This is a genomic window from Candidatus Accumulibacter contiguus, assembly GCF_036625285.1.
Classification (GTDB): Bacteria; Pseudomonadota; Gammaproteobacteria; order Burkholderiales; family Rhodocyclaceae; genus Accumulibacter; species Accumulibacter contiguus.
The window spans coordinates 1,199,533-1,257,203 of the sequence record NZ_JAZKUC010000001.1; the positions used below are offsets into that span (position 1 = coordinate 1,199,533).

49 protein-coding genes and 2 tRNA genes (2 of these 51 only partly in view) are annotated in these 57,671 nt (G+C 62.7%); 23 read left to right on the forward strand and 28 right to left on the reverse strand.

Translation table 11 applies throughout. The annotated features are described in order from the left end of the window. From V5B59_RS05860 to V5B59_RS05870, 3 genes are all read left to right on the forward strand, one after another. Positions 1 to 1,292 carry the 3' portion of an acyl-CoA ligase (AMP-forming), exosortase A system-associated gene (locus V5B59_RS05860; protein WP_169070133.1) on the forward strand. The gene continues 316 nt to the left of window position 1, outside the view, so 1,292 of the gene's 1,608 nt are visible here — the last part of the coding sequence; its start codon lies beyond the left edge, outside the window; the stop codon is at positions 1,290 to 1,292. Between the two features lie 25 nt (positions 1,293 to 1,317). After that, positions 1,318 to 2,523 carry a pyridoxal-dependent decarboxylase, exosortase A system-associated gene (locus tag V5B59_RS05865; protein WP_169070152.1) on the forward strand — a complete coding sequence of 402 codons (1,206 nt, stop codon included), beginning with the start codon at positions 1,318 to 1,320 and terminating at the stop codon, positions 2,521 to 2,523. A 125-nt stretch (positions 2,524 to 2,648) separates the two neighbouring features. Continuing rightward, entirely contained in the window at positions 2,649 to 3,245 is a 597-nt protein-coding gene (locus V5B59_RS05870) for a hypothetical protein (protein WP_169070132.1), read from the forward strand. Positions 3,246 to 3,280: 35 nt separating this feature from the next. Here V5B59_RS05870 and V5B59_RS05875 read toward each other — a convergent pair whose 3' ends face one another. Both V5B59_RS05875 and V5B59_RS05880 read right to left on the reverse strand, forming a co-directional pair. Continuing rightward, entirely contained in the window at positions 3,281 to 3,979 is a 699-nt protein-coding gene (locus V5B59_RS05875; RefSeq protein ID WP_169070131.1) for a glutathione S-transferase family protein, read from the reverse strand. Positions 3,980 to 4,142: 163 nt separating this feature from the next. Beyond that, a complete protein-coding gene (locus V5B59_RS05880; RefSeq protein ID WP_169070130.1) occupies positions 4,143 to 6,095 on the reverse strand; it encodes an acyl CoA:acetate/3-ketoacid CoA transferase in 1,953 nt (650 codons plus the stop codon). Between the two features lie 225 nt (positions 6,096 to 6,320). Here V5B59_RS05880 and V5B59_RS05885 point away from each other — a divergent pair, with 225 nt between their 5' ends. Continuing rightward, positions 6,321 to 7,403 carry an L-dopachrome tautomerase-related protein gene (locus V5B59_RS05885; RefSeq protein WP_169070129.1) on the forward strand — a complete coding sequence of 361 codons (1,083 nt, stop codon included), beginning with the start codon at positions 6,321 to 6,323 and terminating at the stop codon, positions 7,401 to 7,403. A gap of 63 nt (positions 7,404 to 7,466) precedes the next feature. Here the strand turns inward: V5B59_RS05885 and fghA are convergent, their stop codons facing one another. The 4 genes from fghA to V5B59_RS05905 all read right to left on the reverse strand — a co-directional run bounded on the left by fghA (position 7,467) and on the right by V5B59_RS05905 (position 10,035). Further along, positions 7,467 to 8,306, reverse strand: a complete 840-nt coding sequence (gene fghA, locus V5B59_RS05890; protein ID WP_034910679.1) for an S-formylglutathione hydrolase — start codon at positions 8,304 to 8,306, stop codon at positions 7,467 to 7,469. Positions 8,307 to 8,325: 19 nt separating this feature from the next. Beyond that, a complete protein-coding gene (locus tag V5B59_RS05895; RefSeq protein ID WP_034910678.1) occupies positions 8,326 to 9,438 on the reverse strand; it encodes an S-(hydroxymethyl)glutathione dehydrogenase/class III alcohol dehydrogenase in 1,113 nt (370 codons plus the stop codon). A gap of 18 nt (positions 9,439 to 9,456) precedes the next feature. Then, the gene (locus tag V5B59_RS05900) at positions 9,457 to 9,909 is read right to left on the reverse strand and encodes a DUF1178 family protein (RefSeq protein ID WP_034910702.1); all 453 of its coding nucleotides are present in this window, start codon (positions 9,907 to 9,909) and stop codon (positions 9,457 to 9,459) included. A 39-nt stretch (positions 9,910 to 9,948) separates the two neighbouring features. Then, positions 9,949 to 10,035 (reverse strand) — tRNA-Leu (locus tag V5B59_RS05905). A 260-nt stretch (positions 10,036 to 10,295) separates the two neighbouring features. Here V5B59_RS05905 and V5B59_RS05910 point away from each other — a divergent pair. The 6 genes from V5B59_RS05910 (at position 10,296) to V5B59_RS05935 (ending at position 17,067) form a co-directional block, all read left to right on the forward strand. Continuing rightward, positions 10,296 to 10,940: a DJ-1/PfpI family protein gene (locus V5B59_RS05910; protein ID WP_169070128.1), complete on the forward strand. Its 645-nt coding sequence runs from the start codon at positions 10,296 to 10,298 to the stop codon at positions 10,938 to 10,940. Between the two features lie 107 nt (positions 10,941 to 11,047). Beyond that, positions 11,048 to 11,893 (forward strand): class I SAM-dependent methyltransferase, encoded by an 846-nt coding sequence (locus V5B59_RS05915; protein WP_034908530.1) that lies wholly within the window; start codon positions 11,048 to 11,050, stop codon positions 11,891 to 11,893. 8 nt (positions 11,894 to 11,901) lie between these two features. Continuing rightward, positions 11,902 to 13,506, forward strand: a complete 1,605-nt coding sequence (locus V5B59_RS05920) for a transporter substrate-binding domain-containing protein (RefSeq protein WP_332351688.1) — start codon at positions 11,902 to 11,904, stop codon at positions 13,504 to 13,506. After that, positions 13,493 to 14,134 (forward strand): ABC transporter permease subunit, encoded by a 642-nt coding sequence (locus V5B59_RS05925; RefSeq protein WP_169070126.1) that lies wholly within the window; start codon positions 13,493 to 13,495, stop codon positions 14,132 to 14,134. The genes V5B59_RS05920 and V5B59_RS05925 overlap by 14 nt, the downstream gene beginning before the upstream one ends. 25 nt (positions 14,135 to 14,159) lie before the next feature. After that, positions 14,160 to 15,074 carry an amino acid ABC transporter substrate-binding protein gene (locus V5B59_RS05930; protein ID WP_169070125.1) on the forward strand — a complete coding sequence of 305 codons (915 nt, stop codon included), beginning with the start codon at positions 14,160 to 14,162 and terminating at the stop codon, positions 15,072 to 15,074. 10 nt (positions 15,075 to 15,084) lie between these two features. Beyond that, a complete protein-coding gene (locus V5B59_RS05935) occupies positions 15,085 to 17,067 on the forward strand; it encodes a PP2C family protein-serine/threonine phosphatase (protein WP_169070124.1) in 1,983 nt (660 codons plus the stop codon). 73 nt (positions 17,068 to 17,140) lie between these two features. Here the strand turns inward: V5B59_RS05935 and V5B59_RS05940 are convergent, their stop codons facing one another. Together V5B59_RS05940 and V5B59_RS05945 are read right to left on the reverse strand one after the other, a co-directional pair. Continuing rightward, positions 17,141 to 17,653 carry a prolyl-tRNA synthetase associated domain-containing protein gene (locus tag V5B59_RS05940; RefSeq protein ID WP_169070123.1) on the reverse strand — a complete coding sequence of 171 codons (513 nt, stop codon included), beginning with the start codon at positions 17,651 to 17,653 and terminating at the stop codon, positions 17,141 to 17,143. A 209-nt stretch (positions 17,654 to 17,862) separates the two neighbouring features. Continuing rightward, entirely contained in the window at positions 17,863 to 19,398 is a 1,536-nt protein-coding gene (locus tag V5B59_RS05945; protein ID WP_332351228.1) for a DUF6399 domain-containing protein, read from the reverse strand. Positions 19,399 to 19,617: 219 nt separating this feature from the next. Here V5B59_RS05945 and V5B59_RS05950 point away from each other — a divergent pair, with 219 nt between their 5' ends. Genes V5B59_RS05950 through V5B59_RS05970 form a run of 5 tightly spaced genes read left to right on the forward strand, consistent with a single transcriptional unit; the run spans position 19,618 to position 24,692 of the window. Next, positions 19,618 to 21,447: an AGE family epimerase/isomerase gene (locus V5B59_RS05950; RefSeq protein WP_332351689.1), complete on the forward strand. Its 1,830-nt coding sequence runs from the start codon at positions 19,618 to 19,620 to the stop codon at positions 21,445 to 21,447. 33 nt (positions 21,448 to 21,480) lie between these two features. Continuing rightward, the gene (locus V5B59_RS05955) at positions 21,481 to 21,825 is read left to right on the forward strand and encodes an STAS domain-containing protein (protein WP_034918766.1); all 345 of its coding nucleotides are present in this window, start codon (positions 21,481 to 21,483) and stop codon (positions 21,823 to 21,825) included. A 1-nt stretch (position 21,826) separates the two neighbouring features. Continuing rightward, the gene (gene glgX, locus V5B59_RS05960) at positions 21,827 to 23,953 is read left to right on the forward strand and encodes a glycogen debranching protein GlgX (protein ID WP_332351690.1); all 2,127 of its coding nucleotides are present in this window, start codon (positions 21,827 to 21,829) and stop codon (positions 23,951 to 23,953) included. A 30-nt stretch (positions 23,954 to 23,983) separates the two neighbouring features. After that, positions 23,984 to 24,301: an STAS domain-containing protein gene (locus V5B59_RS05965; protein WP_034918779.1), complete on the forward strand. Its 318-nt coding sequence runs from the start codon at positions 23,984 to 23,986 to the stop codon at positions 24,299 to 24,301. A gap of 19 nt (positions 24,302 to 24,320) precedes the next feature. Continuing rightward, the gene (locus V5B59_RS05970) at positions 24,321 to 24,692 is read left to right on the forward strand and encodes an ATP-binding protein (protein ID WP_332351691.1); all 372 of its coding nucleotides are present in this window, start codon (positions 24,321 to 24,323) and stop codon (positions 24,690 to 24,692) included. 25 nt (positions 24,693 to 24,717) lie between these two features. Here V5B59_RS05970 and V5B59_RS05975 read toward each other — a convergent pair whose 3' ends face one another. Further along, positions 24,718 to 26,334, reverse strand: a complete 1,617-nt coding sequence (locus V5B59_RS05975; RefSeq protein ID WP_332351692.1) for an IS1634 family transposase — start codon at positions 26,332 to 26,334, stop codon at positions 24,718 to 24,720. Positions 26,335 to 26,721: 387 nt separating this feature from the next. Here V5B59_RS05975 and V5B59_RS05980 point away from each other — a divergent pair, with 387 nt between their 5' ends. Continuing rightward, positions 26,722 to 27,291 carry a hypothetical protein gene (locus tag V5B59_RS05980; protein ID WP_332351693.1) on the forward strand — a complete coding sequence of 190 codons (570 nt, stop codon included), beginning with the start codon at positions 26,722 to 26,724 and terminating at the stop codon, positions 27,289 to 27,291. 131 nt (positions 27,292 to 27,422) lie between these two features. Continuing rightward, on the forward strand, positions 27,423 to 28,601 hold the full coding sequence (locus V5B59_RS05985; RefSeq protein WP_332351694.1) for a hypothetical protein: 1,179 nt from the start codon (positions 27,423 to 27,425) through the stop codon (positions 28,599 to 28,601). Between the two features lie 66 nt (positions 28,602 to 28,667). Here the strand turns inward: V5B59_RS05985 and V5B59_RS05990 are convergent. Next, positions 28,668 to 28,743, reverse strand: a tRNA-Gly gene (locus tag V5B59_RS05990). Positions 28,744 to 28,919: 176 nt separating this feature from the next. Between V5B59_RS05990 and V5B59_RS05995 the strand changes: the two genes are divergently transcribed. Beyond that, positions 28,920 to 29,423: a hypothetical protein gene (locus tag V5B59_RS05995; RefSeq protein WP_332351695.1), complete on the forward strand. Its 504-nt coding sequence runs from the start codon at positions 28,920 to 28,922 to the stop codon at positions 29,421 to 29,423. A gap of 33 nt (positions 29,424 to 29,456) precedes the next feature. Here the strand turns inward: V5B59_RS05995 and V5B59_RS06000 are convergent, their stop codons facing one another. The 12 genes from V5B59_RS06000 to V5B59_RS06055 all read right to left on the reverse strand — a co-directional run bounded on the left by V5B59_RS06000 (position 29,457) and on the right by V5B59_RS06055 (position 46,257). Further along, positions 29,457 to 30,482, reverse strand: a complete 1,026-nt coding sequence (locus V5B59_RS06000) for a YncE family protein (RefSeq protein ID WP_332351696.1) — start codon at positions 30,480 to 30,482, stop codon at positions 29,457 to 29,459. Positions 30,483 to 30,911: 429 nt separating this feature from the next. Continuing rightward, complete coding sequence (locus V5B59_RS06005) at positions 30,912 to 31,397, reverse strand: methyltransferase family protein (protein WP_034915989.1); 486 nt, start codon at positions 31,395 to 31,397, stop codon at positions 30,912 to 30,914. Between the two features lie 18 nt (positions 31,398 to 31,415). Continuing rightward, a complete protein-coding gene (locus V5B59_RS06010) occupies positions 31,416 to 33,365 on the reverse strand; it encodes a hypothetical protein (RefSeq protein ID WP_034915992.1) in 1,950 nt (649 codons plus the stop codon). Beyond that, positions 33,352 to 36,090 (reverse strand): hypothetical protein, encoded by a 2,739-nt coding sequence (locus V5B59_RS06015; protein WP_332351697.1) that lies wholly within the window; start codon positions 36,088 to 36,090, stop codon positions 33,352 to 33,354. Before V5B59_RS06015 ends, V5B59_RS06010 begins: the two co-directional genes overlap by 14 nt. Before the next feature lie 224 nt (positions 36,091 to 36,314). Further along, a complete protein-coding gene (locus tag V5B59_RS06020) occupies positions 36,315 to 37,286 on the reverse strand; it encodes a transposase (protein WP_332351565.1) in 972 nt (323 codons plus the stop codon). A gap of 808 nt (positions 37,287 to 38,094) precedes the next feature. Next, complete coding sequence (locus tag V5B59_RS06025; protein ID WP_332351698.1) at positions 38,095 to 38,976, reverse strand: formylglycine-generating enzyme family protein; 882 nt, start codon at positions 38,974 to 38,976, stop codon at positions 38,095 to 38,097. Continuing rightward, positions 38,976 to 39,296, reverse strand: coding sequence for an SUMF1/EgtB/PvdO family nonheme iron enzyme (locus V5B59_RS06030; protein WP_169070305.1), 321 nt, complete (start codon positions 39,294 to 39,296; stop codon positions 38,976 to 38,978). Before V5B59_RS06030 ends, V5B59_RS06025 begins: the two co-directional genes overlap by 1 nt. 15 nt (positions 39,297 to 39,311) lie before the next feature. Next, on the reverse strand, positions 39,312 to 40,325 hold the full coding sequence (locus V5B59_RS06035) for a reverse transcriptase domain-containing protein (protein ID WP_169070287.1): 1,014 nt from the start codon (positions 40,323 to 40,325) through the stop codon (positions 39,312 to 39,314). Next, complete coding sequence (locus tag V5B59_RS06040) at positions 40,306 to 40,782, reverse strand: HRDC domain-containing protein (protein WP_332351699.1); 477 nt, start codon at positions 40,780 to 40,782, stop codon at positions 40,306 to 40,308. The genes V5B59_RS06035 and V5B59_RS06040 overlap by 20 nt, the downstream gene beginning before the upstream one ends. 8 nt (positions 40,783 to 40,790) lie before the next feature. Further along, positions 40,791 to 43,835: a formylglycine-generating enzyme family protein gene (locus tag V5B59_RS06045; RefSeq protein WP_248594821.1), complete on the reverse strand. Its 3,045-nt coding sequence runs from the start codon at positions 43,833 to 43,835 to the stop codon at positions 40,791 to 40,793. Next, positions 43,835 to 44,818: an AAA family ATPase gene (locus V5B59_RS06050; protein ID WP_169070289.1), complete on the reverse strand. Its 984-nt coding sequence runs from the start codon at positions 44,816 to 44,818 to the stop codon at positions 43,835 to 43,837. The genes V5B59_RS06045 and V5B59_RS06050 overlap by 1 nt, the downstream gene beginning before the upstream one ends. Continuing rightward, positions 44,815 to 46,257 carry a toll/interleukin-1 receptor domain-containing protein gene (locus V5B59_RS06055; protein ID WP_169070290.1) on the reverse strand — a complete coding sequence of 481 codons (1,443 nt, stop codon included), beginning with the start codon at positions 46,255 to 46,257 and terminating at the stop codon, positions 44,815 to 44,817. Before V5B59_RS06055 ends, V5B59_RS06050 begins: the two co-directional genes overlap by 4 nt. A gap of 306 nt (positions 46,258 to 46,563) precedes the next feature. Here V5B59_RS06055 and V5B59_RS06060 point away from each other — a divergent pair, with 306 nt between their 5' ends. Then, the gene (locus V5B59_RS06060) at positions 46,564 to 46,836 is read left to right on the forward strand and encodes a BrnT family toxin (RefSeq protein ID WP_169070291.1); all 273 of its coding nucleotides are present in this window, start codon (positions 46,564 to 46,566) and stop codon (positions 46,834 to 46,836) included. Beyond that, the gene (locus V5B59_RS06065) at positions 46,805 to 47,110 is read left to right on the forward strand and encodes a BrnA antitoxin family protein (RefSeq protein ID WP_034911791.1); all 306 of its coding nucleotides are present in this window, start codon (positions 46,805 to 46,807) and stop codon (positions 47,108 to 47,110) included. The genes V5B59_RS06060 and V5B59_RS06065 overlap by 32 nt, the downstream gene beginning before the upstream one ends. A gap of 16 nt (positions 47,111 to 47,126) precedes the next feature. On the opposite strand, the gene V5B59_RS06070 is transcribed toward V5B59_RS06065, so the two are convergent. From V5B59_RS06070 to V5B59_RS06090, 5 genes are all read right to left on the reverse strand, one after another. Then, positions 47,127 to 47,954 carry a DMT family transporter gene (locus tag V5B59_RS06070; protein WP_169070292.1) on the reverse strand — a complete coding sequence of 276 codons (828 nt, stop codon included), beginning with the start codon at positions 47,952 to 47,954 and terminating at the stop codon, positions 47,127 to 47,129. A gap of 158 nt (positions 47,955 to 48,112) precedes the next feature. After that, positions 48,113 to 48,598, reverse strand: a complete 486-nt coding sequence (locus V5B59_RS06075) for a methylated-DNA--[protein]-cysteine S-methyltransferase (protein WP_034911794.1) — start codon at positions 48,596 to 48,598, stop codon at positions 48,113 to 48,115. Then, positions 48,595 to 50,163, reverse strand: a complete 1,569-nt coding sequence (locus V5B59_RS06080) for an AlkA N-terminal domain-containing protein (protein ID WP_248594822.1) — start codon at positions 50,161 to 50,163, stop codon at positions 48,595 to 48,597. The genes V5B59_RS06075 and V5B59_RS06080 overlap by 4 nt, the downstream gene beginning before the upstream one ends. 195 nt (positions 50,164 to 50,358) lie before the next feature. Next, positions 50,359 to 51,015 (reverse strand): hypothetical protein, encoded by a 657-nt coding sequence (locus V5B59_RS06085; RefSeq protein ID WP_332351700.1) that lies wholly within the window; start codon positions 51,013 to 51,015, stop codon positions 50,359 to 50,361. Between the two features lie 439 nt (positions 51,016 to 51,454). Further along, positions 51,455 to 52,192 carry a helix-turn-helix domain-containing protein gene (locus V5B59_RS06090; protein WP_169070294.1) on the reverse strand — a complete coding sequence of 246 codons (738 nt, stop codon included), beginning with the start codon at positions 52,190 to 52,192 and terminating at the stop codon, positions 51,455 to 51,457. A 218-nt stretch (positions 52,193 to 52,410) separates the two neighbouring features. On the opposite strand from V5B59_RS06090, the gene V5B59_RS06095 reads away from it, so the two are divergent. The 3 genes from V5B59_RS06095 to dacB all read left to right on the forward strand — a co-directional run bounded on the left by V5B59_RS06095 (position 52,411) and on the right by dacB (position 56,215). After that, positions 52,411 to 53,103, forward strand: coding sequence for a Crp/Fnr family transcriptional regulator (locus tag V5B59_RS06095; protein ID WP_332351701.1), 693 nt, complete (start codon positions 52,411 to 52,413; stop codon positions 53,101 to 53,103). 41 nt (positions 53,104 to 53,144) lie between these two features. Further along, the gene (locus V5B59_RS06100; RefSeq protein ID WP_169070296.1) at positions 53,145 to 54,623 is read left to right on the forward strand and encodes a CYTH and CHAD domain-containing protein; all 1,479 of its coding nucleotides are present in this window, start codon (positions 53,145 to 53,147) and stop codon (positions 54,621 to 54,623) included. A gap of 218 nt (positions 54,624 to 54,841) precedes the next feature. Next, positions 54,842 to 56,215 (forward strand): D-alanyl-D-alanine carboxypeptidase/D-alanyl-D-alanine endopeptidase, encoded by a 1,374-nt coding sequence (gene dacB, locus V5B59_RS06105; RefSeq protein ID WP_332351702.1) that lies wholly within the window; start codon positions 54,842 to 54,844, stop codon positions 56,213 to 56,215. A 7-nt stretch (positions 56,216 to 56,222) separates the two neighbouring features. On the opposite strand, the gene V5B59_RS06110 is transcribed toward dacB, so the two are convergent. Then, positions 56,223 to 57,671 carry the 3' end of an EAL domain-containing protein gene (locus tag V5B59_RS06110; protein ID WP_169070297.1) on the reverse strand. Its footprint extends 2,022 nt past the window's final position, so only the last 1,449 of its 3,471 coding nucleotides appear in the window; its start codon lies beyond the right edge, outside the window; its stop codon occupies positions 56,223 to 56,225.

Consider the following 57,671-nt stretch of genomic DNA (forward strand, 5'->3'; position numbering starts at 1 on the left):
TCGTCACCTCTCCCGAACGTCTGTCGCTGCTGTCTGCTGCTCTTCCCGTCTGCCATGATCTGCGGCACGTCATCCTGGTCAATGCCGACCCCTTGCCTGCGGGCCCTGCTCCGCTCGCCTACCTGGGCTGGGGCGATCTGTTGCAGGCGGCCGCACAAACTGGCCACCGCGTCATCGACACCGATATGGCAGCCATCCTCTACACCTCGGGAAGTACCGGCAAACCGAAAGGGGTCGTACTTTCGCACCGCAATATGGTCGCCGGCGCCCTAAGCGTCGCGAGCTATCTCGAAAACAGCGCCGAAGACACACTGCTGGCCGCCCTGCCGCTGTCTTTCGATGCCGGCTTCAGCCAGTTGACTACGGCATTCCACGCCGGTGCGCGCGTCGTGCTGCTCAATTACCTGTTGCCCCAGGACGTGCTCAAGGCACTGGCGCGCGAAAGCGTGACCGGGCTGACGGCGGTGCCTCCCCTCTACATTCAGCTCTCGCAACTCGCCTGGCCAGAGGTCATCGGAAAACACCTGCGCTATTTCGCCAATACCGGCGGGCGCATGCCGCGCGAGACTCTGGCCGCCTTGCGCGCGCGCCTGCCGGAGAGCAAGCCCTATCTGATGTACGGTCTGACGGAAGCCTTCCGTTCGACCTACCTGCCGCCGGAGGAGGTGGACCGACGCCCGGACTCGATCGGCAAGGCCATCCCCAACGCCGAAATACTCGTTTTGCGCGAAGATGGCTCGCCCTGTGCGGCCAACGAACCAGGCGAACTCGTCCATCGCGGTGCGCTGGTGGGCATGGGTTACTGGAACGACCATGAAAAGACCGCCGAGCGCTACAAACCGCTGCCCGCGAACATGCCGGGCCGCGATGCCGGTCTGGTGCTGCCCGAAATCGCCGTGTTTTCGGGTGACACCGTGCGCCAGGATGAGGAGGGTTTCCTCTATTTCATCGGTCGCCGCGACGAAATGATGAAAACCTCGGGCTACCGGGTCAGCCCCACCGAGGTCGAGGAGGTGATCTACGCCACTCGCCTGGTCGGTGAGTGCGTTGCCTTCGGCGTGGATCACGCGACGCTCGGGCAGGCCATCCAGGTGATTGCCACGCCGGCCGCGGGCGACAGTCTCGATACCGCCAGCCTGCTCGCTGACTGCCGTAGCCGGATGCCCGCATACATGGTGCCGGCGGGCATTGTCGTGCGGCCAGGCCCCCTGCCACGCAACCCCAACGGCAAGATCGACCGCAAGGCCCTGGCCATTGAATTTCTCGCGACAGAGGTGGCCGCAGGTGAATAAACGAAGCTCCCCGGTGCATGCGCCGATGCGCCAGTTGCCGGTACAGGACGGCGAACTCGTCGTCGGCGGCATGCCGCTTTCGCGACTCGCCGCGCGTGTCGGGCAAACGCCTTTTTATGCTTACGATCGGCACTTGCTCACGCAACGCGTCGGCGAACTGCGGGCAGCGCTGCCGGCGACCCTGAAACTGCACTATGCGATGAAGGCCAACCCGATGCCGGCGCTGGTCTGCCACATGGCCGGCCTGGTCGATGGCATCGACGTGGCATCGGCTGGCGAACTGCAGGTCGCTCTCGACGCCGGGGTGAATCCGCGCGACATCAGCTTTGCCGGCCCAGGCAAACGACGCAGCGAATTGCAGCAGGCGGTCGCTGCCGGCATCCTGATCAACATCGAATCATTTCGCGAGGTTGCGGAACTGGCAGCAATCAGCGACGCGACCGGTTACACGGCACGCATTGCCGTGCGCGTGAATCCCGACTTCGAACTCAAAAGCTCGGGAATGAAGATGGGCGGCGGTGCCAAGCCGTTTGGTGTAGACGCCGAGCAGGTGCCCGAACTCCTGGCCGAGGTCGGCCGCAGCGGCCTGGCCTTTGAAGGCTTCCACCTCTTTGCCGGCTCACAGAATCTCAAACCGGAAGCCATCGTCGAAGCCCAGGGCAAAAGCTATGAACTGGCGCTGCGCCTCGCACAGTCTGCGCCGTCAACCGTCCGTTTCCTCAACCTCGGCGGTGGTTTTGGCATCCCCTACTTCCCAGGCGAGCAGCCGCTCGACCTGGCGCCAATCGGTGCCCATCTCGCCAGCATCGTCGAACGGGCCGGCCGCGAATTGCCCGCTGCCGAACTGCTCATCGAACTGGGGCGTTATCTGGTGGGGGAAGCCGGCATCTACGTCGCCCGCATCGTCGATCGCAAGGTCTCGCGCGCGCACACCTTTCTGGTCTGCGACGGCGGACTGCACCACCATCTCTCCGCATCGGGCAACTTCGGCCAGGTGATCCGCAAGAACTACCCGGTCGCCATCGGCAACCGGATGACGCCAACCGAACTTGAAACGGTATCGGTAGTGGGTCCGCTGTGCACGCCGCTCGACTTGCTGGCGGACCGAATGGAACTGGCCGAGGCACAGGTCGGAGATCTGGTCGTGATCTTCCAATCCGGCGCTTATGGTTTTACGGCCAGCCCGCAGGCCTTTCTCGGACATCCCGCCTGTGTCGAATTGCTGGTCTGAGCGCCAGCGAAGGCGCTCAGCAATCGGACGATCCAAGCGCTTCTTCTCAGAAAAATTTTCAGGGTGACCCTCAAGAAAAAGATCCAGGCGACGTTTACCTGATCAGGATATCCAGGAGAACCCCCATGAAATTCGCTCTCCCATCTCTTCCCCAGGTACTGATGATCGTCGCAACCGCAGTCCTTGCAGTCAATAGCGTTGCCGCTGCCCATTTCCTGCCGGGCAGCGCGCGCGTAGACAAAGGCCTGACGCTCTACCTGCCCAGCCCGGTTCAGGCCATGGCCGGCAGCATCCAGGCAGGGAGCGATAGTGCCGATTCCCTCGACCTCGACCAGATCCGCACGCAGGTCAGCACACTTGGCCTCGCCGGCTCCCAGAGTATGCTTTTCGACAGCAGATCCCGGGTGGTGGTCGCCGACGCCAACGGCTACCACAGCGCGCGCACCACGCAGAGCGATCTCGGACTGGGCCAGGCCGACCTGTGGGCACAGCGGCTGGGGAACATCGACAGTTCGCAGTCGGAATATGGCGGCATCCTCAATACCAACGACATCGCCATGCTGCGCCAGGTCATCCCGAGCAGCGGTCAGGACGGCGAATCCTCGCCGGCAAGCGCGCTGGCGATCATCGTGCTGCTGCTTGGCGGCCTGGGATACGCGCAATTGCAGGGAAAGGCAGTCAAGCCTCAACATGCGAAGCGGCGGCCGCTGTTTCCAGGATGACGCGTCATCTGCGTGCCGACCGGAGAAGTAGCTCGCTATGACGAGCTTAAGCGATAGGGTTCTTCGAAATCGAGGAAGTCTTTTTCGGCCAGGGCGCCATCGACCCACGCTTGCACGCCCGGCAAGGCACACACGCGCTCCATGTACGCAGCCACGTCCAGCGCCACGGGCAAGAAATAGGTTTTCAGTCGCATCACCACCGGGGCGAAGTAGGCATCGGCAATCGAGAAATCGCCAAATAGCATCGGCCCGCCGGACGCGCGCAGCAGCTCACTCCACATGCGAACGATACGTTTCACATCGGCACGCACGGCCGGCTGGTCACGCCAGACGAGCTGACCGGTTTCGCGGAGTGATGCCTCGATGTTCATGGGACAGTTGGAGCGCAAGCCTGTAAAACCGGAATGCATTTCGGCACACACGCTGCGGGCCTGCGCCCGTGCCGCCACATCTCGCGGCCACAAAGCCTTTTCCGGAAACTTCTCGGCCAGGTACTCGGCAATCGCCAGGGTATCCCAGACTACCAGTCCGTTGACCACGTCCGTGTCCACCAGGACCGGCACCTTGCCCGTGGGACTGATGGCATCGATGATCTGCCTGAAGTTTGAACCGGCAGCGAAGGAGTCGAAGCGCACGACGACTTCTTCGCAGGCGATGTCTGCCTGCTTGATGAGCACCCCGGTGCGCATCGACCACGAAGAGTAGTTTTTGTTGCCAATGAACAGCTTGAGCATGGTCACTTCCTGACGGGTTGAAGGTTTGCGGGCTCAAGGGCTTGCCCCTTTGAGCGGCCATCTTACTACGCGCACGGCCCTGGTTCATCGGTTTTCCGAGTGCTGTTGACGCCTGCAGGGTGATGGGCTGCTCGGCCGAGGCGGTTGAAGGCGATGATCGGGGTCAGGTCGGGCCGCTGCTGTCACCGCCACGCCCGGCCAGGAAAGCCTGAGCCTCCTCTCGGCGCTCGAAGACGTGGGGAGCGATGCTGCGCGCGGAAAAGGCCTCGCCCAGCTTGGCGCGCAGGAAGGCACTGGTGGCGTAGCGGGTGATCTGACTGAAATAATTGGCGAGAAAGTAGCGGTCCATTTCGGCATAGGCGTCGTACATGTCCTGATTGATCCGAAACCGGTCGTAATTGATGATCACGCCGACCCGCTTGCCGGCTGCCCGGCAGCGCAGCTCGCAAATGTCCCAGATCGCCTGCACGTCCTCGACCACCCGGACATGCATGCCCTCGAAGTTGAGGAACAGGATGTTGCGCTCGGGATCGTAAATGACCCGTTCCGGCAACGACAGGTTGAGCAGTTCAGCCTCCAGACCCATCGGGTTGGCGTTGAAGATGCGGGCATCCATCTCGCCGTATTCTCCGACGATCGGCGCGAAGTCCATGTTCGGCAGGATGTCCCGGTCTACGTCGATGCCCGGCGCCACCTCGATCAGCGCCAGCCCGCCCCGGACCCGGCGGAATACGCAGCGTTCGGTGACGTAATAGACCGGTTTGTCGCGATCATAGGCATACTGGCCATTGAAGGTGATTTGCCCGACCTGCTTGAGGAACTTGCGCTGCCGGCCCTCCTCGACGATCCGCAGCTTGCCGTCATCGACCTCGACCCGCAGGCCATTGCCGGTGAAGGTGCCGACGAACACCACGAGGCGAGCATTCTGGCTGATGTTGATGAAACCGCCGGCGCCGGTCAGGCGACCGCCGAAGCGGCTGACGTTGACGTTGCCGGCAGCATCGCACTCGGCCATGCCAAGACAAGCCATGTCGAGGCCGCCACCATCGTAGAAGTCGAACTGCTGATTCTCGTCGATCACCGCATCCATGTTGACCCCGGTCCCGAAGTCACCTCCGGTCGATGGAATCCCGCCGATCAGGCCGGATTCCACGGTCAGCGTCAGCAGGTGCGAGATCCGCTCCTCCTTGGCGACCGTCGCCACGCCTTCGGGCATGCCGACCCCCAGATTGATGATGCCGTTGGGCGGCAATTCGAAAGCGGCACGACGGGCGATGATCTTGCGCTCGGTCAGCGGTGTCGACACCAGGCTGGCCTGGGGAACCCGGAACTCGCCGGCGTAGGCGGCGTTGTACTGGGTCGCCAGGGTCTGCATGTGCTGGGCCGGTTCAGCCACGACCACGCAATCGACCAGAATCCCTGGAATCTTGATTTGCCGCGGCGGTAGCCCGCTACGCTCGGCAATTCGTTCGACCTGGGCGATCACGATGCCGTTACTGTTCTTGGCTGCCATCGCCATGGCGAGGTTGTTGAGGGTCAGTGCTTCGCGCTCCATCGATATATTGCCGAAGGTATCGGCGGTGGTGCCACGCACGAAGGCAACATTGACGCTGCCGACCTTGTAGAACAGCCACTCTTCGCCGGCGACTTCGACCAGACTGACGATGTCCCTGGTAGTGGCGGCATTGACCCGGCCGCCATCGTAGCGCGGATCGACGAAGGTATGCAGTCCGACCTTGGAGAACGAACCGGGTTTGCCGGCGGCCAGATCCCGGAACAACTGACAGATGATGCCCTGGGGCAGGTTATAGGCCTGGATGCGGTTGCCCAGTGCCAGTTGCCCCACCTTCGGCATGCGTCCCCAATGGCCCGCCACTACCCGGCGCAGCAAGCCTGCATGGCCCAGGTGATTGAGTCCCAGGGCCTTGCCGTCGCCCTGGCCGGCGGCGGCGAACAAGGTCAGGTTCTTTGGGCTGCCGGTGTCGAGGAAGCGGCGCTCCAGCGCCGACAGCAACGCCTCGGCGAAGCCGGTCTGGACGAACCCGGTACTGGCCAGGGTATCGCCATCCCGAATCAGGGCGATGGCTTCGTCGGCAGTAACGATCTTGCTGCGCATGCTGGTTTCCTCTCGCTGATGTTCCCGATGTCCGGCCGCCGGACCGAGCGATCAAAGAATCATTGCGGCGGCAGCTGCTGGGTCAGCGCCGCCCTCGACCCGATCAGGTCTGGCTGCTTGACAGATCGAGTTTACATCTATTGACTGATTGATTGACACGCCGTGTTCGGCAGTGATCGAACTTGACATTCTGCCAGGTGGCAGCTCAATCCAGAGGATTTACTCATGAAACTCCCGATACTTCGCAACATCATAGCTGCCGCACTGACGGTGGGCGCCCAGCTTCTTGCCGCTGCACCAGCCGTGGGGACCCTCGAAACCGTGGCCGAATTACCCATTCGCCCTGGCAATGTCTCCGCCACAGTCGACGGACGGGTGTTTGCCACGGTGCACCCGCTGGGTGTCCCTTCCGGCCTGCAATTGATCGAGATCACCGGGCCAGATTCCTTCCGTCCCTGGCCATCGGCAGAACTGCAAAGTAATGCGTCCAATCGCGGCGATAGCCGCATTGATGCACCCTTGGGGATCACCCAGGACGGCAAGGGGCGCCTGTGGATCACCGATATGGGCCTGAACATTGGCAAGAGCCGGCTGTGGGGCTTTGACATCGCGACAGGAAAACTGCTTAAGCGCATCGATCTGCCGAGCACGGTAGCGCCAAAGGACAGTTTCATCCAGGATCTCGTGGTGGATGCCGAGCGCGGTTGGATCTATCTGTCGGATATCAACAATCCTGCCCTGCTGGCCCTGCGCATCGACGATGGCCAGATTCGGCGTTTCCAGGGGCATTCCAGCCTGCAGGCAGAAGATGGCGTGGAAATGCGGGTTGGTGGCAAGCCGACCCTGTTCGACGGAAAGCCGGCAAAAGTCGGCGTCAATCCGATTGGCCTGTCGGCTGATGGTGAAACGCTGTTCTTTGGCGCGATGTCCGGAACCCACTGGTATGCCGTACCCACCCGCTTGTTGCGGGAAGGAAGTGATGCCGATGTCGCTGCCGCCATTCGAATGATTGGACGCAAGCCGCTTTCCGATGGCGCCACCACCGATGCGGCAGGTAACCACTTCTTTACCAATCTCAACGAGAATGGCATCGATTGGCTCAATTCCCGCGGAGAGCTGCAGCCGCTGGTTCGCAATCCCCTGCTGAACTGGCCGGACAGCGTACAGTTTGGCGCAGAAAGCTGGCTCTATATTTCAGTCAACCAGTTGCACAAGACTCAGGCCTTTACCGGCGCATGCGATCAGGGAACGCCGCCCTACCGCATCCTGCGTGTCTGGACCGGAACGGCCGGCGCAGTACGACGCTGATGATTCCCGAACTCGCAACCTGGTTGCCGCGGCGGCTCGGCTACTGAAGAGGCAGCGATCGCTTCAGCCGATAAGCGCCGCCGCGTGATGATGCAGGTGATCGTCGATGAAACTGGCGATGAAGTAGTAGCTGTGGTCGTAGCCCGGATGCAGGCGCAGGCGCAAGGGATGGCCGGCGGCGACACAGGCCTGGCGCAGCTTCTCGGGTTGCAACTGCGTGCTGAAAAATACGTCGGCTTCGCCCTGATCGACCAGCAGAGGCAGGCGTTCCTCTGCCCCGGCGATCAGTTCGCAGACATCCCAGGCTCGCCATGCCACACGATCTTCGCCAAGATAGCGTGCAAACGCCTTCTGCCCCCAGGGGCTGGCGAGCGCGTGGCTGATCGGCGCGAATGCGGACAGCGAGCGGTAACGGCCGGGGTTGCGCAGCGCGCAGACCAGCGCGCCGTGGCCGCCCATCGAATGGCCACTGATGCCGCGGCACGCGTTGACCGGCAGATTCGCCTCGACCAGCTCCGGCAATTCGTGGACGACGTAGTCGTGCATCCGGTAGTGTTCCGCCCAAGGCGCCTGCGTGGCATTCAAGTAGAAACCGGCGCCGTGACCGAAATCCCAGGCGCCGTCCGGATCGCCCGGTACCCCGGGGCCACGCGGACTGGTATCGGGTGCGATCAGGGCGATCCCGAGTTCGGCGGCGGCGCGCATTGCGCCGGCTTTCTGCATGAAGTTCTCATCGCTGCAGGTCAGCCCCGAAAGCCAGTACAACGCCGGCACGCTGCCGCTGGTCACCTGTGGCGGCAGATAGACGGCAAACACCATCTCGCAGCGCAGCACCTGCGAACGATGGCGGTAACGCCGGTGCCAGCCACCGAAACAGCGATTGGCTGCGATCTCTTCAAGCACTCGCGAAGCTCCGGTCGTCTCAGAAAAGAATCACCGAACGGATGCTCTTCCCGGCATGCATCAGATCGAAAGCCAGGTTGATGTCTTCGAGTCCCATGGTATGGGTGATGAAGGTGTCGAGCGGAATCTCGCCGCGCTGCGCACGCTCGACGTAACTCGGCAGCTCGCTACGGCCGCGCACACCACCGAAAGCCGAACCGCGCCACACCCGCCCGGTCACCAGCTGGAAAGGTCGCGTCGAAATCTCTTCGCCGGCACCGGCCACGCCGATGATCACCGACTCGCCCCAGCCCTTGTGACAGCACTCGAGCGCTGCACGCATCACGTTCACGTTGCCGATGCATTCGAAGGAGTAGTCAACACCGCCGTCGCAGAGATCGACGATCACTTCCTGGATCGGCCGGTCGTAATCGGCCGGATTGATGCAGTCGGTAGCGCCGAGTTGCCGAGCGATGGCGAACTTGGCCGGATTGGTGTCAATGGCGATGATCCGCTCCGCCTTCGCCATGACCGCGCCGATCACCACCGAAAGACCGATGCCACCGAGGCCGAAAATGGCGACGCTCGCCCCTGGCTCGACCCTGGCGGTATTGATCACCGCGCCGATGCCGGTGGTCACCCCGCAGCCGAGCAGACAAACCTTCTCCAGCGGCGCATCCCTGGCGATCTTCGCCAGCGAGATTTCCGGCAACACCGTGTACTCGGAGAAGGTCGAGGTGCCCATGTAATGAAAGATCGGCTTGCCGTTTCTTGAAAAGCGGCTGCTGCCATCGGGCATCAGGCCTTTCCCCTGGGTGGCGCGAATCGCCTGGCAGAGATTGGTCTTGCCTGACCTGCAGAACTTGCACACGCCGCACTCGGGTGTATACAGCGGGATGACGTGGTCGCCGACGGCCACCGAAGTCACTCCCGCACCGATGGCCTCGACGATGCCGCCGCCCTCGTGCCCGAGAATGCTCGGGAAAATCCCTTCCGGATCGGCACCCGAAAGCGTGAACGCATCAGTATGGCAGACGCCGCTGGCGACGATGCGTACCAGCGCCTCACCCTGGCGCGGCGGTGCGACATCGACGTCTGTGACTTCCAGCGGTGCGTTTGCGGCCCAGGCAACGGCAGCGCGTGCTTTGATCATCGGTGACTCTCCTCGAGATCAGTGAAAATCCCCCGGCTTCAGACGGGCCAGGCGGAACACCTCGATCCCCTCTTCCAGCAGCGCCTCGACCTCCTCGGCGCTGGCTTCGCCGCGAATCGAGCGCGCCGGCGCCTCGACATAGTGAATTCGTCTCGCTTCATCGGCAAAGTCGGCGCCGACATCCTCGCAACTGGCGAGCAGCATTTCGCTCAATTGCCGGAAAGCGGCGAGCGCGCCGGCACGCATGTCGATCGCCGCGGTGGATGTTGGCAGCGGCGGCTGCGCCGAAACCGTCGCGGCGGCTGCCGGTAGCGTCAAATGTACCGCCGAGGGCACCCGGCGAATCTCCGGCGAAGCGCAGTGCGGACAAGCGATCAAGCCCCTGGCGAGTTGGCTGTCGAAATCCTCGCGCGACTGAAACCAGCCTTCGAATCGATGGTTGTGCTGGCAGGCAAGGTCAAAAATGATCATCGGGAAGCAGGGCAGGAAGCACGCAGTGGAAGACAGGGGTGGTACCCGGAGCCGGGGTCGAACCGGCACAGCCGCAAGGCCGAGGGATTTTAAGTCCCTTGTGTCTACCTATTCCACCATCCGGGCGCAAGCTTTTTCAATCGGTTACTACCGTTTTTTACTTCAGCAGAGGCCCGCAGGCTGCACCATCTTCCTGCGCAGTTGTACAAAATATGCACAACTTACATGGCTTCGGCTTGCCTGCATGATACCAGACGAGAGAATGTCCTGATAAAGTGATTGAACGTACCGTGCTGCCAAAGAAGATGCCGAGATGCCTCGGGTGTATGATGCCACCTCCTGTGTTAATCCATGACTGAACTCCTCCCTACGAAAGGAATCGCGCCATGACCGAAACCTCCCCCCCCATACCACTGCGCGGCATCATTGGTGAACCGCGCAAAGGCAAGATCGGTGTTCTGGTCGAAGAACACTTCGACATGACCGAGTTTCGCCTTTTCAACGAGTTGTTCCCGAAGCACGGCTATCAGGTGGTCTATCTCTCCCACTTGTGGGGCAATCCTGCCCTCACTTTCGGTTCCAATCCCGATGCCGGCTGGGTGGAAGAACACGTGCTGGTGGAAACCGAGATCGCGGCCGCGGACCCGTCGGATTACAAGGGCATCATCATCATCGGAGCCTACGCCAGCGACCGCCTGCGTTACCAGGTCACTCCCCGCAAGGGGGAACCGAATCAGGCCCCGGCGGTGGTCTTCATCCGCCGGGCGCTTGCCGCCAGCCATCTGAAGATCGGCACGATCTGCCACAGCTTGTGGCTGCTGTGCGCCGACCGCGCGCTGCTGCAGGGCCGCCAGGTCACTTGCGCCCACAACATCGTTTGTGACGTCGAAAACGCTGGCGCGGAAGTGATCTATGGTCCAGAAGGCACCGTCGACCTGGTCATCGATGGCAACCTGATCACCGGCAAACATCCGGGGATTACCGACCAGTTCATCACCACTTTCCTGACCGAAATCGAGAAAGGGGACTGAGCCTGTGCTGGTACCCCCAGGCTCGCGCACTTTCTCATCGGCGGCGGCCGGGACGGCTCTGGCAACAGGACGGCTCGCCGCGTCGATGGTCTCAGCGAAGGTAATGAATGATTCCGCCAATCTCGGTCGCGGAGAACTACGACCAGTATTTTGCCAGCCGGCTGTATGACCGGCGCTACCCGCGGCCGAACCCTTCGAGCCTGGCCATCATTATCGGCGAGATCGACGCACTGGGTAAGCGGGTTCTCGACGTCGGCTGCGGCAATGGCCGCTATGCCGAAACCCTGCTTGCGCGCACCGACGCGACGATCGTCGCCTGCGACATCAGCAGAGAAGCGATTGACGAGTTGACTTCCCGATGTTTCGAACACGTCGCATCGGGCCGCTTGTGTCCCTTGCTTGGCGATCCAACGGTGGTGGCCGACAGCATTGGCCGGAGCGAGAAGTTCGACCTGGCGATCATGGTGTTTGGCGTACTCGGTCACATCTATCCCCGCTCACTGCGTCGGGCGACGCTCACGACCATCCACTCCCTGCTCCGACCGGGAGGACGGATCGTCGTCACGGTGCCGAACGCCGCGCGCCGATTTTCCAGGCAACAGGCGTCTTCGCAAAGTCTGGTAGAGCAGGGACATCTCGAGGCCGGCGACATACTGTACGAACGAACTGCGCATGACCGCGCGGTAAAGATGTACTACCACCTGTACTCTCTCCAGGAGTTCGAGCAGGAACTCGAACAACAGGGATTCCGCCTGATTCGCCTGACTGCCGAGAGTATTCTGCCGGAGAGCGGCATCGTCAGGTCGCGCCTGCTGCGCGCGATCGACCGCTTCCTGGCAAGGATCCTGCCGCTGCGCCATGCTTACGGTTTTCTCGCGGTGGCCGAGGCGGTCAGCGAGTCGAAGCAGGGCGAGGATTTGCCTCAGCCATCCGACTTCAGCCAGCCGGCATAAGGCAGGCGATGGACAGCCGCTCGGGATTTCGTGCCGTCTGCTTGCTGGTGCTGATCGCCATCCTGGTTGGCCGGGAAGCGCAGGCCGACCGGCTCGATCTGATCCAGAAGCGCGGGACCTTGATCGTCGGTGTCAAATCCGATTATCCACCGTTCGGTATGCGGGACACCCACGGCCGCCTGGTCGGCTTCGAGCCCGATCTTGCTGCTGAACTTGCCCGCCGCCTGGGCGTCAGCTTGCAACTGCTGGCCGTCACTTCGACCAACCGCCTGCAGCGGCTCGAGGAAGGCGCTGTTGACGTGGTCATCGCCACACTGGGCGACAGCCCGCAGCGCAGACAGATTGCCACCCTGGTCGAACCCGGTTATTACGCCAGCGGCGCAACGGTGGTCGCGCCGCCCACCCCCCGGCTGTCGAGCTGGATGGACCTGCGTGGCAAAAAAGTATGTGCCACCCAGGGCGCTTACTTCAATCGACCGATGGCCCAACGCTTCCTTCTCGATCTGCAGATCTTCAACGGCACGCGCGACGCCCGCCTGGCGCTGCGAGATGGACGCTGCGTCGCCTGGCTGTACGATGATACCAGCATCGCCGGTCTGCTGGCCGACCCGGAATCGGCGAACTACCAGACGCCGTTGCCTTCGATGATGATCTCGCCATGGGCCATCGCCCTGTCCGCCAAAGAGCAAGGATCCCGACTCGAGCAGATGATCTCCGGAATGGTCGCCGACTGGCACCGTAGCGGCTGGCTGATCGAAATGGAAAAGCGCTGGGGAATCAAGCCGAGCCATTATCTGCTGGAGATGCGCGACCTCTGGAGCAGGCGCAATCCCGACGGAGGCCTCCTCTGTACACGGCTCGACAATGGCCAGTGGCCAGCAGCGTGCCGTCACAAGTTGCTCCTGAGATCTGATGAGGTTGGCGGCATCGAGCATCTGGGCCTGCTGCTCAAGGAACAGACGGGGCTCAACGTGACCATCATCCACGATGCCTACGATCGCACATTATTCCTGCAAGGCCTCTGGATCACGCTGCAACTGATGGCCGCGTGCATATCCGGCAGCCTGATCGTGGGCTGCCTCGGTGCTTTGGCGGCAGAGTCTGGCCTCCCTGGCATGCGCGCTGGTGTGCGGCTGTCGGCTGCTCTTGGCCGAATGACACCGCCGCTGTTGCTGATCTACCTGGTTTTTTTCGGCGTCGGCCACATCATCGTCAGTCGTTTCGGCTGGACTTTCGACGGCGCTTCGATCGTCATCGTCTGTCTTTCGACCTATACCGGCTGCGCCATCGTGTCCGCCCTGCTCGAAGCAGTCTCCGTACTCAGGGAGCAGAAACCAGGCTTCCGGCTCGGCTGGCGGGAGCTGCCGCAGGCGCTACGCCTGGCCTACGCAGCGGTAGTCGCTTCGCTGGTGAACGTCGTGAAAGCGACCGGTATGGCGAGCGTCATCGCCGTACCGGAACTGGTTTCGGCCGCCACCGCCATCGTTGCCGAACAAGGCAATCCCGAGGTGATGATGAATGTGCTGATGATCACCTACTTCCTGTTGGTGACCACTGTCGTCCAGATCTTCAACTATCTGGAACAGAGGATTCCGAATCTTGGCCAGCACTGAAATCGCTGCCCTGTTGCTGACATGGACACCGTTTTTGGCCGGCGGCTTCGCCTGGAACATCGTGGTCTCGCTGGTGGCGATGGTCATCGGTACGATCTTCGGTGCGGCCCTGGCATGGCTGCGCCTATCCGGGCGCACGCCGCTGGCGCACGCGAGCCTCGTCGTCACCGAACTGACACGCAACATCCCCACTTTTGTCTTCCTCTTCTACCTGGCATTCCTGATTCCGACCGAGTTCGAATTGACCGGGCAGATCTACGCCTTTCCAGTCTGGCTCAAGGCATCGCTGGCGCTCTCCGTGGCAGTCATCGGGTTCGTCTCGGACAACCTGTTCGTTGCCCTGCAGCACAGGAAGCGTCGGAATCATGCGGCGGCATTGCTGTTCATTCCGAGCTGGACCACTTACCTGCTGATCATCGTCATGGCATCGAGCACTGCTTCGGTGATCGGCGTCGGAGAAATCGTTTCACGCTGCAATATCGTCATCGCCGCGGTCGGCGATGAAACGATGCTTTGGGTTTATACTTACGCCATCTGCTACTTCCTGGTCTTTTGCTTTCCACTCAACTGGGCAATGGGTTGCGCAAGAAAACGCTTGCTGGCCCGTGTCGGCGTGCCAGCGCCGTAAGCGGTCGGCGACTTAGGGGAAACCATTGATACAGACCATCGCAATCCTTCGCCACTGCCTGCCGGGCATGACTGTAGCCGCGCTGCTGGCGTTCGCTCTGCAGGGATCGGCATGCGCCGAGTCGGCTCTCGACCGCATCAGGAACACCGGCATCCTCAACGCGGGAACCCGTGCAGATGCCATGCCGTTCGCTTACCGGTTGCAGCAGGCGGGAGAAAAGGAAGAAAGGCTGGCCGGTTTCTCGGTTGACCTGATCGAACAGATTCGCAAGAAGCTCTCGGAAAAATTCGGTCGCGAAATCGAGACCCGGCTGCAGATCACCAAGGCCAGCGACCGCCTGGCATTGGTCGCCAGCCACGCCATCGACATCGAGTGCGGCATCACTACGCCCACCTGGGAGCGCCAGAAATTGGTCGATTTCTCGATTCCGTTCTTCGGCAACGGCACCCGTGTCATGGTCCTGCGCAAAACCGCCAAGGGCTTCGACGATCTGCGCGGCAAACGTATCGGCGTCGCCGCCGGCACGACGACCGCAGCCATTCTCAAACAGCACGTGCCGGATGCGATTGTGGTCGAAGTACCCGACATGGCTACCGGCTTCAGGATGTTCGCCACGGGAGAACTCGACGGATTGTCCAACGTCGGCATCGTGCTCCGTGCTCTGGTCGAGAAGAGTCCGCTCAAGAGCAAGGTCACCTTGCTGCCGCGCACCGAGGCGCTGTCCTACGAATCGATGGCCTGCAGCCTGCCTCTCGACGACTCGAAATGGCGCGCCTTCGTGAATGAGGTACTGGCCGACCTCCTGGACGGCATCGACCAGTACCGGGGGGGTTATTTCGAGATCTACGACAAATGGTTCGGACCACGCGGGATCGTCTATTTCCCGCTTGACTATACCATCGCCCAGAAGCTGTCCGCCTCGATCATCTGGCTGAAGTAGGGTCGTCACGATGACGCTGCGCCGCCGGCTATTCCTCTTTGTCAGCACCCTCATCGCCATTGGCCTGCCGAGCGTCGGCGTGGTGTTCGCCTATGTCTCCTGGCTCTCCGTTCTGGAACGAACCGAACGCGACGGCATCCTGATCGCCCAGACCCTCGCCCAGTCCGTCACTTTCATCCAGCAAGTGCCAACGGCCCTGGAGCAGATCATTGACAAGAACGTGCTCACCCAGGCGGATATCGTTGCACAGCTGACCCACCTGGCACAGCAGAAGAAGACCTCTGCGCTGGAGATCAATCGGGCTCTGCGAACCATCGCCGTCCGCAACGGGATTCCGGAGGTATGGGTGACCGATGCCAGCGGTAAGCCGCTCTTCTGGTCGCTCGACGACCTCGACGCGTCCATTGCCCTTGACTCGGGGCTGACTCTGCAACCGGAATTCAAGCCGCTACTGCAAGGGCAGCAATACAGCCTATCCACCGACCTGAAGTACCGCACGATTGACCACCGCGAATTGTACTACGGCGCAGTGACGATGCCGGATCGGAGCGGCGGCATGACTCTGATCGCCCATCGGCCAAACCTTGCCAACAGCATCATCCAGAACGTCGGCCTGAAGAGGATGGTAGACAGCGTTCTCTCGGGGGCACTGATCGACGCCATCTGGATATTCAATGAAAATCTCGAAGCATTGGCCGTCAGTTCGGTCACAGGCATCGACGGGACTGCCGCGCTGGGCGATGGACAGCGTGCCTTCATCGAGACGGTGCTCAATACCAGCACACCCGCTTCCTATTTCGAAAACAAGGCGTTGTTCCGGCACGCGCTCTTGTACGTTGCCGCGCCAACCTTTGGCGCGGATGGCTTGCCAAACGGGGCAGCGCTGATGCGCCTGCCGGTCAACATGGAAGCGGAGCTGTATTTGCTCCTGACCATCGGTGGCGGGGTGACCGTGGTCATGCTGTTGCTGGGAATGGCTCTGGCCCTGCCTTTTCTCAACCGCATCGTCCGACCGCTGGCGCGCCTGACCGTACAGACCCATCGCCTGGTTGCGCACCACTTCGACCCGGATCAGGAGATGCATGCGGAGCTGCTCAAGGTGTCGGAGAACCGCAAGGATGAAGTCGGATACCTGGGGAACGCCCTGTACTCGATGGTCACTACGCTCAAAACTCATATCGCGGACCTCAAGGCAACGACTGCCGCCAAGGAGCGGATCGAAGGCGAGATGTCTGCGGCCCGCGCCATCCAGATGGGCATGCTGCCGCGCAGTTTCGGGTTACCGGCGCCTGGCGCCCGCTTCGACCTGCACGCTGTGCTCGAACCGGCCAAAGCGGTAGGTGGCGATCTGTTCGATTTCTTTCCGCTCGACGAGCATCGGCTATTCTTTCTGATCGGTGACGTGTCCGACAAGGGGGTGGCCGCCGCGCTGTTCATGGCAGTGACCAAGACGCTGTTCGCTGTCGAGGCGAAGCGCGACTCCGCATCGGTCGGCAGCATCATGGAACGGGTCAACCACAGCCTCTGCGAGAGCAATCCCGAAGGCATGTTCGTCACTGTCTTCGCCGGCATTCTCGACCTGCGAACCGGGGAAATCAGCTGTAGCGACGGCGGCCACGAGCTGCCTTTCCTGCTGCGGCGCGACGGCGGCGCGGCAATCATCGAAAAGAAGAAGGGGGGGCTGGTTCTGGGCTTCGTTGCCGAATCCGTTTACCGCAATGACCTCATCCAGTTGCAGCCTGGCGAAGGACTGGTGATCTACACCGACGGCGTCACCGAAGCGATGAACGGCGAGCACGAGCTGTTCAACGCGACACGTCTGGGCGACAGCCTGGCCGCGATCCCGCCTGCCTGTTCTGCACGCACGATCATCGACAGCGTGATGTTCGCAGTCCGCGCTTTCGTCGGTACGCATCCGCAAAGCGATGACATTACCCTGCTGGCGCTACGCTGGCATGGCCCTTCCGGCACCGGGCTTCCCTCTGCTGAGTAGGGCGCCGCGCGCCAGCGATGCCGCAGGCGAGCGGGCCGGATGCGCGAACGGAAAGTACGCCAGACCACTCTGGCTAGGTGCTCGCCACCACCTGAGGCAGAGCGATGATGCGTGGCGGGTGTCGGATCTGCTCGAGAAATCTCAGCAGATCGTGCGTGGCGATCGCGGTGGTGCGGTCATTTCGGAGCGGGTGGCAGTTGAGGACATCGCTGTCCAGCAGCTGCTGCTCAAGGACCACGCAGACGCGACCATGCACGTCGTTGATCGCGGCGAAAGGCGAGACGGCCCCCGGAACGACGCCGAGGATTTGCCCCAATTCCTCCTCGCTGGCAAACGAGAAGCGCGGCGCCTGCAACAGGCACGCCGCGACCCGTAGATCGACACGGGTCTGTTCCAGCGCCACCAATAACCAGTACCCGGCCTTCTTGTCCCTCAGGAACAGGCTCTTGGCGTGCCCTCCCGCAAGGTTTCCGCGCAGGCGTTTGCTATCTTCAAGCGTGCGCAGTGGCGGATGCTCGACGGTCGTGGTGACGATGTCCAACTCGGCAAGCATGGTCATCAGATGTTGGCTATCGGCAAGGGTCATTGCGAGTCCTCGGCATACCGCTTCTCGTCGTCATGGGGCCGCTCACCCACCTGCCCGGATCGAACCAGATCATGATTTATGAAAACAATTCCGCGCGGCAAAAAATCGGCAAGTAACAGTTGACCGCCTCTGAAGATTGCAGCTAACCTAGCACCATGATTCGGAGGAAACAACAACCAACAACCAACACCCAATATCGGGCTTCCCACTTAAGCCGGGACAATCTCTAACTTCAATGGGTTATGCACAACCCGGTGGCGGGACTTCCTCGGTAAGGGAAGTTCCCCCATCTGGTTGAGCAGCCAATCGAAAAGATCAGGGAAAGAGGTGCTAAACAGACGTTCGGCTGCGATAGTGCCGTCACTACGTCTCACCCCATAGTTGTGGATAACCGTTAGCGCAGCCAGGCGGCATTTCGTCAGACCTCGCCCGTTATGATACAACTGGGACAAGCGGCCATTGCGCCCTTCGACGGCGGAGGAGCTGCGATGGAACTGTCGCACCATCCATTCCCCCCATTCTAGCCAGCGCTGCAACTCACTCTCGGAGAATCCCGAATGGAACGGGTCTGCTTTCCAGGCCTCTAATGCTCGCTGCCAAGCCTCCTGATACCGTTTCCGGTGAACCCTGTTTTGCGTTTTCCGCATTTGGTAGTGCCAATAGAGTACGGGCAACAGCTTGCTCGTCAGCCATTGCCGAGTCGCTTCATCCAGAGACCAGCCCAGCAGGATTTCTTCTACCCAAAGCCACCAAAAGCTGACGTGACTCGATAAGGCGCCGATCTGGGCACGGAACTTCTTCAGGGCGGAACGGGTATCCTGGATCCCTTGTTGCGCCGCCAGAGTTTCCAGGGCCTGTGCTCGCGTTTCCAGTCCTGCCACTACGCTCTCCGCCGTCGTGCGAGTATTCTCCTCCAGGGAGAAGGGATGGATTTCCTCGGCGATTCCCAGCAACTGCTTCTGGTACTCTTGCTGCGCCTGTTCCACTTGCGCGCGGGCTTCCCAGGCACAGGCCTGTTGTGCCGCCAAAGCCGCCTTTTCCTCGGTACTGGCTCCGCGCGACGGCTGATCAAGGGCCTTCTGGGCCAGTTCGCAGCACTGATCCGCCTTGGCTTTTCGACGTCCCAAGGCCGGTGACAACCAGCGACTGAGGCCATATTGCTCGTGGAACGTATCCGCGCCCGAGGTACACTCAAAGCCTGTGACCGCTAATTTGATCAGGGCCTTCGCCCGGTCACTGATGGCGTGGTTGACTTCGATACCCAGTGCTTCCAGGCGCGGGGTCACCTGGGCAAACCAGGTATCGAAACCCCGGTCCTTCTGAATCGACTCCAGCAATAGGTAGCCCGAGGACAAATCCATCAGCACCAAGATCAGAATCTCCCCAAAGAACGTCTCATCCGCGGCCACCACCGCTTGGCGTGTCCGCGTCGGTACCGAGGCTTCACACTGTTGCTGAAACAGGGGCAACAGCGCTTCCATCCGGCTGAGTTGGGTCTGCAAGGCGCTGGGAGACACCCCCACATGGGTATGAAGGCGGATCAATTGGAAGAAATCCGACAAGGCACCCGCCCCCACATGATGTTGCAGCCCGAACGTGTACAGCACAGCAAATACCAGCAATCTCAGCCATGCCTCCCCCTCTTCGGTTTCCCAAAACCCCGATTCAGGATGTCGGTTCCTACGGGCTTGCGCTTGCAGGTGGCGATGAACACTGCTTTTCGGGCGATGAATTAATTCCCCCACTGCACGCAGGCTTCGTTTTCCCTGGTCTGTAAGTGCGGCAAAAATGACGCGGCTGGTTGTCCGTATGGCTTGAGTCGTAGAGTTTTTTTGTCATAAAACTGATGATACAGGAGATGCGGCAACCAGTTCCCATCTCCTCAGCTCCCTTCATCCTCAGACTCTATCGGTAGCATGACTGTCCCGCTTTAAGTGGGAAGCCCAATATCGCGAGGAGCAGTCATGAAGACGCAAGCCTATTCTTATTCAGATACCATTACCGGTTACGTCACGCAGGTTGATCGCGCAGCACGCAGCTTTGCTCTCAAGACCAATAGTGGCCAGGACTTCCGGGTGTACCTCACGCCGACCACTTACGCCCGCATTGCAGAGAACCTTGAGGACAACTACCAGGATTGCACCTCGCGCATCCGCGAAATGCTGCAACCGGGCCAACAGGTCTTCGCTTACTGCATCTTCTATCCACAAGCGGGAGAGTTGCGTGCCGAAGTCAAATCGATGGTCTTCCCAGGCGAGGGACCCGGGATTTATCGCCACGAGGAACCCGACTGGTGGGTCAAACAGATCCGCTCCATCGCCAACAGCTACCTGCGCTGGCAGTTCAACTACCCCAGCCAGTCGATCGACTATCGCAATTATCGCACGATCCTGCACCTGGCCGGCGGCAAGAAAGGCGACTACCTGCAGGAAACCGACACCATTTCCCGGATGGTTTACGGCATGGCCTCGGCCTACATGCTGACGGGCGAGGAAAGCTTCCTCGAAGCCGCCGAAAAAGGGACAGAGTACCTGCGTGCCCACATGCGCTTCATGGATGCGGACGAGGATCTGATCTACTGGTACCACGGAGTCCAGGTTTCCGGAGACCGCGAGCACAAGCTGCTGACCTCGGAGTTCGGCGACGACTACGACTCGCTGCCGATGTACGAGCAGATCTACGCCCTCGCCGGACCGACGCAGACCTATCGCCTCACCGGCGACCCGCGCATTCTCTACGACATCGAGAAGACGATCGAGCTGTTCGACAAGTACTACAAGGACAACGATCAGGGCGGATATTTCTCGCACATCGATCCGATCGGCCTGGATCCGCGATCGTCACTGCTCGACAAGGGCAACAACCGCGCCCGCAAGAACTGGAACTCGGTCGGCGATCACGCCCCGGCCTACCTGATCAACCTCTGGCTGGCGACGGGTGAGGACAAGTACGCCGATTTCCTGGCTGACACCGCCGACACCATCGTCAAGCACTTCCCCGACTACGAGCATTCGCCATTTGTCCAGGAGCGCTTCCATGAAGACTGGAGCCACGACAGCACCTGGAACTGGCAGCAGGACCGCGCGGTAGTCGGCCACAATCTCAAGATCGCCTGGAACCTGATGCGGATCCACAGCATTCGTCCGAGTGCCGATTACGTCGAACTGGCCGAGAAGATCGCCCAGCTGATGCCCGCGGTCGGTTCCGACCAGATCCGCGGTGGCTGGTATGACGTGGTCGAGCGCGCGCTGGCGCCGGGCGAGGAGATGCACCGCTTTGTCTGGCATGATCGCAAGGCCTGGTGGCAGCAGGAGCAGGCGATCCTCGCCTACCTGATTCTGCAGGGCTGCCTGAACAAGGCGGACTACCAGAAACACGGCCGCGAAGCAGCAGCCTTTTACAACGCCTTCTTCCTGGATCACGACGATGGCGGCGTCTATTTCAACGTCCTGGCCAACGGGCTGCCTTATCTGCTGGGCAACGAAAGGCTCAAGGGCAGCCACTCGATGAGTGCCTATCACTCCACCGAGTTGTGCTTCCTGTCGGCGACCTATATCAACCTGCTGATCAACAAGCAGCCGATGTGTTTGTACTTCAAGCCGCGGCCCGATGGTTTTCCGGATCGGATCCTGCGGGTGTCTCCGGACATCCTGCCCAAAGGCAGCGTCCGCCTGACCGCGGTCGAGATCGACGGCAGGCCTTACTCCGCCTTTGATGCTGAAGCCCTGTCGATCCAATTACCCGATTCCCGTCAGGATGTGCGGGTCAAGGTTACCCTGACGCCGGTCAAGTAACTCCATACCAATCGCAGCCAAGGATTCAAGCATATGTCGATCGAGGTTGAAGCTTTCCCCCGCGACGGGATGACGGTCGTAGCCGTAACCGGCGAGATTGACGGCAGTTCCGCGCCCAGTTTGCAAAGCAAGATCCTGCCCCTGTTGCAGGAGAGCGGTTCGCTGATCCTGGATCTGAACCGCGTCACCTATATGTCCAGCGCCGGTCTGCGCATGCTGCTCCTGCTCTACCGCCAGGCGGCGGCGCACAATGGCCGAGTCGCTCTGGCCGGTCTGGCGGAATCGATCAGGGACACCATGGAGATTACCGGTTTTCTCAAGTTCTTTACTGTCGCGAACAGCGTCGATGAGGCGCTGACGGCCCTCAAGCAGGTGTGATATGGATAGCCGCATCGATTTCTACCCGACTCACCGGCACGAGGGCTACCAGTTCCGCCCAGGGCGTGTATTTCCATTCGGCAGCACCCTGGTACCGGGCGGCGTCAACTTCGCCATCAGCTCTGGCCACGCCACCTCCTGTACACTGGTTCTCTTCGAAAAGGGCGCGCCAGAGCCACTGGTGGAAATTCCGTTCCCGGACTCCTTCCGCATCGGCAACGCCTGGTGCATGGTGGTCTTCGATCTTGACTACGAGCGCATCGAGTATGGCTATCGCATGGATGGCCCCTGGGATCCGGTGGCCGGACATCGCTTCGATCGGAGCAAAATCCTTCTCGACCCGTACGCCAAGGCGATCGGCGGCCGGACAGTCTGGGGCAAATCGCCCGACTGGAACGACCGCTACCCGCACCGAGCCCGACTGATCTTCGAGGATTTCGATTGGGAGGACGACCGCCCCCTGGAAACGCCGCTCGCTGACCTGGTGATCTACGAACTGCACACGCGCAGCTTCACTGCCCATCCCTCGGCCGGCGTCAAGCACCCCGGCACCTATGCGGGGATCATGGCCAAGATCCCCTATCTGAAAGAGCTGGGGGTGAACTGCGTCGAGCTGATGCCGGTTTTCGAGTTCGACGAGTTCGAAAACAGCCGCCCCAATCCGCTCACCGGCGAGACGATGTACAACTACTGGGGCTACAGCACGGTCGGTTTCTTCGCTCCCAAGGCCGGCTTCGCAGCCTCCGGCCCCTTCGGCATGGAGGTCGATGAGTTCAAGAACCTGGTCAAGGAGTTTCACCGCAACGGCATCGAAGTCATTCTCGACGTGGTTTTCAACCATACTGCCGAGGGCAACGAGCAGGGTCCGACGCTTTCCTTCCGGGGAATCGACAACCAGACCTACTACATGCTGACTCCCGAAGGCTACTACTACAACTTCAGCGGCTGCGGCAACACGCTCAACTGCAACAGCCCGGTGGTCCGCAACATGGTTCTCGACTGCCTGCGCTACTGGGCAGCGGAATATCACATCGACGGTTTCCGCTTCGATCTGGCCTCGATCCTGGGACGTGCCCCCAGCGGCGCCCCCTTACCCAACCCGCCCTTGCTCGAGAGCCTGGCCTTCGACCCCATCCTGGCCAAATGCAAGCTGATCGCCGAAGCCTGGGATGCTGGCGGCCTGTATCAGGTCGGATCGTTCCCGGCGTATGGACGATGGGCCGAGTGGAACGGCAAGTACCGCGACGACATCCGTCGCTTCCTGAAGGGAGACGAGGGCATGGTCCCGGTGATGGCCGAGCGCATCCAGGGCTCGCCGGACCTCTACGGCTGGAACCAACGCGGTCCGACGGCATCGATCAACTTCATCACCTGCCACGACGGCTTCACCCTCTACGATCTGTTTGCCTACAACGACAAGCACAACGAGGCTAACGGCGAACAGAACCGCGACGGCGGCAACGACAACCATAGCTGGAACTGTGGCATCGAGGGCGAAACCAACGATCCTGGAGTCAATGAGCTGCGCCAGCGAATGATCAAGAACGCCTTGGCGATTCTGCTGATGAGCCACGGCGTACCGATGATCCTGATGGGTGATGAAGTGGGCCGAACCCAGCGTGGCAACAACAATACCTACTGCCATGACAATGAATTGAACTGGCTCGACTGGACGCTGTGCGAACGTAACGGCAATCTGTTCAATTTCGCTCGCCGGATGATTGCCTTGCGCAAGGCACACCCGCTCTTGCGCGCCCGCGAGTTCTTCGGGAGCAGCCCCACTCAGGCCGACATCATCTGGCATGGCACACAAGCCTGGCGAGCCGACTGGTCGCCAGGTGCACGGACCCTGGCCTTCATGCTCCGCGAGCGGCAGGCCGGACAAGGGGGAAATGTCAGTCCGGTGCTGTACATGGCCATCAACTGTTATTGGGATGCCCTCCCCTTCGAATTACCGGAATTGCCCGTCAACTATCACTGGTACCTGTTCGCCAATACCGGCTTGCCAGCCCCCGATGACATCCGGGAGCCCGGCCAGGAAGCGGAACTGGAAGAGAACCTGCCCAGTTTCCTGGTCGGTGGGCGGGCAGTGGTAATACTGATCGGGCGCCCTCGACCGCAGACCTGACAACTTGATCATTCTTTGGAGACAGCCAACATGACATTCAGTACAACAGTGGAAACAAGGGGCCGCGAGGCATGGATCACGCTCGATGGCGAGCTCGACGCGGCGGTCGCCGGGGAATTCCGCGAGGCAATCGAGCGGCTGGCCCAGGAAAAACCCGAGAAGCTCGTGCTCTTCGTCAGCAAGTTGCAATTCATGGCCAGTGCCGGCTTGCGTGTGCTGGTGTTTGCCAAGCAACGGATGGGGAGCGAGGTCAGCATACACGTCGTCGGCGCCACCGGCCCCGTCCTCAACACCTTGCAGATGAGCGGCTTCGACCAGTCTGTTTACCTTCAGGAAAGCTACCCCTGAACCCGGCACGTGCCCAGTCATGGCAAGGCACAGCATTCCGGCCAACCTGGCGGCGCTCTCGTCGATTCGTCATCTGGTCACACAGGCCTGCCTCGAGGCAGAGCTCGACGAGTCAGCGACCTATCGTCTGACCCTGGCCGTCGATGAGATCGCTACCAACATCATCACCCACGGCTACCAGGAACAAGGTCGGACGGGTGACATCGTGATTTCGATCGAAGCAACGGAGCAGACGCTGACCGTGATTCTCGAGGACACGGGGATCGCTTACGATCCCCGCACGCGAGGCATGCCCACTGCGGAAGACCTAGACAAACCGTTATCGGACGGATCTTCCCCCAGCCAGCAAGCGCAGTTATGCTGTAACTATCGGTTTTTGTTAAAAAAATAGCCGATGCCGCAAAAGCGGCGCCTGCCTACGCGGCGAGCTTGTCGGCTTTGGCCTTGAGCGGGAAGGACAGACCGATGGCGCTGAGGATTTTGGCCTGTTGATCGTCCGGGCGTGGCAGATGCGTGTGACGCTGACCGTTGCGGTCGGTGGTGTAGAGATAGGTCAATCGTCCGAGGGCCACCAGGGCGTCGTCCGGGGTGATGGCGGCGGGGTCGTCTTCGGTGCTGCCGAAGGTCTGCCGCAGAGCCGCTTCAAACCGCCGCGTGATTTTTAAGGCCAGCATCGCCACGAAGACATGCGCCTTGGTCCGCTCGGCCTTGCGCAGGAAGATCGGGCGAATTTCCAGAAAGGTGGTTTTCACGGTGCGGAAGTTGCGCTCGACTTTTTGCAGATCGCGATAACGCGCATCGACCGTCTTCGCGTCCATCAAGGTGAGCGGCACATTGGTTTCCAGCAGATAGCAGCCGTCGAGCAGAGCGTCTTGCTCTTTGGCCTCCTCGTCGATGGTACAGACAATGACGCGTTCTTTCAGCGTCAGGGTGACAAACGCGCTGAGCTTGTGGCTCTTGGTCCAGCGCTGCAAGGCGGCCAGGCCTGCTGCCGCGCTGGCGCGCTTGGAGTCCTTGACGAAGGCATTACGTTCGGCGACCTTCGCTTGCAACTGCGCCAGCTTGTCCTCCCGCCGACGCTCCTCGCGCACCCGCACAGTCTCGTTGCGGCGCACGATCAGGCGTTTATCGTTGTGCTCCACCTCGCACAGATGCGCATCGAAGAGATCCGTCTGCAGCACCCCCTCCTTGAGGAAGGTGCGTATCTGCGCGTCCGTCAACGCCGTGATATAACGGAAGCCCTGTACCGACAGCGCGGCTTTCCCCTTGGCCTTGATCATTCCCCGATCGCCGACCATCACCACCTCGGCAATGCCGAATTGTTCCTTCAGGATCGTGATCTGGCTGGCCACCGTCGTCGGGTCCGCGGTATTCCCTTCGAAGACCCGCACGGCCAGAGGCTCCCCGTCCTCCGCGGTCAACAAACCGATGACGATTTGCGGCTTGCCGCGCTTGCCGTCGCGGTTGTAACCATATTGCCCCAGCTCGTTGCATTCCCCTTCAAAGTAGCTCGAAGTGACGTCGTAAAGCACCAGCACGGGCGGTTGGCCCTGCGCCTTGACATAGGCCTGGTAAAGCTCCCGCTCGATGCGTTCCTGCTGGCTCGCCAGCCAGTCCAGCGCGGCATAGAGGTCGTCCTCATCGAACGCCTCCACCGCCAACACATCGGCCACCGTGTGCTGTTTCGCCCAGCGTACCGCCGACAACCGCGAGCCACCATGCGCGATACGCGCGAGAATCAGGAACAGGTTGAGCTTGCTTTCCGCAGCGCTGCCCAGCACCCGCGTGAGGCCCACCTGGTCGGCCAACTGCTTGAGGGCAAACAGCACCCCAAAAATCTCGCCGCTGGTCATCTCTCCCGACCAGTCGTCGAATTCGCCCTTCACCAGACGTTCCATGGCGACGATTCGTTCCGGTGCCCAGTTCGTCAGATTGGCGATGGTTCGTGTGCAGACTTTGCCTCCCTCGCGATAGGACTCGCGAAGCAGGATGGCCGGCCTGGACTTTCGGTTGGGGACGCGGGCGATGTACATGCCGACAATAATAGCCAATAGCACATTGTTTGTAAATAGCTATTATTATATTTACATGCCTACATTTTTGCCGATTTTCTGGTTTCTTGCCATGAATCAACGACTTACCTCAAGGGCTCCGGGAAGGTCCGTCGGAACGTGACATCGGTGGCCTGGGAATTTACCTCGCGCTGCAAGGCGTCGATCGCTTCGACTATCAGCGCTGCGAGCAGGTCAACCGCAACATTCTTGAAGTCGAACGGTCCTGCTGATCCCTGCATGGTCGGGCAGAAACGACCTGCTCACCGGCGAAACAGAGCCTCTGCTGTAATTCTGTCGAGATGGCCCCGATTGCAATGAAAAATGGCCAACTCTGCGTTTTAGTTCTGAAATTTCAAGGAGATAATCGTGGCAAGAAAAAAGGAAAGCTATTATCAAAATTTATCTGCGGACTATTCTCGCCCCAATCTGGTCCCACCGGCATTGCAGGCAGAACTGGTCGAGTTTGCCGAGAGAATCGTCGCGATGAAAGAAGAGGAATTACCTGCGATTGATTCGAATTATACCCTGGCACAGATCGAAAAAGAAAACATGGAGTGGTGGCCTACTCATTGCGAAGCATTGAGACAGGGCCGCGGTGACATCTTGACCGGTGAATATCGAGATGATCTTGTCTATTTTTGTCAGGATGGACCCTATCGGGGAGTCGAGCAACAGAAGGAACGCGAGAAGCATTGGTGGGCATTAATCGCCCAGCCGGGAGTCACCATGTGCTGGCCGATCGTGATGTTCTACGGGGAGCATACCTACTTTGAATGGAAGTGTGTGGATGACATCACCAATGAAACCCTTGCCAAAGGCAACGTCACCTGGGTTCGTCGTGGTCACCGGGGAGGCTGTTATCTCAAGACCGAGCAATTGACGTTCTATCGGGATGTGTTTGCTGAAGATAGCTTGCTGAAGTTGATTCAGACATAGGAAATCATGCAGCGGAGTCGGTTCATTATTGATTTGTCGCGTATCTTTTTTCGGTCCAGCACTCGAACTCGCCAGCTTCTGCTCGCGCAGTTCGGAGAACTCTCACACCAAGCAAATGAGGAGAAATAAAAATGCCTGTAATCAGTCTTGATATCATTGGCGTCAGAAACGGGATCGCCTTTTATCCAACAGCGACAGAGGTTGCCACTCTTCAGGACAAGATCACCAGTGCTGAATTAGGGGTGCTGTCGTCCAATTTCCCGAATCAGTTAGGCTTCGTTAGCCATGTGGATCCAAAAACGGGTCTCAATCAGTATGATATAGCGAAGCAAGCGGTACGCGATGCTTTTCCTGGGTATATCGTTGTTGCCGCAGATCAGTCGGCTTATCCGACTACCGCGTATACCGCAAACCTGAACAATGGGATCACTGTATTGGCAGACATTCGCATTGTCGAACTGGCCTTGAACGAGACCATTCAGGATGCAATGCTCAGAAGCCTGACCACAACAATTCAATCCTCCCTGAGCACGAATTACCCGGATCTCAAGATCAATGTCGCTTCGACCATGATCACGGGCAATGTGGATATCTCCCTCCCTGGCGTATTGAATGTTACCGGGGGAGCCGTGGATGGTGTAATCAGCGCGATGGAACGAACTTCGGCGGATGGTACGCAGAATGCCAGTTTTCATCAGTTCCTGTGGGACCGTATCCTAGCCGCAACCGATGCCAGGAATATGGATTTACATTTGCTCAATCAACTGGACAATATTGACGGTCTCCGCGGCGGTGCAGGCAACGACATCATCGAAGGAGGCAATGTAGGTGACTTCCTGCTATCCGGCGGTGCAGGCAATGATTTCATATTCGGCGGAGGTTATCCTGACACAGGTACCAATGTAATGGACGGCGGCACCGGCAATGACATTCTGGTTGCCGGCGGCCATAAAACCAGCCAGTTCGCTCAATATCTGGCCAGCAATCCATTCACGCCGAGTATGCCAATAAATGACTTCACTTCCATTGCACAAAGTGTCGCCGACAACTCTGCCGGCAGATCATATAATGTTTTTGCATTCCATAACAATAGCGGAAACGACAGGATTTTCAACTTTCATGCTTCAACCGACAAAATCCAGATCGACGCCGGAATCAATGGCTCCAATATTACCAACCTGAGCAGTCTCATCCAGCACATCACTCTTTCAGGAGACAACCTGAGCATCGACCTGGGCAATCAGAATTCCGTCACCCTGGTCGGTGTCGATATTGCAGGATTGAGTGCAAGCAATGTTGTTTTTGTTTAACGGTCGTTCGGCGCCGTCAAAATCAAAGAAAGGGAAGGTGCGCGATGCACCTTCCCTTTCAAAATCTGGAGCGGGAAAAGAGTCTCGAACTCTCGACCTATACCTTGGCAAGGTATCGCTCTACCAACTGAGCTATTCCCGCGAGTGAATTGTTGCAAAGCACGTCTTCCGGACTGAGCCGTCCTGTTCCAGAAGCAGCAGCAATTATCCGTAGGCTGGCGGGCGCTGTCAAGCACAAGTCAATCCGCAAGCGCTCGGGAGCGAACCCCGAGAAGGCGCCGGCATGGCATGTAGCGGCCGCGGGAGGTAGAATTCGCCATGACATCGAACACAAGCAACGAGTCCTGCGAGTCCGGCCCATCGACCACCGTGAATGAGCCGCGACTTTGGTGCCACAAGGGCTGGAGCGCCCGCATCATCAAGAACGAAGACGATGACGGCTGGGCTGTCGAGATGCGCAAGGACGGCGAACCCGAACCCGCTCTGGTCGGCCCGTGGACGATGGGGCGCGACAAGAGGAACCCTAAGCCGCTTGACGCCGCGGCATTCAACACCCTGGTCAAGACTGCCTCGGAAGTCCTGCGCCGCCATGAACAACAACGGCACGCGCTGTACCACAAGCAGCTCGCGGTCGACACGCCGTCCGGACGGATCAGCGTCACGCTCGACATCATCGCCGATGAAGACGATCCGCATGCCCTGCTCAGAGCCTGCGATGCTTACGGCGAGCCACTCGCCGAGTTGCGCGTAACGGCCGGATTCCGACTCAGCATGGCCAGCGCCAGCGCGTGGATCGACGACGACTTCCGCAAGCCCCGCTGATCGACCCTGGCCTGTTCGGCGGGTCTCGCCCGTTCAGTTCGCCGCGTACACCAGGAACTCGGGGTTGTCCTGCAGGCCGCTGATGAAGGTTTGTGGTGGACCAAAATCCGCCCCACAGCAATAGATCGCCTTGTCGTCGCGCGACGCGACGTAAAAGTTGCCTGCCGCGTCGAAACACATTCCCGAAATCGTCCTGACGCCGCGGACCACCGTCTTCAGTTCGCCACTGCCGAAGTGATATTGCAGGATCGTGTCGGTACCGCTGCTACCGATATACAGATAGTCACCATGTGCGAGCAGGTGCACGGGTGCCCGCAGGAACTGGGCGTCGGCGATCTGCCCCTGCAGTTGCCCCCGGGTTTTGCCGCCGGCGAGATCGTAGATCTTCACCGCGTCGCCCGGTTCATCGGCGACGTACAGTGAGTTGCCGTATACCAGAACATCGCGTACCGAGTGCGCGACCTTGGTCCGCTTCGGATTCTTTCTTGACGGATCGGGCGCGACGACCACCGCCAGCCCTGCCGGCTGCCGGCAATTCGATGGCGGACGCGCCGGCGAAGCCGGCAATTTTCCCCTCGACGAGGCAACGAAGGTACCCTTGAGGAAGCGCTTCCCCTTTTGTGCCCGCAAGCTTGCCGCAACCGCCAGCGCCAGACTGCGTTTCCCGGCTCTTGGCGGTTTCAGCGCGGTGACCACGTTGCTGTCCTGACTCGACAGATAGCCATGGTCACTGCCGTCGAAAGCCAGCGCAAAGGGATGCACGATGCCATCGGAGACACGGGCATCGGCATAGATGCCCTGGTAGGCGTGGCAATGGTCGGCGTCTTGGATACCGCTGTAGCGGAGCACCTGGCTGGCGTCCTTGTAGCCATTGATCACGAACAGATTGCCCGACGGACCGAAGACCAGATCACGCAGTTCACTCAGTACCGGAGAGCCTGGCGGGGTCTGCAGGGCGGCAGTGGTGATGCACACCGGCTGACCGTCGATCAGATCATAAACATGCACGTTGTTGATCGCCGTACCGACACTACCGCCGTGAAATGTGATGTAGAACATCAGGCCCCTACCTTTCTGTCACAGGCTCAAGCAATGAACGGAGGTGAGAATGACGTCTGCCGCTGACTGGCCGCCGGCGGCCTGGTGTTGGATCGCCGCCTGGCGCGGGTCGCCCGCCGGCCTCGAGAATGTAGCACGCTTTCCGTCTAACGGTCATGACTTTTCCAGGCACCCTGCAGGGAACAAGCAATCTGTCCGGGTTACTATGAAAGTCGCGAGCGACTCTCGAATCTCCCCTCCCCCTCGCGGGGGAGGGGTTGGGGGAGAGGGGAAACGGTCATGACTTTCATCATCGGGGGTGTCTTGCAAAGTCATGACCGTTTGTAGCAAATTTGAGCGGCTCATCAAGACGATCGAGCCGACGCAACGCGAAATCCGGCCGCGAGCCGGGCGCAAGCGCTGGCCGGGCAGCCGCATCGGTAGCTTGCGCTAGTAGACGTAAGGAAGCAGCTTGCGCACGCGTTGCCGATACTCGCGGTATTCGGGGAATTTCTGCTCGAGCCAGATTTCTTCTCGGCGCGACTTGATGTCGAGGAAGATGAGCAGCAGCGAGGCGTAGCCAAGAGTGAGCCAGCCATTGACCCACAGCGCCCAGCCGAAAGCGGCAATGAGCACTCCGCTGTAGATTGGGTGGCGGACGAAGCGGTAGATGCCGGCGACGACCAGCACGGCGTCTTTCCTCGGCTGCGGCAATGCCGTCAGGTTTTTCCCGAGATGCAGGCAGGCGAGCAGCGAGATGGCGATGCCGAGCGCCAGCAGGACGCCGCCGAAAAACCTGCCGAGCCAGGTGTAGGGTGCCGTCCAACCCCCGCCGGGCCAGGTGCTCGGCCCGAGCACCAGGAGTGCGAAGAGCATCATCTGTGCGACGACGTACCACTCGCCGCGGCTGCCAAAGCGCGCTTCGTGCGGCTGCATGCGATTACTGCCGGGGGTTCATGCTGGCGGGCTGGCGGTGGCGCCGGAACCCGTCGCGAGCGAGCGCGCCGATCTGCCGCCGGGGCCGCTTTCTTTCTTCTTCCGCCGCCGGTAGCACCCGACGAAGACACCGATCAGCAGGCAAAGGAGCAGAAAGACGAGCAGCCAGAAGAGCAGCCAGGGAAATTTGTCCGCTCCCACCTTCCGGATCACGTCGTTGACCAGGTCCGCTTCGACAGCGCCGAGCGCGCATTTCGGGCCGCTGCGCGGATTGCCGTAGAGATCGCGGCCGTCGACGAGATCGTGCGCGGCGCAGACCGCCATCGCGCCCGCATCGCGCGCGGCGCTGAACATCGTCGGCGCGAAGCGCGCGTCGAGCGACGGGTCGGCGACCGGGATCGTCGCGCCGCAGCCGCCATCCGGGTGTTGCAGGTTGGCGCCTGTGGCCTTCAGGCTGGCCACCGCGTTCGCGCAGTTGCCCTTGTTGCCCGCGAGGATGGCGTTCGCGATGCTTGCCCCTTGCGTGCCGCCCGGCGCGATGTGCAAGCCCTCGCTCTGGTTGCCGATCAGCGTGCTGTTCGCCAACTCGACGTTCTGCGCAAAGAGCGCTGCGCCGCCGGCGGTAGACGCGTTGCGCGCAAACAATGCGTTGCCGAAGCGCAGAATTCCCGTGCCGGCATCGACCGCGTGCTGCGCGGCGGAGTTGTCGAGCACGAAGACGCGCATCAGCTCGACCCGCGTCGGCTGCGTGCCGGGCGCGGGCAGTTCGTTGGCGACGTTTGCCGGCACGGCCTCGGTCGGCGACGCGCTGGCGCTCGCCACGGCGATCGCGCCGCCCGACTCGCCGGCCTTGTTGCGGCTCATCTGCACGGCATCGCCCGACACGTCGCCGAGCAGGAGCAGCGCGCCGCCGTCCTTCGTCGCCTGGTTGTCGCGCAGCTTGACATGCCCGAACAGCAGGCGCAAGCGGGGATTGAGCGGATTGCTGCCGGCCGGCGCGAGGTAGGCGACCGCGCCGCCGGAAACCGCGCGGTTGGCGTCGAAATCCGACGACTGGAGCGTCAGCGCCGATCGCGAGGCGAGCAGCGCACCGCCGAGCATGCCGCGGTTGCCCTTGAACGTGCTGCGCGAAATCGTCGCGCTGGCGAGCGCCACTTCGAGCGCCCCGGCGGCGCTACGTGCCAGTTCGAGATAGATGCGGTCGGCGTACAGCCGGCCGCGCCCGCCGGCGACGAAAGGCAGCGCGTCGCCGTTGTCGGTGAAGGTCGATTGGTCGACGACGAGGTCGCCGGCGGCCCAGAATGCTGGCCGCTTGTTGCGCTCGAAGGTGCTCTGGCGAACACGCGCCGAGATCTTGCGGCCGCTGGCAACGGGATCGCTGCGCCAGAGCGCGTGGAACGGCCGCGAGAGATTGTCGCGGAAGGTAACCTGCTCGAGATCAAGCTCGCCGGCCATGACGACGCCGAAGTCGGAGTTGTTGGCGTCGCCATTGCCGGTGAAGGTGCTCGCGCGCGCGACGAGCTTGCGCACGGCGAATGGCAGACGAGTGTCGGTGACGGTCACGTTGCTCAGCTCGACGGCGAAGACGTCGTGGCTGTCGTAGACGATGCCGGTGAACACGTTCGGGTCGGCCGGGTTCGACGGCGGATTCTTCAGTGTCATGTTACGCAGCGTCAGCGGTGCCGGCCCGGCCGGCACGAACATGACGCCGCTGCCCGGGCCGCTGAGCGTCACGCCGCCGCCGTCAATCGTCGTCGCCGAGGGCAGCGCGCGCTCCGCGCCAAGCCGGATTTCGTTGGGCCCGCCGGCACAGGCAATGCGGATGTCGCCGCCTGCTGCGAGCGCGGTCACGAGGTTGACGCCGCCGCCTGCGGTGTCGCTACCGCAGGCAGTGACGACGGTTTCCGCACGCGCGCCGAGCGCCACGGCGAACAGCAGGACGACGGTCAGGATCTCACGGCAGCACACGTTTCGGATTCTCCTTGTCGCTGAAATCGATGTGCATCGTCTCACCGGTACGTGGATTGCGGATGCGGTAGCTCGCCGGGCCGGTGCGATTGATCACCTCGCCCTGCGCGCGTGGCCAGGCGGGTACGGCGCCGTGCGCCTGCGCGACGCCGCCCGCTTTGCTGACCCACGAGCCATGCGCATCGAACTTGATGACGCCGTTGCTGCGGGAAGCGTAGGTGAGCGTACCCTGGCCGGACTTGCTGGTCATCTCATCGAAGTTCGCCGTATTGGCGGCGAGCACCTGGTCGTGCAGGTCCTTGCGGGTTGGCGCCTGCTCGCGCGGCACGACTTCGATGAAGCCCCACTTCGCGCCCGTACCGCAGCCGTTGCCACCCTTGCACGCTTGCTCGTAGACGACGACGAAAACGTCGTCCGTAGCGTCGCCATTGTCCCACCAGGTGCAGTTGGCGGAATCGATGATTGAAAACTGCCGGCCCACGGGAAGCGCCGCGGACTCGCTGCCGGCCATGCACGCGCGCAGGAAGTCCGGGATCTTCATGTTGATGCCGCAGGCGAACGATCCGTGGACGCAGAAGTTGTCGTTGAACGACATCGGCTCGTCCTCCTCGTCGCGTGCCCAGGTCACGATCTTGCCCTCGAAGCGGATGAAGTCGGCGAACTGGGCCTGCCGGCGCGGCTGCTCAAGCCGCGCCGGCGGCAGGCCGACGCAGGAGCCCGCGGCCTCGCAGGCTGGCAGGCGCTTGCCCGAGCTGACCATCAGGGTGGTCGGCACGCCGGCGCCGCGGTCGCTCCACTTGATGAAGGCCGAGGGGTAGATGGTGCCGGTCGGCGTGCGGAAGCCCTGCGCGTAGCCGCTCTCCGTGCCGCCGGCGGTGAGCAGCCAGGAGCGGCCGCTGCTGTAACGCTCCCAGCCCGCGTGGTGCAACGTCTGCGTCCACGGCGTTTTAACCAGCGCCAGGTCAAGCACCAGACGGTGCGGCGTGTAGTTCGACGTCGCCTCCCAGATCATCTCCGCGAGACCGGGCTCGCTGGCGCGGCCGTCAGGGCCGTGGAAGGTCTGGCCGGCCCAAAGCTGCATCGCGGCGATCTGGTGGTCGGCGATGCCGGCGAGGTCGAACAGCGAGGCGACCGCAGCGCGCTTGCTGTGGTCCTTTTCCAGTTTGCCGAGGGTGTAGTCGGTATTGGCGTGCGCAAGGCGGCGGAACGGCACGATGCGCCGGCCCTGGTTGCTGCCCAGCGCCATCTTGGCGGAGGTGAGGTCGCCGACGGCGGCAACGCCGGTGACAAGGTGTGCATCGTTGCCGGCACACGGCGGCACGCCGGCCTGGCAGGCGAAATCGTGCACGTTGAGCAGTGCCGTGAAGCTCAAACGGCCGTAGGGCTTGGCGTTGAACTCCGCGAAGTCCTCGTCGGCGACGCGCTGCAGCCGCTCCATGAACCAGGCGTGGATTTCCCGGTTGTACGCCTGATAATCCCCGACTGCGTCGGTGTCGCCGATCGCCGCAGATTCCTCGATCAGCATCTCGTTCTTCAGATACTTCGACGAATTCTGCATGAACAGGTGGTTCTCCGTCTCTTCGACGCCACCGAACAGCGCGCCCAGCGCAATCTGTGGGACCTCTGCGGCGACCGCGAGCGCGGTCAGCACGGTGATGATGATCGCCGCGAGGATCGGGCCGACGATCGCGGCGAGCAGCGCGGCAAGCAGCGCGAGAGCGATGCCGGCGAGGATCAGCGCCAGGAACAGCAGCAGCAAGGCGAGGAAATCGAGGAAGTCGTCGCCGGTATCCGAGCCTTCGGCGTCGCCGTCCACGTCCCGACCGAGGTCCGGGTCGTAGAAGCGGTTGTCGTCGAGGCGGTCGCGCGCGCTGCCGTACTGGTTGTCCGGATTGCCGCAATGCCAGAGCGGATGCACTTCCTGCGCCTTGCCACCGCTCAGCGTGAGCAGGCGCTTCTGCAACTTGTCCATCGCGTCGGCGCTTTCCGGGGTCAGCGGATGCAAGGCGGCCGCCTTGCGCAGCAGAAAGGTGAGGCGCGTGAGCAGCGTAACCGCCATGTCCCAGTCCGCCTTCGGCGGCGAGCCGAACAGGTGACACGGCAAGCCGCTCGAACCGGGATTCCCTTCGCGCACGAAGCGCCGGTCGAGGATCACCGAGTTGATCTGCCTTTCGAGGCAGGCGGGGCTGATCGAATAGCTCACCCGGTATTCGACGGCTTTCCCGGCCGGGTCAGCGCGCGTGACGATGCGTGGCTCGACCTGTGGGACCACCTCGTCGCAGGCGCCGCCGAAGACCTGCGTCGCAAAGCCATTGAGCAGGCGTTTGAGGGTGTCCGCGACTTGGCCCGGGCGCGCCGGGTCCGGCGGCAACAGCTTGTTGAGGTCCTGGTCGAGCGCGTCGATCGCCGCTTGGAGTGACGGCCATTCGGGCAGTAGGTTCTCCCACTCCCTGACCTCGAAGACCTGCGTCGTCTCGCAGTGCCGGTGATGCGGGTCGATCAGCCCGGCGATCACCGCCGCCTTGGCGATCATGATCTCGTGCGGGCGCTCGGAGAGCGTCAGCTTCTGGCGGATGAAGGTCCATTCGACACCGCAGGCGAGTTCGCGGATGACGCGCTTCTGGCGATCCGGCAGTGTCGCCTGCGCCGCCGGGCCGTCAACGGGAACTGGACCCAGATCGCGCGAGCGTGCCTGCGCCAACGGCATGCACACCAGAAAGAGCAAGAGGACGGTCAAGATCCTCGGCATTTCCTTCTCCCCGCAAGACGGTCACCGCCGACTTGCGGAGAATAAGAGATTCGAGCCCACTTTCGCAAGAGAATGGGTGAGATTGAAAGTGTTGGTCAAAGTCCCTTGTTCAATGGAGATGCGTTGACATCGGTGATCACCCCTCCCCCCTTGCGGGGGAGGGGTTGGGGGAGAGCAACTGTGTTCCCAGTCAAGCTTTTTTAGGCGCATTTTGCATGCTCTGGATTCCACGGAATACCCGATTTGACTATGGCGTTCATGATCGTCAGCATCTTGTGCATGCAAGCGACCAGCGCGACTTTTTTGAGTTTTCCGTTAGCAAGCAAACGTTCATAAAAGGTCTTGATGACGGGGTTGTAACGTATGGCACTTAAGGCCGCCATGTATAAAGCGGTACGGACCGTCGCTCGACCACCCCAGGTGATGCGCTTACCCTTGTGGCGACCACTGTCCGCGTTTAATGGAGCGACTCCGACCAACTTGCCAATCTGCGCATGGGTGAGTTGGCCCAACTCAGGCAATGCCCCCATCAGACTCGCTTGCGTACACGGTCCGACCCCTTTGAAGCCTTTGAACAAAGCGAGCTTCTCGGCAAAATGCTCTTTCAGCATGCCAGCCATGCTTTTATCAACCGCCACGATCTGTCGATCCAGTATTTTGAGGACTGCCTTGATGCTCTTGTGTTGCGAACCATGGCTCAGGGCCAATCGGTTTCCTTCCGCCACGCGCATGCCAATGAGCTGGTTGTGGCGTACAAGCAAGGCTTCCAACGCCTCCTGGTTGGCATCGGGCAGTTTCATCAACAGCCGTTCCCGCTGCGCCGATTGGTGCAGTGTCCGCGCAAAGTGCGACAGGACTCGCGCATCAATGGCGTCCGTCTTGGAAAGGTATCCCATGGATTTGGCAAAGTCTCGCGCCTGCCTCGGATTGACCACCATCACCGGCAGCCCGGCCGCACAGAGTGCCGCCGCCACCTGGCGCTCGAAGCCTCCCGTGGCCTCCAATACGATCGCCCCAATCTCCTCAGAACGTGGAACGAGCTCTTTGACCAACGCCGCTATATCAGCGTCAGCATTGGCAATGCATTGGGTTTTTGATTGGTCGTCTAAAGCGATCTCCAGCGTGTCTTTGGAAACGTCAATACCCACAAACGTTGATTCAGAAGCGTTCATCTATAGCCATCCTTGCAAATACGTGGTCACGGCTTTCCGGCACGTGCCAACCAGCAACTGTTCGGTATTCAGACAAACGGCTGACAATGCACGCCAAGTGCTCTCCCACGGGCTTGATGTCCCAGAGGGGCGTCGGGCTGTGCGTCGCCTTCCGAACTCGTTTCCACCACACCTCCGTGGCACTCTACGACCTAAACCTTGGGGCTCTGCCCCAAACCCCGCACTCGCCGTGAGGCAGCGGCCGGGGATGATCAACCCCTCCCCAGCCCCTGCCTCAAGTGTACTTGGCTTACAGGATGTCAAGAGGCTTTCGCGGCATAAACGCAAGAGAAAAATACCTCTCTCGCATTTATTCCACGGTCCTCTTGACACCCTTCCAGCCATGACTTCATCTCCTCTCTTGAACGAACGAAAAACCACAAAACGAAGCATACAAGGGGGCCATCGTTGCACACGAATTCATCCAATCCTGGTGAAAAGATCCGTCAGTCGGCTCTGCTGGCATCTGCGAGCATGGATGCCCCCTCTCCCCCAACCCCTCCCCCGCAAGGGGGGAGGGGAGTATATCGGTCCCTCCCAACACTTTCATTCACACCCCAAGAGAATGATCGCGGTCGGCGATCCCTGCGGGGCGCGGCGCGGGCTTTCATCGCGGATGATCTTGTTCATGCCCAGAATCTGCGGCGCGACTTTGTCGCCGCGCAAACCGGGAGCCGCTACGGCAAACCCTGCGCATCGCCGCCGGCACCCGCTCCGCTGGCGCCGGCACTCAATTCGGCGGCTCCGCCGCCGAATTCCCTCTGCTCGGCTACGCCGGCTCCGCCGGCGACTTTCTTCCCGCCTGCCAAGCCGGCTCCGCCGGCTTCCCAGGACCTAGGGCGAGCCGGAACCCGAAGTCGCCGGGGCGCCAGCCTGGCTCGTACCTGTAGCGGCAGGCAGAACGCACGAACCAGCCGAAGTTGAGCCACGAGCCGCCGCGCAACACGCGGGCGTCGCCCGACGCCGCGCCGCACGGGTCCACCTGCGGCGTCGTCGGGTAGTCCCCGTACCAGTCGGCACACCACTCCCAGACGTTGCCATGCATCTCGTACAAGCCCCACGGATTGGCCGGCAAGGAACCCACCGGCACGGTCTGCTGGCAATACACGCCCTTCGCGCCACCGGCATACGGATGATTCCCGTTGTAGTTGACCTGCTCGGGCGTGATGTTCTCGCCAAACGAAAACGGCGTCGTCGTGCCCGCCCGGCACGCGTATTCCCATTCGGCTTCGCTCGGCAAACGCGCTTCGAGACCGGGCAGCCGCCGGTTCAGTTCGACCAGGAAACCCTGAACGTCGTCCCAGCTCACCTGCTCGACCGGCTGCCCGGGCTGGTCCTTGAACCGGCTCGGGTTCTTGCCCGTCACCGCCTGCCACAGCGCCTGCGTGCACGCCGTGTCGGCCAGCCAGTAACCTTCGCTCAGCGTCACTTCGTGCTGCATTTCATTGTCGTTCCGCTCCGGCTCGTCCTCCGGCGAACCCATCCGGAAACGCCCGGGCGCGATCCAGCGGAAGCGCTGCTGTGCTTCGGCCAGTTCGAGCGTCATCCAGAGGCCGTACTCGTCTTCACCCCAGGCGCTGGCCCAGCGCAGCGGGAAGCGCTCGGGCAAGAAGAGAGCGGCGCGGTCGTCAGCAAGCGAGGGATTGGGCATCACGGGCATCCAGCGAAGCGCCACTTCGGCAGGCGTTCGGCATCTTGCCTACCAGCCTGCCGAAGGGCATGGGCTTTTTGCCGCCGGTATACGGCGGACAGGAAGGTCATCTGGTCCTGAGCCGGTCTCCTTGACTCCGGAGCTAGGGCGAGCCGGAACCCGATGTCGTCGTTGTGCCTGCCTGGCTCGTTCCTGTTGCGGCAGGCAGAACGCACGTTCCTGCCGTTGTTGTTCCACGAGCCGCCGCGCAACACGCGGGCGTCGCCTGCGATGGCCTCCCTTGCTACTGCACCTGCCGAGCAGCCGGACCAGAAGTGGATCGTGGATTGGGCCGCTCATTGCGCACTATAGCGCGAAGGGTGGAGTTCGAGGTGACGTTTTCGCCAGCTCAGGCTGTCGCAGTGCAGCGTTGGCGCCAATACCGCGGCGTAAGCGCGCTGCAACGTCGCTTCGTCGATGATGCCGGCCAGCCAGGCGGCTTCCCAGCGCCGGCAGCCGTGCCGGTAACGCGCCTGCTTGCGTGGCGTGAGGCGCAGCGAACCGCGCAGCACGCGCGCGCCGCAATAGCTGACGCCACGCTCGCTGCGGTTGATCTGAACGTTGTCTTTCAGCGTCAGGTGCCGTTCGCGTTGCAGCCATTCGCGCAGATCTCCGACCACCTGCCTGACGCTCTGCCGGTCGTCGCCCCAACAGATGATGTCGTCCATGTAACGCACCTGGGCGCGGACGAGCGGATGCGCGAGCAGAAAGCGGTCGGCGCCGTCGAGGTAATGGTTGGCGAAGTGCTGCGAGGTCAGCGAGCCGATCGGCAGCCCGCGCCCGGGAGCCGCCGGGCACGAGGCGATGATTCGTCCGAGCAGGGCGAGGAAATCGGCACCCTTGAAACGCCTGGCGAGCAGCCGCACCAGAATCGCGTGGTCGATCGATGGGAAGTAGGCGTCGACATCGACCTTGGCGAACCACGCAAAGCGGCGCAGCTCGACCTGCACCTGGCGTATCGCGCGATGCACGCCGAGCCCCGGCCGGCAGGCGTAGGTGCTCGGGAGCAACGTACGTTCGAAAACGGGTTCGGCCAGATTCATGATCGCGTGGTGGAGAACGCGGTCGGCGAAGCACGCGGCGTGGATCAGGCGTTGCTTCGGGTCGTGGATCAGGAAACTGCGATACTCGCCGTAGGGGACGACGCCAGCCAGGATGTCGCGGCGCAAGCGGGCAATCGAGTCATCGAAATGCGCGCAGAAGCGCCTCACCTCCGGGCGCTGCCGCTTGCCGCGCGCCGCCTTGCACGCGGCCAGGGCCAGGTTGTCGGCACTCGCCAGGTCGGCGAGCTCAATTCGCGCGCGCCGCATCACCAGAACCGCTTGCCAGCGCCGGGAAGGCTTTCCGCAGGAGCGGCAGGAAATGGCCGGCGTACTTTTCCACTCGCGCCTTGCCGACGCCTTCGATCTCGCCGAGCGCCGCCGCCGTCGTTACCTGTCGCGTGACCATCGCCGCAAGCTGCTCGTTGGTGAACAGCGCAAACTGCGGAACGCCCTCGTGCTCGGCGAGCGACCGGCGCAAACCGCGCAGATCGGCATAGACGGCAAAGTCGGCCTCGTTCAGCACCTCCCGGTAATCGATCCGCTTTCTTTCGGCAGCCGGGCGAGACGAGTCCTCGCCGTCGAGCGTTGCCACGCAGAACGTCCAGTACGAGTTGAGCCCCTGATCGACGAAACGCTTTTCCACGTCGGCAAGGCGATGCTGCGCGCAGAACGCGTTGAGTGCGTCCTGTCCCGGACCGGGATCGCGCACTTCGATGGTGAACACATGGAATCTCATGGGCGTTTGAAGAACTCCTTCCATCGTTGAGTCAACGTGCGCGATGTGCTGCCGCGCACCCCGGAGCTGCCGCCCGTCCCGGGCGGCAGCTCGCCCGCCGGCGCCCGCTCCGCGGGCGCCGGCGCTACATTCGGCGGCTCCGCCGCCGAATTCCCTTTACTCGGATTCGCCGGCTCCGCCGGCGACTTCCTTCCCACCTGCCAAGCCGGCTCCGCCGGCTTCCCGGGACCTAGGGCGAGCCGGAACCCGATGTCGTCGTTGCGCCCGCCCGGCACGAACCTGCCGCGGCAGGCAGAACGCACGTTCCTGCCGTAGTCGTTCCACGAGCCGCCGCGCAACACGCGGTAGGCGCCCGACGCCGCGCCGCGCGGGTCCACCTGCGGCGTCGTCGGGTAGTCCCCGTACCAGTCGACACACCACTCCAAAACGTTGCCATGCATCTCGTACAGACCCCACGGATTGGCCGGCAAGGAGCCCACCGGAACGGTCTTCCGGCGATACACACCCTTCACGCCACCGGCATACGGGTTGTTTCCGTTGTAGTTGACCTGCTCGGGAGTGATGTTCTCGCCCAACGAAAACGGCGTCGTCGTTCCCGCCCGGCACGCGTATTCCCATTCGGCTTCGCTCGGCAAGCGCGCTTCGAGACCGGGCACCCGCCGATTCAGCTCGCCCAGGAATCCCTGAACGTCGTCCCAGCTCACCTGCTCGACCGGCTGCCCGGGATGGTCCTGGAACTCACTCGGGTTCCTGCCCGTCACCGCCTGCCACAGCGCCTGCGTGCACGCCGTGTCGGCCAGCCAGTAACCTTCGCTCAGCGTCACTTCGTGCTGCACTTCATCGTCGTACCGTTCGGGCTCGTCTTCCGGCGAACCCATCCGGAAACGCCCAGGCGCGATCCAGCGGAAGCGCTGCGTAACGCCCGCGACGGCGATTTCGCCGAACAGCCCGTAACGATCGACGCCGAGCGGTTGCTCGCCCGACCAGACACCGGTACTGTCGCCACCGCCCTCTGGCGGCCGCCAATCGAGGCGACAACGCTGGCCGCACCAGAAAACCTCGACGTACAGGCCACGCGCGTCGCAGCCGATGGCGATCGCCCAGACGGGCTTGCCGAGCGGCGTGACGGCGAGATCGAGATGCTCGCTGTGCAGCGTCAGCCGCTCGACCTCGCGCGTCAGACGGGCGAGCCTCTGCGGCAGCGAGCCGGCGGCGAAATAGCGCCGGCTCGCCGTATCGGCGCGGTCGGCGCTTTGCGTCAGGGTGACATAGGCGCCGCGATCGACCAGCGTCAGCTCGGCGCAAGGACTGCCGCCGGCGCTTCCCGATACCTTGCCCGCAGCGTCGGCTGCTTCGAGCCACAGCTCGTCGCCGCGCTGGCGGAGCGTGCAGCGCAGGCGTGGTGCCGGCTCGTGCTCGTCGTGCAGGAAATAGCCGATGTCTTCCTCGCTGACGCCTTCTGGCAGCTCGACAGCGGCGCCCGCGGCCAGCCGCTCGCGCTGCGCCAGCGCCCAGTGCGCGGCGAGCGCCGGGTTGGCGGCGAGCGCGGCATCGCTCTGGCGCGCGGCGTGCCGCTGCAGCCACTGGCGCAGCGCGAGATCGTCGCACCGGCGGGTGGTTTCGGCGATGTCGGCCTGCCAGCGCTCGGCGTCCGCGGCGAGTGCCGGCGGAACGGCTTCGGGAGCGAGATGCCGGCACGCCAGCACTTCGGCGCAGCGCACCGAAGCCGGCAGGCCGGCGTGTTGCGCGAGGATGTGCGCGACCGCCGCCTGGCGCAACCCGGGCGCCAGCGCGCGGAACTTCTGCTGGTATGCCGCGATCGCCGCCGGACTCGCGAACTGGCCGGCGTGCGCACTGGTGACCAGGTCGGGATGCTGCCAGACCAGCGCCTCGACGAACCCGTCGGCGTCGCTCGCCGGCAGCAGGTAGCGCAGCGCGCGCAGCAGTTTCGGTTCGATCACGACGGCCGGCGCGAGCAGCGTCAATAGCGTGTCGAGCGCGCGCTGCCGGCGCTCGTCGCCGGCCCGATCGCTCGCCAGGGGGGTCGGCGTGCCCGAACCGGTCGACGAGGTGGACGATGGGCGCAGGCGGCTGTGGCGGTCCCATTCGACGAGCGCCAGGCTGCCTGGCGGGCCGGCGCCCTGCGGACGCGTCGGCAGCGGGCAGAGGACCAGCGCCGGCACGCCGGCGCTGCGCAGGCGATGGCCGAACTGCTGCCAGCCGTTCGCCGCCTCGGGCGCGTCGTCGAGCAGGCCGACGTCGCCGAGGATCAGCAGCGGCGTGTTCGGCGCCGGCAGCGGCCAGCACTCGGTCATGCTGGCACCCGGCTGGCGAACGCGCGGCTGCCGGCCGGGGTCGCCGGCAAGAATGCGGCGGTCGATGCCGGCCTTGCCGTGACGCTTTTCGAGCGCCCGGCAGAGCGCGTTGAAGTCTTCGTGAAACGGCCGGGTGCGCCGGCTGTAGTCGCCGAGGATGGCGATGCGCGGGCTCCAGCCGTGGCACTGCAGCAGCGGGATCGCGCGCAGCACTTCGCCGCGCGTCAGCCGTTCGAGCAGCCGCGGCAGGTCGGGCTGGCACGTCGCGAGGCGGCGGCCGAGGACGCGGCGCAGGAAAGGCCACAATCGCGACCAGCGGGTCAGCGGCTGACGCGGCGGCAGGTGCAGCGAGGCCGCAGGTGGGCGCGCATCGGTGCCGAGAACGCGCGCGTTGGCGAGCCACGGCGGGGGCGGCGGCCCGACCCTGGCGTCGGCTTCCGGCTCGCGCCGGCGATGTTCGACGACGCGGAAGAAGCGCGCCTTCGGCAAGACCGGCGGACGCTCGGGCAACGCGGCTGGCGCGCTGCTGACGATCGGCTCGCCGCAGCGCGTGTCTTCGATGCCGCCGCGGATGACCGGCGTCGGCGGCGCCGGATCGCGCGGCCGCCGCTGGTAGCCGAGCGCGGCGGCGGCGCGCGCGAGCGCTTCGTCGCCCTCGGCGGCGTAGATGCGCAGCAGGTCGGCACGACCGACGGCTGCCCGCGAGTGCAGAACCATCGTGGACATCAGCCGGCCGGCGGGTGCTTCCTGAGCGCGAACTCGCCGACCTTGGCGAGCAGCGCCGGTTGCTCGTCGATGACCGGTGCGAGGGTGACGACGACGCGCAGCAGGTCGAGGTATTCGGCCTGTCCGGGCCCCTGCAGGCCCTGGTTGGCCGCCGCCTGGCGGTCCTGCCAGAGCTGGCGCGCGGCTTGGCGATAGACTTCGGCGTGGCAGCGTGCGTCGAAATGCAGCCGGCCGCGTTCGATCAGCCGGGCGGTGAAAGCGTCCTCGCCGCCCGGCCAGCGCAGGTTGAGCACCAGGCAGCGGCGGATGAACGCCGCCGGCAGTTCGCGCTCCTCGTTGGTGGTGATCACGACCAGTGGCGTCGGCATGGCCGGCGCTGCGCAGACGGCGGTGTCGAGCCAGGGTACGCTGAAGCCGCCGTTGCCGAGCGTTTCGAGCAGGCCGTTGGGCAGGTCGGCTTCGGCCTTGTCGATCTCGTCGATCAGCAGCACGCTGCCCCTTTCCGGCGACCAGCCGGCCGGCGGCTGCGGCCGTGCGCTGCGCCCGCCGCTCTGTTGATGCTGCCGCAGCGCCGACGGCCAGTCGAAAACCCACCACAACGCGCCGGGACTCAGGTAATTGCGCGGGTCGAGGCGCTGCCGGACCTCGTCGGCGCCATGGGGGTGGGCGCCCATCGCCTGCGCGTCGCCGAGCCGGCCGAGCGCGTCGAAGCGCCACTGCAGGTCCTGGCTCTCGCTACGCGCGTGCACGACTTCGGCAATGAACAGGCGGCCGAGCGCCTCGGCCGCGGCGCGCGCCAACTGGCTCTTGCCCGACCCCGGCTCACCGCGCACCAGCAGCGGCCGCTGCGCGGCGAGCGCCGAGCGCACCGCCCACGCCGATTCCTCGTCGAAGCGGTGCACCGACGCCGGCCACGAGCCGCGCTGCGGCAGGGGGAGGTCGGTGAGCGGGATGGCGGGGATCGTCGGAAGGGGGAGGTTCATCGTTTTTTCGCCAGCAGGTCGGGGATGGTCAGGAATTCGCGGATGATGGTGATCAGACGGCTTTCCTTGTCAACCAGAAACGGGGGTTCCGGTCCTGGGGCGCGCATGTAGATCACCGTCAAGGGGAACTCACGGCTGAGCATTTCGTGGAAGTCGCGCCGCTGCAAGGGCGAGTGGTCGTCGGTGGTGATCAGGAGATAGTGATGGTGCGACTTGTGCTTGGCGCGTTCGCCGAGCGTTTCCCTGAGGTTGTCGAGGATCTCGTCGTCGCTTGGCTTCGCGGTCGGATTGGCCGCGCTTTTCAGCTCGGGGAAAAGCTGCGCGGCAATATCCAGGCCGATTTGCCTGACCGCGTACTCGTCATCCCAGCCGGACTCGACTACCGGGAGATCGAGTCGTTCCTCACCGACGATGTCGAAGCCCCTGACCGGACCGAAGCGTGGGCGTAGCTGCCGGTAGCGCGAGCTGAGGATCTCGACACCGCACTCGGTTCTGACCAGGATCTCGAAAGTGGATTCTCCGTCACTGTCGAGTTGCTCCCGCTTCTGCACCCACTCGGGACGGACGGCCAGAACGCTGAGCCACGCCAGCAGCGTCTTGGCGTTCTCCCAGACATCGGAGTTGCGGATGGTCTGTGGCGATCCGCGCGGCAGGGCCTTCTCGGTTGCCGGCCGTAGCACGTCGCTGAGTGCGACTTCCGGCCTGGCTGCAGCAAGAGACTTGGCGAGGTCATTCGATGTGTTCAGCAGCCCTTGCTCCCTCGCCTGCCCGCGAAGGACGCTGGCAAACGAGGGCAGCGCATCGAGGATCTCGCGTATCTCCATTTCGACCCTGGCGACGAACTCCTCGTCCTTCTGCCGCGACACGTGTGCCTGCTGCCTGCTGCCGCCTGACTTGCCCGCCAGGATCCCCGCGATCAAGGCGGCGAAGTCGGTGTTGAGATGCACATCGGGGTCAAGGGCGTTCATGTCGCAGACGGTCGCCAGCCAATCGGCAATCAAACGCCGAAACTCCGCATAGTCGTCCACGACCTGGTTGAGCGGGCCGGTGTACTCACGGTCGAGCTTGTTGAGCGCTTCCCCCAGTCTTTTCTTCTTGCGCTCCCAGTACTCGAGGTAGACGGCCCAGTCTTCCGGTTCAAGCGACGTGCCACGCAGTATGATCGGGCTGACCCGCGCCCGGAAATTGCCATTGCGCCAGATTTCCCGTAACTCGTACAGGCAGTACCGGGAGCGCAGATAGCGGTCGCTGAACACCACCACGACATGCCCCGCAGCAGCCAGCCGATCCATGAACTCGCGGATCGAGCTGCCATAGCCGATGTGGGAAATGTCGCGCCCCAGGTCTATCCCGCGCGCCTTGCACGCCGTCCCGAGTCGATCGACGAGCTGATTCTGCTCCGCATCCTTCCATGCATACGAAACATAAACGCTGACCATCGCAACCCTCCCCCGCAGGCTTGTGGACCGATCCGTTCGCGAAGACGGCGGCGCCGCGCTCACCTCGCCACGCCATTCGTCTCTTGCTCGCGTTTCTGCTGCCTCTCGCTCATCTCAAAGAGCGTTCGTTCTGGACCTCCCGCAAGCAGCATGGGCCAGCCGACCCTTCCATGATAACCGCGTGAACCCGACAAGTCGCGTGTTTCACGACGCGCCCCGGAGGTCGGCATGATCGCCGTCGCACCACCCAGCCGACTGCCTCAATACAGCTCTTGAAACAGGAACAAACATACATACAATCAGCGCATGCGCTACAGTTACGATCCGGAGAAACGAACCTCGAACCTGAAGAAGCATGGCTACGACTTCGAGGATGCGCCGCAGGTCATCGAGAGCGACCGCACGGTCACCTTCGAGGATCGCCGCTTTGACTACCATGAGCAGCGATTCATTACCCTGGGCCTGTTGCGTGGGGATGTGGTGGTGATCGCCACCGCCGAGACGGATCAGAACATCCGGGTAATTTCGATGCGGAAGGCAGAGCGAAATGAGCACGAAATTTTCTACAGCAAGTGTTGACGAGGACGCCCCGATTACCCAGGCGGACATTGACGCCGGCAGGCTGATCCTGCGCCAGCGGGTCGAAGGCCGGGTGGTGCAGCCGAAGAAGCGCGTCACCCTGTACCTCGATGCCTCTCTGGTTGAGCGTTTCAAGGAAATGGCCGGCGAGCGTGGCTATCAGACGCTCATCAACGAGACGCTGAAAAGCTCGCTCCAGCAGTCCGACATGGAAGCGATGATCCGGAAGGTGATCCGCGAGGAACTGAAAGGGACGGCGGGCCACATCGCATGAAAGAACATGTTTAGCGTCAAGAAGTTCGTGCAATCCCCAGGGTCAGCGCCGTACCGACCAGAATGATGGCCCCGCCAAGCAGCATCGGCAGCGTCACGACTTCGCCGAGGAAGATTCCGCCCCAGCCAGCCGCAAACACCGGAATCAGGAAGGTTACCGTCGACGCCCGCTGTCCGCCCAGATGGGCAATCAGCCGGAAATACAGGATGTAGGCCAGCGCCGTCGAAAACGTCGCCAGCAGGATCAGCGCCAGCCAGGCGTATCCCGACGGGGTCGCTGTCGGCCAGAATGCCAGGGTCAGCGGTGCCAGTGCGATGGCTGCACTGGTCTGACTGCCGGTGGCGATGGCCAGCGGCGCGACGCCGACCAGCGTTCGCCTGGCGAAGTGGCTGGAAAAACCGTAGGACAGTGTCGCGAGCAATCCGGCCATGATCGCCAAAGCGCTGCCGCCCTCCCGGAAAGTGACTTTCCCCCAGGTCAGCACCCCCATGCCGATGACGCCGAGCAGCAGGCCGATCCACTGCCTCGGCGTCAGGCGGTCACGCAGCCAGAGCATGCCGACGAGCGCGGCCCACAAGGGCACCGTCGCATTGATCAGGGCGGTGAATCCAGCGGTCAGGGAAAGCGACGCGTAGGCCAGGAGAACGAAAGGTAACGCCGAGTTGCAGATCCCGACCGTCGCCATCGGCAACGCATGGCGACGCAGCGAGGTCGCATCCGAGCCGGCCAGCAACAACGGCCACAAGCACAGCGCCGCAATCGCCACCCGCAGGCCGATCAGGGCAATCGGACCGAACTCCGGTGCGCCGACGCGCATGAACAGAAACGAAGCGCCCCAGAGCATGGCGAGCAGGACGAAATCGCCGAGGTCACGGGTTTTCAGGGTTGCCTCCCCGCGGTGGCCGCGCCGACCAGGTGCCGGAAATCTGGAAGTACGTTGTCAACGTTGCCTCCCCGCGGTGGCCGCGCCGACGCGCAAGGTGCGTCGGGTCAGCGGTGCGATCAAGCGGCGCCCCCTTCGAGTCGCAACAGCAACGCCTTGTTGTGCAGCCCGCCGGCGTAACCCGTCAAGGCGCCGTTGGCGGCGATCACGCGGTGACACGGCACGACGATGGCGATCGGGTTGCGGCCGTTGGCGGCAGCGACCGCGCGAACCGCCGCCGGTCTGCCGATCGCTGCCGCCTGCTGGCCATAGCTGCGCGTCTGTCCGTACGGGATCCGGGTCAGCGCGAGCCATGCCGCTTGCTGGAAGTCGCTCCCCGCGGGCGCCAGCCTGAGTTCGAACCTTCGTCGCTGACCGGCGAAGTATTCGGTCAGTTCCTGCCGCAACTGCAGGAATACCGGCAGTTGCGGCGAATCGAGCCAGGGCTCGGCGGGCGCTGGCGGATGCTTGCCACCAAGGATATGCAGGGCAATGATCGCGTCGTTGGCGGCCAAGGCCAGCAGGCGGCCGACCGGCGAGTCGAAATGCGTCGAATGAGTCGTCATGCGGTTTTCTCCTGAGAGTTCCACAGGTGCATCAGCGCATAGCTGCGCCAGGGTCGCCACGGCTCGGCGATCGCTTCGGCTGCGCGCCAGCCGCTGGCGGTGTTCGGCAGGCCGAGCGCCTTGAGCAATCCGGCATCGTGCGGCGGCCACGCATCCGGCCAGGACAGCGCCCGCATCGCGATGTAGTGTGCCGTCCACGCGCCGATGCCCTCGATCGATTGCAGGGCGGCGCAGCTCGACTCGAGGTCCGCGTCCGGCGACAGGTCGAGTTCACCGGCGAGCACTTTTTGCGCCAGCGCAATCAGCGCATGCGCACGTGCGGCAACGATGCCCAGGCGGGTGAGTTCGGCCGGCATCAGAGTCGCCACCCGACTCGCCGTGGGAAAAGCCACATGCAGGTCGGTGAAGGGTGGCCTGTCCTCGAATTCGATCGGCTCGGCGAAAGCGGCGACGAAGCGCGTCGCCAGCGTGCGTGCCGCGGCGACCGTGATCTGCTGCCCGAGGACGGCCCGCACCGCGAGTTCGAAGCCATCGAAGGCCCCGGGCAGGCGCAGGCCGCTCGCTCCCTGCGCGAGCCGGCCGAGCGCCGCGCCGATTTCCCAAGGGTCGGCGTGCACATCGAAGACCCGTTTGACCTGGCTCAGCACAGCAGCGATCACCGGCGCAAAGGCGGGCGACAGCGTCACTTGCAGCGCATTCCTGTGCGCCTGGTCGGCCACTTGCAGCCAGCCGCAGATGGCCTGCGCATCGCTGCCTCGAACGTAACGCAGGATGCGACGATAGCTGCCGTCGCTGACGGCCTCGACGCCCGCGATGGCGCGCTGCTCAAGAAAGGCGAGCAGCGCCGGCCAGTCAAACGGGGCGCGATACGCCAGGCTGAAGGTGAAGAAGCGCGTGTTTTCGGCGACGGCTGCGCTCGCTCCGCCCGCCTCGGCCAGGGTGTTGCGCAAGCGCGTCGGAGCAAATCCATAGCGCTCCGAAAACAGCGCATTCATACGGCGAACACTGGAAAAACCGCTGGCGAAAGCCACCTCGGCGACCGGCAAGGCCGTATCGGTCAGCAAGCGCTTGGCCAGCAGCAGGCGATGCGTTTGCGCATACTGCACCGGCGACACGCCGAACTCGGTCTGAAATATCCGCCGCAAGTGCCGGTCGGTCACTCCGACGCGCGCCGCAATCGCGCTCAGCGGGTGCACCGCGTCGCCATTGGCTGGGCCACCGATCCCCGCGATGGCATCTTCGATGAAGCGCGCCGCGCTATGTGCCAGCTTCGCACTCGCCTCGCTGGCGGCGAATCCGGGCGCGAGTTCCGGCCGGCATTTCAGACAAGGCCGATAGCCGGCTGCTTCGGCTGCCGCTGCGCTGATGTAGAAACTGCAGTTCTCGAACAGCGGCAACTTCACCCGGCAGATCGGCCGGCAGTAGATTCGCGTCGAAGAAACGCCGACAAAGAATCGACCATCGAAGCGTGTGTCATGCGCCTTCATGGCCTGGTAGCAGGCAGCCGGGGGGAACTGGCCGGCATGGGCTTGCATCGTCGCGGGATGGTCGTTGGCTTCAGGCATGCTGCCAGTCTAGCGGCAAGCGTTCAGCGGGGCTGGCCGTTTTCGGACATCCAGTGACTTCGTAACAGGCCGTCCGGCACCGGCGTCGATTTCCTCGACACTTCCGAATCTACGGCCCGTACATCGATCTCCAGTGCTGCTGCGCAGGTACGGCCGGCGGGCCGAATTCGGCTGGCCCTGGCCGTCAGTACTTGCCTAGACCCTGGTACTGACGACGTTCCCGACGGACGAAGCGGCAGGCATGTTGCTGGCGAAGGCCTGCAGAAAGTCCGCAAGCGTCGCTTTGCTGCTGCTCCCGCCAACTGCCCCCAGGAGCTTCTGGAAACTTTGCTGCAGCGCACCCACCGAGGAGTCGGACGAGCCCGAACCCGTCGAATTGCCACTCGACGACGCGAGCTTCTCGATCAGACTCTGCATGTCCGACTGGAAATTGTGGCGGTGCTGGCCGGAGCTGCCCGCGATGCTGCTGTCGTTCGTGGCGGCCTGAGTGCTTTGCGAATGCAGGGCGGCCATCAGGGTCTGCATGAAAGCGGCCAGAGCCCGTGCCGGATCCTCGGCCGCGGATGTTGAGGAGGAGGACGAAGCCGATGCCGACGTTGCGGCAGTCTTGCTCGAAGCACTCGCACTGTTGCCGACGCCGATTTTCGCCAAGGCCTGGGTAATCGCTTCGAGCATGCCGCCGCCGGCGGAAGGCCCAGGGGACGGGATCTCGTCCACGCCACGGTTGGCTCTCGTGCCGTTCGTTTGGCTGGTGCTGCTCAGTTGGCCAAGCTGGGAAATCCAGTTGCTCGCACTCAATACGCCGCCAATCAACATTTTTCTGTCCTGGTAGTAGTGGATCATCTCGGCCAACTGCCCTTGACCGCCTGCGGTCGCAAGGCACTCCGCCCTGCCCGCTGGGCGACTGGCACGTCCATGCAGGCGGGAATAACCGGGCGGCGTGCCGCAAGGATAAAGAGCACAAGGATAAAAAGCAATTTCCGGGCCAGAGAATTCCAGACTTTGCGCTCATTTCCCAAAATACACCCGCTCAAGCAGAAGAACAACGCCGATCATCGAGTCCAAGGCACCGAAAACGGGGGTTGGAGGTCGCCCCAATGATTGATTCCGTCATCGATCGGCAAGAAATGCCGCTCGGCACCAGCACTCGGGGCCGGGTTTACCGGCAATCTTTGCCGCCGCCGGCCGCAAGCATCGACAGCTGCGCATCATTCCTTGCCGACAACCGGCGAATCGATCGATAGGCGAAGCATGCAGCGAGGCATCCGTTCCGCAATATGGCGTCACGGACTCACTCATCGCGATCGCTGCTGCGCTCCTGGTGCCGAGTGCGCAGGGCCATCGCCATCTCGAATGCCGCCTGCGTGAAGCTCACAATCTCGGCGAATTCCTGGTCGCCGAGCGTACGCGCATCGTCATTGCTGCGATAAATGTTGACGAACTGGTGTTCGCGAACGGTCTGTAGCACCAGCTTGCCGATTCCCAGATTTTCGAGGCTTTTCCACAGTTCGGGATTGGTCGTGCGGGTAAATCCCATCACGAAACCAATCGGGTCATTGCGACCGAAAACCGCTGCCAGACGCAGAATCAGCTCGAACGACAGGGCGATGCGGCCATTCTCGAGAGCCTCGATCAGCGAAGGATCCTTGAGGTCGATGGCGGCACTGACTTCGGCGATCGTCAGCCCGGCCGTCTCGCGCATCGAGCGGATCGCCGCACCGGTTTTGCTCCAGGCAGTAGGTTCCACCATCCCTGGCAGTACTGCCCGCACGACTTCGCTGGCCGCATCGATCGGATGCCCTTCCTGCAACGCCCGGCTGACCTTGCCGGCGGTCTGGAGGGCACGCCCGGCAACCCCGGTGGCCGCACTGATGTCCAGCAGCCTGCCAGCCATCGCGCGCACCTGGTCGACGAGACCTGGCTCGGCGGGCAGGTCGGCATCGGGTTTCGCCAGAGTGTCTGGCTTCTTGACGGTACGCTTGGCCACAGCGGGCTTGCGTCTTGCCGATGGTGAGGGCGGATTGGTCATACCTCATCCTTTCATGGTGGCTTCGGAGGTGCGGCTTTAAGCTGTTACCATTCGCCTGGAAACCGCAGTGGGTCCGCAGATGTCGCAGATTAGCGCAGATATACGCTCCTGTGCTGTTGGCAACAAGCTCCGGCAATGCTCTTGCCCCTGGCGGTCACAAGTGCGAATATTACCGACCGCCGATTTCGGCGCTGGCTGATTCTTGCGAAAAACCGCCCATGCATGCAAACCAACACGGCATAAACATTGAAGCGCTGCTGGCGCATGTGCCGCTGTTCAATGAACTGGCGACGGAAGAAATTGCGCGCCTGGCCCGTGGCACACGTGAAATCACCGCTGCGCGCGGTGACATCCTGTTCCACAAGGGAGATACACCGACCGGCTTCTACCTGCTGGTTTACGGCCAGGTGAAACTGGCGTTCACCTCGCCGAATGGCGGGGAAAAACTCGTCGATATCATCGGGCAAGGTCAGACCTTCGGTGAGGCCGTGATGTTTACGGACAGACCGTTCATGGTCTATGCGCAGGCACTGGTCGACTCGCTGCTGCTGCACATCTCGAAGACGGCGATTCTCGACGAACTCGACGCGGACCCGAAGTTCGGTCGCAAGATGATTGCCGGGCTGTCGATGCGTCTGCACCACCTGGTCAGCGACGTGGAATCGTATTCCCTGTGTTCTGGCCGGCAGCGCATCATCGCTTATCTGCTACTGGACATTCCCGGCAACGGAGGCGAGGGAATCACCGTGACGCTGCCGACCAACAAGGGCGTCATTGCCTCGCGCCTCAATCTGACGCAGGAGCACTTCTCGCGTATCCTGCACGAGCTCTCGGAGAAAGGGCTGATTGTCGTTGAAGGGCGAAGGATCCACATTCCCGATGTCGAGAAACTGCGCATGCACGATTCCTGAAATCTGCGGCACCCACATCACCCCACGAGGAGACAATAACAATGGCAATGGAAACCGAGATCAAACTGAGCCTGCCGGCAAGCGCTGCACGGCGGGTATCTGCACACGCGCTGCTGGCCAACAGCCAGCCGATCCGACAGAAGCTGGTCAATACCTACTATGACACGCCTGACCGGCGCCTGCAGCGAAAACGTCTCGCCGTGCGCTACCGCCGCAAAGACTCGACATGGCTGCTGACCGTCAAGAGTGACGCGGCCTCTCCCGGCGGGCTGGCACAACGCCGCGAATGGGAGGCGCCCGGCCAACCTGGCGAATTCGATTTTTCCCATGTGGACAACCCCAAGCTCCGCCGCTTTCTCGAAGCGGCGATCCCCGAACTGGCGCCGGTTTTCAGCACGGACTTCACGCGCAACTTCTGGCTGCTGACGCCACAGGAGGGAACGCGCATCGAGGTCGCACTCGACCGCGGCAAGATCGTCGCCGGCGACCATCAGGAAACCATTTGCGAAGTCGAACTGGAATTGCTCGAAGGGAAAGTCTCCGACCTGTTCGATGCTGCGCTCGCCCTGCAGAGCGAACTGCCGCTGCATCCCGGGAGCGCCAGCAAGGCCGAGCGCGGCTACCGGCTGGCCAACGGAACCGCACTGACACCGGTCAGGGCTGCCGACGCGGCGCTGGAAATGGGGATGACCAGCATCGCCGTCTTCCGCAGCACCGTCTTCTCGTGTCTGGCGCAACTCCAGGGCAATGAACGTGGTCTGCGCGAAACCAACGCGCCCGAATACATCCATCAGGCGCGCGTCGCCATGCGTCGCCTGCGTTCGGCGATCCGGCTCTGGCGACCGCTGCTGCCGGAAGAATATGTCAGCAACTTCGACCCACGCTGGCGTACCCTGGCCAATCAACTGGGCGACACCCGTAACTGGGATGTCTTCATCACCGAGATCCTGCCGCCGATCCACAAGGCGTTTCCCGATCATGCCGACCTGCACCGGCTCGCCAGCCAGGCCAACAGCCACCTGGCCGCCTGTCGCAAGGCGGCGCAGGCAGCCATGACCGCACCCACCTACTCGCAGTTGTTGCTCGAATTCACCGCCGCCACCGTCGCCCTCCCGGAAAGCAAGAAGCCGCCAATCACCGCCTTTGCGCCAAACTCCCTGAACAAGCGCGCCAAACGTGTCGCTGCGCTGGCGGTTGAAACCCGGGATTCGGATCCGGAGGCCCGACATGCCCTGCGTGTCGCCTTGAAGCGGCTGCGTTACGCGCTCGAGTTCTTCGCCCCGCTGTTCCCGGCACGGCGCATGCAGCGCTATCAGCAAAGTGCCACTGGCCTGCTCGACCTGCTCGGCCGGATGAACGACACCACCGTCGCCGAACAGCTTGCCGTGCAGGCCCTGCCCGGCCACCACAGCGACCTGGTCCGCGCCTGGCTGGCCGGACGCACCGATCTGATGCTCGCTCAACTCGATACGCTGCTGGCCAGGTTTCTCAGCCACCCGCCGCCCTGGGAGCACGGCTGAACGACGTACTTCAGCGTCTGGCCATACTCGTAGGTCGGGTTGGCCCGCAGGGCGTAACCCGACATTCATCGGGCAGGGTGTCGAGTTACGCTGTGCTCACTCGGGCTACGGTGGCGGCTTGCAATGCCTTGGGTAAAATGTCGGGTTACGCTGCGCTAACCCGACCTACGCAGCCTTGGCAACCGGCGCCAGGGTTGCCCGCCCTTCGCAAAATCGTCGTGCTCGCGTTGATCGCGCCTGGCCTGCCGGCAGCCCAGGCGGCAGACCTGCCGCCGGCGGTCAGCCAGGCACTGCAGGAAGCCGGCATCCCCGCGCGCTCGGTCGCCGTGGTCGTGCAGGCCGTTGATGGCGGCCCGCCGCTACTTGCTCACCACCCGCGGCAGGCCATGAACCCGGCTTCGGCAATGAAACTGCTGACCACTTACGCTGCCCTCGAACTGCTCGGGCCGGCGCACACCTGGCACACCGAAGTGCTTGCCGAGTCCGCAGCCGTCAACGGCCGGGTCGATGGCAATCTCTATCTGCGCGGCAGCGGCGATCCCAGGCTCGGTCTCGAACCGTTCTGGCTGCTGTTGCGGCAACTGCGTGCGCGCGGCGTGGCCGAAATCGGCGGCGACCTGGTTCTCGATCGCAGCGCTTTCGCAGTTCCGCCACACGATCCGGGCGAGTTCGACCAGGAACCGTTACGGCCGTACAACGCCGGTCCGGATGCGCTGCTGGTGAACCTCAAGAGCATCCGCCTGACGCTGCTGCCGGACCCGGCGCGCCAGACGGTCCAGGTGATCATCGATACGCCGAGCGCAGGCCTGCGTATCGACAATCGCCTGAGCCTCGGGCGTGAGGCCTGCGATGACTGGCGCGAACAGATCAGGCCGGTGGTCAACGGCCAGAGCATCGAGCTCAGCGGCAGATTTCCGGCGGCCTGCGGCGAGAAGGCGCTACACCTCGTGCCCTGGGCTGCCGACCTGCAGGTCGAGGATCTGTTCCGTGCCCTGTGGCGCGAACTCGGCGGCAGCTTCAGTGGCCGCGTCCGCGCAGGCCGCGTGCCAGCCAGCGCGCGCACGCTGGCGGTACAGGAGTCAGCGGCGCTCGGCGAGGTGATTCGCGACATCAACAAGTTCAGCAATAACGTCATGGCGCGCCAACTGTTCCTGAGCCTCGACAGCGAGCGCCCGGCAACGGCGGAAGGTGCGCGCCGCCGGATCGCCGGCTGGTTGCAGGCGAAGGGACTGAAACTGCCTGAACTGGTGCTGGACAACGGCTCCGGCCTGTCGCGCAGCGAACGCATCTCGGCCGCAGACCTGGCCGCTTTGCTGCGCGCCGCCTGGCAAAGTCCGGTGATGCCCGAACTCATCGCCTCACTGCCGATTGCCGGCGTCGACGGCACTTTACGCAAGCGTTTCAACGAGGGATCGCTGTCCGGGCGCGCGCACCTGAAGACCGGCTATCTCGATGGAGTGCGGGCACTTGCCGGTTTTCTGCTCGACCGCAGCGGCAAGCGCTGGATCGTTGTCTGTCTGATCAACGACCCGAAAGCCCGACTCGGCAAGCCAGCGATCGACGCCCTGCTGCTCTGGGTGGCAAAGCGCTGAGCAGCCCTCAGCACCAGCAAGCGTGGCTCGCGAAGGCTGCGAACTGCGCTGCCGGCAGCGGCTCACTGAACAGATAACCCTGTGCTTCATCGCAGCCCTTGGCACCCAGAAAAGCCATCTGCTCTTCGCTTTCGACGCCTTCGGCGATGGTCTGCAGGCCGAGGTTGTGCGCCAGGCCGATGATCGCCGCAATGATTGCCTCATCATCCGGATCGCTGGCCAGGTCGGCGACAAACGAGCGGTCGATCTTGAGCTTGTGGACCCGAAAACGCTTGAGGTAACTCATTGACGAATAGTCGGTACCGAAGTCGTCGATCGAGATGCGCACCCCCCGCTCGCGCAGCTTGTCCATCATCTCGACTGCCGCCAGCGGGTTGTCCATGGCCACGCTCTCGGTCAACTCGAGCTCGAGAAACTGCGCCGGCAGACCTTCCTCGTCGAGGATTCGCGACACCACCTCGGCCAGATTCGCCTGCCGAAACTGCACTGCCGAGAGGTTGACGGCAACGGTCAGCAGCGGCAGACCGGCTTGCTGCCAGAGACGCATCTGACGAACCGCAACGCGCAGGACCCATTCGCCAATCGGCAGAATCAGCCCGCACTCCTCGGCAATCGGAACGAACTCGGCCGGCGAGACCATCCCCAGTTCGGGATGCTGCCAGCGCAGCAGCGCCTCGGCCCCGACCAGACGGCGCTCAGCGATCACAAACTGCGGCTGGAAATGCAGGCTCAGCTCGCCATGTTCGAGCGCGCGCCGCAGGTCGTTTTCGAGTTGCAGGGTACGTGCCGATCGCTCCTGCATCTCGGGGGTAAAGAAGCAATAGGCATTGCGGCCGCGCTGCTTGGCGCGATACATCGCCGTATCCGCGCACATCGACAGCGTTTCGAAGCTGTCGCCATCGGCCGGATACATGGCAATACCCAGCGACACCGTGCAGCTCAGCTCATACTGCTCGATACGATAAGAGGGCGTGGTGAGTTCGAGCAGTTTGCTCGCCACGTGCGCGGCGCCGACGGCGTCGGTATCCGGCAAGACGAGGATGAATTCGTCGCCACCGAGACGGGAAACGGTATCTTCCGCGCGGACGGCGCCGACCAGACGCTTGGCGAGCTGAACCAGGATCTCGTCGCCAATCCGGTGCCCGAGCGAATCATTGACATTCTTGAAGCGGTCGAGATCGAGGAACATCAGCGCCAGCGACTCGCGACCGCGCTGGGCGCGGCTCAGATCATGCCTGACCCGCTCGGCAAGCAGGCTGCGGTTGGGCAGACCGGTCAGCGGGTCGAAGTGCGCCAGACGCTTGATGCTGGCCTCGGCTTCCTTTTGCTCGGTGATGTCGACAAGGGTGCCGAGGTAGCCGGCAATCCCGCCCTGCAGATTGTGCATCACCGTCACCGACAGGCGCACGCTACGGCGGCAGCCGTCCTTGCGTATCAGGGTCATTTCCCGCTCATC

Bases quoted from the DNA above. Each gene is read 5' to 3' on its own strand.
- V5B59_RS05865 (WP_169070152.1), top strand. From the start codon at position 1,318: ATGCGCCAGTTGCCGGTACAGGACGGCGAACTCGTCGTCGGCGGCATG.
- V5B59_RS05870 (WP_169070132.1), top strand. From the start codon at position 2,649: ATGAAATTCGCTCTCCCATCTCTTCCCCAGGTACTGATGATCGTCGCA.
- V5B59_RS05875 (WP_169070131.1), bottom strand. From the start codon at position 3,979: ATGCTCAAGCTGTTCATTGGCAACAAAAACTACTCTTCGTGGTCGATG.
- V5B59_RS05880 (WP_169070130.1), bottom strand. From the start codon at position 6,095: ATGCGCAGCAAGATCGTTACTGCCGACGAAGCCATCGCCCTGATTCGG.
- V5B59_RS05885 (WP_169070129.1), top strand. From the start codon at position 6,321: ATGAAACTCCCGATACTTCGCAACATCATAGCTGCCGCACTGACGGTG.
- V5B59_RS05895 (WP_034910678.1), bottom strand. From the start codon at position 9,438: ATGATCAAAGCACGCGCTGCCGTTGCCTGGGCCGCAAACGCACCGCTG.
- V5B59_RS05900 (WP_034910702.1), bottom strand. From the start codon at position 9,909: ATGATCATTTTTGACCTTGCCTGCCAGCACAACCATCGATTCGAAGGC.
- V5B59_RS05910 (WP_169070128.1), top strand. From the start codon at position 10,296: ATGACCGAAACCTCCCCCCCCATACCACTGCGCGGCATCATTGGTGAA.
- V5B59_RS05915 (WP_034908530.1), top strand. From the start codon at position 11,048: ATGATTCCGCCAATCTCGGTCGCGGAGAACTACGACCAGTATTTTGCC.
- V5B59_RS05920 (WP_332351688.1), top strand. From the start codon at position 11,902: ATGGACAGCCGCTCGGGATTTCGTGCCGTCTGCTTGCTGGTGCTGATC.
- V5B59_RS05935 (WP_169070124.1), top strand. From the start codon at position 15,085: ATGACGCTGCGCCGCCGGCTATTCCTCTTTGTCAGCACCCTCATCGCC.
- V5B59_RS05940 (WP_169070123.1), bottom strand. From the start codon at position 17,653: ATGACCCTTGCCGATAGCCAACATCTGATGACCATGCTTGCCGAGTTG.
- V5B59_RS05950 (WP_332351689.1), top strand. From the start codon at position 19,618: ATGAAGACGCAAGCCTATTCTTATTCAGATACCATTACCGGTTACGTC.
- V5B59_RS05955 (WP_034918766.1), top strand. From the start codon at position 21,481: ATGTCGATCGAGGTTGAAGCTTTCCCCCGCGACGGGATGACGGTCGTA.
- glgX (WP_332351690.1), top strand. From the start codon at position 21,827: ATGGATAGCCGCATCGATTTCTACCCGACTCACCGGCACGAGGGCTAC.
- V5B59_RS05965 (WP_034918779.1), top strand. From the start codon at position 23,984: ATGACATTCAGTACAACAGTGGAAACAAGGGGCCGCGAGGCATGGATC.
- V5B59_RS05970 (WP_332351691.1), top strand. From the start codon at position 24,321: ATGGCAAGGCACAGCATTCCGGCCAACCTGGCGGCGCTCTCGTCGATT.
- V5B59_RS05975 (WP_332351692.1), bottom strand. From the start codon at position 26,334: ATGTACATCGCCCGCGTCCCCAACCGAAAGTCCAGGCCGGCCATCCTG.
- V5B59_RS05985 (WP_332351694.1), top strand. From the start codon at position 27,423: ATGCCTGTAATCAGTCTTGATATCATTGGCGTCAGAAACGGGATCGCC.
- V5B59_RS05995 (WP_332351695.1), top strand. From the start codon at position 28,920: ATGACATCGAACACAAGCAACGAGTCCTGCGAGTCCGGCCCATCGACC.
- V5B59_RS06000 (WP_332351696.1), bottom strand. From the start codon at position 30,482: ATGTTCTACATCACATTTCACGGCGGTAGTGTCGGTACGGCGATCAAC.
- V5B59_RS06005 (WP_034915989.1), bottom strand. From the start codon at position 31,397: ATGCAGCCGCACGAAGCGCGCTTTGGCAGCCGCGGCGAGTGGTACGTC.
- V5B59_RS06020 (WP_332351565.1), bottom strand. From the start codon at position 37,286: ATGAACGCTTCTGAATCAACGTTTGTGGGTATTGACGTTTCCAAAGAC.
- V5B59_RS06025 (WP_332351698.1), bottom strand. From the start codon at position 38,976: ATGCCCAATCCCTCGCTTGCTGACGACCGCGCCGCTCTCTTCTTGCCC.
- V5B59_RS06035 (WP_169070287.1), bottom strand. From the start codon at position 40,325: ATGCGGCGCGCGCGAATTGAGCTCGCCGACCTGGCGAGTGCCGACAAC.
- V5B59_RS06045 (WP_248594821.1), bottom strand. From the start codon at position 43,835: ATGTCCACGATGGTTCTGCACTCGCGGGCAGCCGTCGGTCGTGCCGAC.
- V5B59_RS06050 (WP_169070289.1), bottom strand. From the start codon at position 44,818: ATGAACCTCCCCCTTCCGACGATCCCCGCCATCCCGCTCACCGACCTC.
- V5B59_RS06055 (WP_169070290.1), bottom strand. From the start codon at position 46,257: ATGGTCAGCGTTTATGTTTCGTATGCATGGAAGGATGCGGAGCAGAAT.
- V5B59_RS06060 (WP_169070291.1), top strand. From the start codon at position 46,564: ATGCGCTACAGTTACGATCCGGAGAAACGAACCTCGAACCTGAAGAAG.
- V5B59_RS06065 (WP_034911791.1), top strand. From the start codon at position 46,805: ATGAGCACGAAATTTTCTACAGCAAGTGTTGACGAGGACGCCCCGATT.
- V5B59_RS06070 (WP_169070292.1), bottom strand. From the start codon at position 47,954: ATGCTCTGGGGCGCTTCGTTTCTGTTCATGCGCGTCGGCGCACCGGAG.
- V5B59_RS06075 (WP_034911794.1), bottom strand. From the start codon at position 48,598: ATGACGACTCATTCGACGCATTTCGACTCGCCGGTCGGCCGCCTGCTG.
- V5B59_RS06080 (WP_248594822.1), bottom strand. From the start codon at position 50,163: ATGCCTGAAGCCAACGACCATCCCGCGACGATGCAAGCCCATGCCGGC.
- V5B59_RS06090 (WP_169070294.1), bottom strand. From the start codon at position 52,192: ATGACCAATCCGCCCTCACCATCGGCAAGACGCAAGCCCGCTGTGGCC.
- V5B59_RS06095 (WP_332351701.1), top strand. From the start codon at position 52,411: ATGCATGCAAACCAACACGGCATAAACATTGAAGCGCTGCTGGCGCAT.
- V5B59_RS06100 (WP_169070296.1), top strand. From the start codon at position 53,145: ATGGCAATGGAAACCGAGATCAAACTGAGCCTGCCGGCAAGCGCTGCA.